At 73.2% G+C, this 57,412-nt stretch carries 51 protein-coding genes (2 of these 51 running past the window's edge); 20 read left to right on the forward strand and 31 right to left on the reverse strand.

Annotated features, from left to right (window positions below):
* Window positions 1-501, forward strand: the end of a protein-coding gene (locus C8E97_RS23295; protein WP_121007621.1) for an aconitate hydratase. 2,346 nt of this gene lie to the left of the window's left edge; the window shows 501 of its 2,847 coding nt (coding positions 2,347-2,847); its start codon lies beyond the left edge, outside the window; its stop codon occupies window positions 499-501.
* A gap of 242 nt (window positions 502-743) precedes the next feature.
* On the opposite strand, the gene C8E97_RS23300 is transcribed toward C8E97_RS23295, so the two are convergent.
* The 7 genes from C8E97_RS23300 to C8E97_RS23330 form a co-directional block, all read right to left on the reverse strand.
* Entirely contained in the window at window positions 744-2,303 is a 1,560-nt protein-coding gene (locus C8E97_RS23300; RefSeq protein WP_170212146.1) for an alpha/beta hydrolase, read from the reverse strand.
* Window positions 2,304-2,455: 152 nt separating this feature from the next.
* A complete protein-coding gene (gene egtD / locus C8E97_RS23305) occupies window positions 2,456-3,430 on the reverse strand; it encodes an L-histidine N(alpha)-methyltransferase (protein ID WP_121007623.1) in 975 nt (324 codons plus the stop codon).
* Window positions 3,427-4,188: an ergothioneine biosynthesis protein EgtC gene (egtC, locus tag C8E97_RS23310; protein ID WP_121007624.1), complete on the reverse strand. Its 762-nt coding sequence runs from the start codon at window positions 4,186-4,188 to the stop codon at window positions 3,427-3,429. The genes egtD and egtC overlap by 4 nt, the downstream gene beginning before the upstream one ends.
* 1 nt (window position 4,189) lies before the next feature.
* Complete coding sequence (egtB, locus tag C8E97_RS23315; RefSeq protein WP_121007625.1) at window positions 4,190-5,521, reverse strand: ergothioneine biosynthesis protein EgtB; 1,332 nt, start codon at window positions 5,519-5,521, stop codon at window positions 4,190-4,192.
* Window positions 5,518-6,756, reverse strand: a complete 1,239-nt coding sequence (locus C8E97_RS23320) for a glutamate-cysteine ligase family protein (protein WP_121007626.1) — start codon at window positions 6,754-6,756, stop codon at window positions 5,518-5,520. The genes egtB and C8E97_RS23320 overlap by 4 nt, the downstream gene beginning before the upstream one ends.
* 556 nt (window positions 6,757-7,312) lie before the next feature.
* The gene (locus tag C8E97_RS23325) at window positions 7,313-9,937 is read right to left on the reverse strand and encodes a PQQ-dependent sugar dehydrogenase (RefSeq protein ID WP_121007627.1); all 2,625 of its coding nucleotides are present in this window, start codon (window positions 9,935-9,937) and stop codon (window positions 7,313-7,315) included.
* Between the two features lie 124 nt (window positions 9,938-10,061).
* Window positions 10,062-10,649 carry a DUF5753 domain-containing protein gene (locus C8E97_RS23330; protein ID WP_121007628.1) on the reverse strand — a complete coding sequence of 196 codons (588 nt, stop codon included), beginning with the start codon at window positions 10,647-10,649 and terminating at the stop codon, window positions 10,062-10,064.
* Window positions 10,650-10,776: 127 nt separating this feature from the next.
* Here C8E97_RS23330 and C8E97_RS23335 point away from each other — a divergent pair, with 127 nt between their 5' ends.
* The 3 genes from C8E97_RS23335 to C8E97_RS23345 all read left to right on the forward strand — a co-directional run bounded on the left by C8E97_RS23335 (window position 10,777) and on the right by C8E97_RS23345 (window position 13,454).
* Window positions 10,777-11,367, forward strand: coding sequence for a TetR/AcrR family transcriptional regulator (locus tag C8E97_RS23335; protein WP_121007629.1), 591 nt, complete (start codon window positions 10,777-10,779; stop codon window positions 11,365-11,367).
* A gap of 238 nt (window positions 11,368-11,605) precedes the next feature.
* Window positions 11,606-12,031 carry an acyl-CoA thioesterase gene (locus C8E97_RS23340; protein ID WP_121007630.1) on the forward strand — a complete coding sequence of 142 codons (426 nt, stop codon included), beginning with the start codon at window positions 11,606-11,608 and terminating at the stop codon, window positions 12,029-12,031.
* Between the two features lie 127 nt (window positions 12,032-12,158).
* Window positions 12,159-13,454, forward strand: a complete 1,296-nt coding sequence (locus C8E97_RS23345; protein ID WP_121007631.1) for a cytochrome P450 — start codon at window positions 12,159-12,161, stop codon at window positions 13,452-13,454.
* Window positions 13,455-13,642: 188 nt separating this feature from the next.
* On the opposite strand, the gene C8E97_RS23350 is transcribed toward C8E97_RS23345, so the two are convergent.
* On the reverse strand, window positions 13,643-15,118 hold the full coding sequence (locus C8E97_RS23350; protein WP_121007632.1) for a peptide MFS transporter: 1,476 nt from the start codon (window positions 15,116-15,118) through the stop codon (window positions 13,643-13,645).
* A gap of 178 nt (window positions 15,119-15,296) precedes the next feature.
* On the opposite strand from C8E97_RS23350, the gene C8E97_RS23355 reads away from it, so the two are divergent.
* A complete protein-coding gene (locus C8E97_RS23355) occupies window positions 15,297-15,830 on the forward strand; it encodes a TIGR03086 family metal-binding protein (RefSeq protein WP_121007633.1) in 534 nt (177 codons plus the stop codon).
* A 469-nt stretch (window positions 15,831-16,299) separates the two neighbouring features.
* On the opposite strand, the gene C8E97_RS23360 is transcribed toward C8E97_RS23355, so the two are convergent.
* From C8E97_RS23360 to C8E97_RS23375, 4 genes are all read right to left on the reverse strand, one after another.
* Window positions 16,300-16,821: a DUF4262 domain-containing protein gene (locus C8E97_RS23360; protein WP_121007634.1), complete on the reverse strand. Its 522-nt coding sequence runs from the start codon at window positions 16,819-16,821 to the stop codon at window positions 16,300-16,302.
* Window positions 16,822-17,184: 363 nt separating this feature from the next.
* A complete protein-coding gene (locus tag C8E97_RS23365; RefSeq protein ID WP_121007635.1) occupies window positions 17,185-17,937 on the reverse strand; it encodes a YebC/PmpR family DNA-binding transcriptional regulator in 753 nt (250 codons plus the stop codon).
* An 18-nt stretch (window positions 17,938-17,955) separates the two neighbouring features.
* A complete protein-coding gene (gene pdxT / locus C8E97_RS23370) occupies window positions 17,956-18,561 on the reverse strand; it encodes a pyridoxal 5'-phosphate synthase glutaminase subunit PdxT (protein ID WP_121007636.1) in 606 nt (201 codons plus the stop codon).
* A 97-nt stretch (window positions 18,562-18,658) separates the two neighbouring features.
* Window positions 18,659-20,065, reverse strand: a complete 1,407-nt coding sequence (locus C8E97_RS23375; protein WP_170211970.1) for an amino acid permease — start codon at window positions 20,063-20,065, stop codon at window positions 18,659-18,661.
* A gap of 282 nt (window positions 20,066-20,347) precedes the next feature.
* On the opposite strand from C8E97_RS23375, the gene C8E97_RS23380 reads away from it, so the two are divergent.
* Together C8E97_RS23380 and C8E97_RS23385 are read left to right on the forward strand one after the other, a co-directional pair.
* Entirely contained in the window at window positions 20,348-22,201 is a 1,854-nt protein-coding gene (locus C8E97_RS23380; RefSeq protein ID WP_121012189.1) for an acyl-CoA dehydrogenase family protein, read from the forward strand.
* A 19-nt stretch (window positions 22,202-22,220) separates the two neighbouring features.
* Window positions 22,221-22,598: a DUF6292 family protein gene (locus tag C8E97_RS23385; RefSeq protein WP_246019099.1), complete on the forward strand. Its 378-nt coding sequence runs from the start codon at window positions 22,221-22,223 to the stop codon at window positions 22,596-22,598.
* A gap of 30 nt (window positions 22,599-22,628) precedes the next feature.
* On the opposite strand, the gene C8E97_RS23390 is transcribed toward C8E97_RS23385, so the two are convergent.
* Window positions 22,629-22,934 carry an AzlD domain-containing protein gene (locus C8E97_RS23390; RefSeq protein ID WP_121007639.1) on the reverse strand — a complete coding sequence of 102 codons (306 nt, stop codon included), beginning with the start codon at window positions 22,932-22,934 and terminating at the stop codon, window positions 22,629-22,631.
* Complete coding sequence (locus tag C8E97_RS23395; RefSeq protein WP_121007640.1) at window positions 22,931-23,611, reverse strand: AzlC family ABC transporter permease; 681 nt, start codon at window positions 23,609-23,611, stop codon at window positions 22,931-22,933. The genes C8E97_RS23390 and C8E97_RS23395 overlap by 4 nt, the downstream gene beginning before the upstream one ends.
* Window positions 23,612-23,668: 57 nt before the next feature.
* Here C8E97_RS23395 and C8E97_RS23400 point away from each other — a divergent pair, with 57 nt between their 5' ends.
* The 3 genes from C8E97_RS23400 (at window position 23,669) to C8E97_RS23410 (ending at window position 24,971) form a co-directional block, all read left to right on the forward strand.
* Window positions 23,669-24,226, forward strand: a complete 558-nt coding sequence (locus C8E97_RS23400; protein WP_121007641.1) for a helix-turn-helix domain-containing protein — start codon at window positions 23,669-23,671, stop codon at window positions 24,224-24,226.
* An 89-nt stretch (window positions 24,227-24,315) separates the two neighbouring features.
* A complete protein-coding gene (locus C8E97_RS23405; protein ID WP_121007642.1) occupies window positions 24,316-24,570 on the forward strand; it encodes a hypothetical protein in 255 nt (84 codons plus the stop codon).
* Complete coding sequence (locus tag C8E97_RS23410) at window positions 24,567-24,971, forward strand: type II toxin-antitoxin system VapC family toxin (protein WP_121007643.1); 405 nt, start codon at window positions 24,567-24,569, stop codon at window positions 24,969-24,971. Before C8E97_RS23405 ends, C8E97_RS23410 begins: the two co-directional genes overlap by 4 nt.
* Window positions 24,972-25,040: 69 nt before the next feature.
* On the opposite strand, the gene pdxS is transcribed toward C8E97_RS23410, so the two are convergent.
* A complete protein-coding gene (gene pdxS / locus C8E97_RS23415) occupies window positions 25,041-25,949 on the reverse strand; it encodes a pyridoxal 5'-phosphate synthase lyase subunit PdxS (protein WP_425470574.1) in 909 nt (302 codons plus the stop codon).
* A 331-nt stretch (window positions 25,950-26,280) separates the two neighbouring features.
* A complete protein-coding gene (locus C8E97_RS23420) occupies window positions 26,281-27,123 on the reverse strand; it encodes a PaaX family transcriptional regulator C-terminal domain-containing protein (protein WP_121007645.1) in 843 nt (280 codons plus the stop codon).
* A 51-nt stretch (window positions 27,124-27,174) separates the two neighbouring features.
* On the opposite strand from C8E97_RS23420, the gene C8E97_RS23425 reads away from it, so the two are divergent.
* Window positions 27,175-28,137 (forward strand): alpha/beta hydrolase family protein, encoded by a 963-nt coding sequence (locus C8E97_RS23425; RefSeq protein WP_121007646.1) that lies wholly within the window; start codon window positions 27,175-27,177, stop codon window positions 28,135-28,137.
* Window positions 28,138-28,324: 187 nt separating this feature from the next.
* On the forward strand, window positions 28,325-30,382 hold the full coding sequence (locus C8E97_RS23430; protein WP_121007647.1) for an elongation factor G-like protein EF-G2: 2,058 nt from the start codon (window positions 28,325-28,327) through the stop codon (window positions 30,380-30,382).
* A 50-nt stretch (window positions 30,383-30,432) separates the two neighbouring features.
* On the opposite strand, the gene C8E97_RS23435 is transcribed toward C8E97_RS23430, so the two are convergent.
* On the reverse strand, window positions 30,433-31,923 hold the full coding sequence (locus C8E97_RS23435; protein ID WP_121007648.1) for a CoA-acylating methylmalonate-semialdehyde dehydrogenase: 1,491 nt from the start codon (window positions 31,921-31,923) through the stop codon (window positions 30,433-30,435).
* On the reverse strand, window positions 31,920-33,224 hold the full coding sequence (locus C8E97_RS23440; protein ID WP_121012192.1) for an aspartate aminotransferase family protein: 1,305 nt from the start codon (window positions 33,222-33,224) through the stop codon (window positions 31,920-31,922). Before C8E97_RS23440 ends, C8E97_RS23435 begins: the two co-directional genes overlap by 4 nt.
* A 110-nt stretch (window positions 33,225-33,334) precedes the next feature.
* Between C8E97_RS23440 and C8E97_RS23445 the strand changes: the two genes are divergently transcribed.
* Window positions 33,335-34,948, forward strand: a complete 1,614-nt coding sequence (locus tag C8E97_RS23445; RefSeq protein ID WP_121012196.1) for a PucR family transcriptional regulator — start codon at window positions 33,335-33,337, stop codon at window positions 34,946-34,948.
* A gap of 210 nt (window positions 34,949-35,158) precedes the next feature.
* Here C8E97_RS23445 and C8E97_RS23450 read toward each other — a convergent pair whose 3' ends face one another.
* The gene (locus C8E97_RS23450) at window positions 35,159-35,605 is read right to left on the reverse strand and encodes a hypothetical protein (RefSeq protein ID WP_147455209.1); all 447 of its coding nucleotides are present in this window, start codon (window positions 35,603-35,605) and stop codon (window positions 35,159-35,161) included.
* Between the two features lie 327 nt (window positions 35,606-35,932).
* On the reverse strand, window positions 35,933-36,910 hold the full coding sequence (locus C8E97_RS23455; RefSeq protein WP_121007650.1) for a LysR family transcriptional regulator: 978 nt from the start codon (window positions 36,908-36,910) through the stop codon (window positions 35,933-35,935).
* Window positions 36,911-37,152: 242 nt separating this feature from the next.
* Between C8E97_RS23455 and C8E97_RS23460 the strand changes: the two genes are divergently transcribed.
* From C8E97_RS23460 to C8E97_RS23480, 5 genes are all read left to right on the forward strand, one after another.
* Entirely contained in the window at window positions 37,153-38,655 is a 1,503-nt protein-coding gene (locus tag C8E97_RS23460) for an NCS1 family nucleobase:cation symporter-1 (protein WP_121007651.1), read from the forward strand.
* Window positions 38,652-39,494: a nitrilase-related carbon-nitrogen hydrolase gene (locus C8E97_RS23465; protein ID WP_121007652.1), complete on the forward strand. Its 843-nt coding sequence runs from the start codon at window positions 38,652-38,654 to the stop codon at window positions 39,492-39,494. The genes C8E97_RS23460 and C8E97_RS23465 overlap by 4 nt, the downstream gene beginning before the upstream one ends.
* Window positions 39,491-40,876 (forward strand): dihydropyrimidinase, encoded by a 1,386-nt coding sequence (gene hydA / locus C8E97_RS23470; protein WP_121007653.1) that lies wholly within the window; start codon window positions 39,491-39,493, stop codon window positions 40,874-40,876. Before C8E97_RS23465 ends, hydA begins: the two co-directional genes overlap by 4 nt.
* An 8-nt stretch (window positions 40,877-40,884) precedes the next feature.
* Window positions 40,885-41,877: a TIGR03842 family LLM class F420-dependent oxidoreductase gene (locus C8E97_RS23475; RefSeq protein ID WP_121007654.1), complete on the forward strand. Its 993-nt coding sequence runs from the start codon at window positions 40,885-40,887 to the stop codon at window positions 41,875-41,877.
* Window positions 41,878-42,003: 126 nt separating this feature from the next.
* Window positions 42,004-42,378, forward strand: a complete 375-nt coding sequence (locus C8E97_RS23480; RefSeq protein ID WP_041312814.1) for a PH domain-containing protein — start codon at window positions 42,004-42,006, stop codon at window positions 42,376-42,378.
* Window positions 42,379-42,399: 21 nt separating this feature from the next.
* Here the strand turns inward: C8E97_RS23480 and C8E97_RS23485 are convergent, their stop codons facing one another.
* From C8E97_RS23485 to C8E97_RS23540, 11 genes are all read right to left on the reverse strand, one after another.
* Complete coding sequence (locus C8E97_RS23485; protein ID WP_121007655.1) at window positions 42,400-43,365, reverse strand: NUDIX hydrolase; 966 nt, start codon at window positions 43,363-43,365, stop codon at window positions 42,400-42,402.
* The gene (locus C8E97_RS23490; RefSeq protein WP_121007656.1) at window positions 43,362-44,477 is read right to left on the reverse strand and encodes a glycosyltransferase family 4 protein; all 1,116 of its coding nucleotides are present in this window, start codon (window positions 44,475-44,477) and stop codon (window positions 43,362-43,364) included. Before C8E97_RS23490 ends, C8E97_RS23485 begins: the two co-directional genes overlap by 4 nt.
* Window positions 44,474-45,406 (reverse strand): phosphatidylinositol mannoside acyltransferase, encoded by a 933-nt coding sequence (locus C8E97_RS23495; protein WP_121007657.1) that lies wholly within the window; start codon window positions 45,404-45,406, stop codon window positions 44,474-44,476. The genes C8E97_RS23490 and C8E97_RS23495 overlap by 4 nt, the downstream gene beginning before the upstream one ends.
* Window positions 45,403-46,011 carry a phosphatidylinositol phosphate synthase gene (gene pgsA / locus C8E97_RS23500; protein WP_121007658.1) on the reverse strand — a complete coding sequence of 203 codons (609 nt, stop codon included), beginning with the start codon at window positions 46,009-46,011 and terminating at the stop codon, window positions 45,403-45,405. The genes C8E97_RS23495 and pgsA overlap by 4 nt, the downstream gene beginning before the upstream one ends.
* Window positions 46,012-46,072: 61 nt before the next feature.
* Window positions 46,073-46,912, reverse strand: a complete 840-nt coding sequence (locus C8E97_RS23505) for a helix-turn-helix domain-containing protein (RefSeq protein ID WP_121007659.1) — start codon at window positions 46,910-46,912, stop codon at window positions 46,073-46,075.
* A 182-nt stretch (window positions 46,913-47,094) separates the two neighbouring features.
* Window positions 47,095-47,643, reverse strand: coding sequence for an HIT family protein (locus C8E97_RS23510; protein WP_121007660.1), 549 nt, complete (start codon window positions 47,641-47,643; stop codon window positions 47,095-47,097).
* Window positions 47,640-49,655 carry a threonine--tRNA ligase gene (gene thrS, locus C8E97_RS23515; RefSeq protein WP_121007661.1) on the reverse strand — a complete coding sequence of 672 codons (2,016 nt, stop codon included), beginning with the start codon at window positions 49,653-49,655 and terminating at the stop codon, window positions 47,640-47,642. Before thrS ends, C8E97_RS23510 begins: the two co-directional genes overlap by 4 nt.
* 880 nt (window positions 49,656-50,535) lie before the next feature.
* The gene (locus C8E97_RS23525) at window positions 50,536-51,303 is read right to left on the reverse strand and encodes a 3-oxoacyl-ACP reductase (RefSeq protein ID WP_121007663.1); all 768 of its coding nucleotides are present in this window, start codon (window positions 51,301-51,303) and stop codon (window positions 50,536-50,538) included.
* 28 nt (window positions 51,304-51,331) lie between these two features.
* Window positions 51,332-52,690 carry an aldehyde dehydrogenase family protein gene (locus tag C8E97_RS23530; protein WP_121007664.1) on the reverse strand — a complete coding sequence of 453 codons (1,359 nt, stop codon included), beginning with the start codon at window positions 52,688-52,690 and terminating at the stop codon, window positions 51,332-51,334.
* The gene (locus tag C8E97_RS23535; RefSeq protein ID WP_211347118.1) at window positions 52,687-53,385 is read right to left on the reverse strand and encodes a gamma-glutamyl-gamma-aminobutyrate hydrolase family protein; all 699 of its coding nucleotides are present in this window, start codon (window positions 53,383-53,385) and stop codon (window positions 52,687-52,689) included. Before C8E97_RS23535 ends, C8E97_RS23530 begins: the two co-directional genes overlap by 4 nt.
* A complete protein-coding gene (locus tag C8E97_RS23540) occupies window positions 53,366-54,706 on the reverse strand; it encodes a glutamine synthetase family protein (RefSeq protein WP_121007665.1) in 1,341 nt (446 codons plus the stop codon). The genes C8E97_RS23535 and C8E97_RS23540 overlap by 20 nt, the downstream gene beginning before the upstream one ends.
* A 163-nt stretch (window positions 54,707-54,869) precedes the next feature.
* On the opposite strand from C8E97_RS23540, the gene C8E97_RS23545 reads away from it, so the two are divergent.
* Both C8E97_RS23545 and eat read left to right on the forward strand, forming a co-directional pair.
* Window positions 54,870-56,063 carry a hypothetical protein gene (locus tag C8E97_RS23545; protein ID WP_121007666.1) on the forward strand — a complete coding sequence of 398 codons (1,194 nt, stop codon included), beginning with the start codon at window positions 54,870-54,872 and terminating at the stop codon, window positions 56,061-56,063.
* 69 nt (window positions 56,064-56,132) lie between these two features.
* Window positions 56,133-57,412, forward strand: partial view of an ethanolamine permease gene (eat, locus tag C8E97_RS23550; protein WP_121007667.1) — the 5' portion only. 136 nt of this gene lie beyond the right edge of the window; only the first 1,280 of its 1,416 coding nucleotides appear in the window; the start codon lies at window positions 56,133-56,135; its stop codon lies off the right edge, out of view.

The raw sequence follows: 57,412 nt of genomic DNA on the forward strand, positions 1-57,412 counted from the left end.
CAGGGCGTGCAGGGCGGCTACACGCGCAACTTCCTGGCCGGCGGCGAGCAGACGACCATCTACGACGCGTCGGTCGCCTACGCCGAGGCGGGCGTGCCGCTGGTCGTGCTGGCGGGCAAGGAGTACGGCTCGGGCTCGTCGCGCGACTGGGCGGCCAAGGGCACGTCGCTGTTGGGCGTGCGGGCCGTGATCGCCGAGTCGTTCGAGCGCATCCACCGCTCCAACCTGATCGGCATGGGCGTCCTGCCGCTCCAGTTCCCCGCCGGCTCCTCGGCGGCGGACCTCGGCCTGGACGGCACGGAGACGTTCGACTTCACCGGCATCACCGCGCTGAACGACGGCGAGACGCCGCGCACGGTGCACGTGGTGGCCACGAAGGAGGACGGCTCGAAGGTGGAGTTCGACGCGGTCGTCCGCATCGACACCCCCGGTGAGGCGGACTACTACCGCAACGGCGGCATCATGCAGTACGTGCTGCGGAAGATGGTGAACGGTGTTTGATTGCCGCTGCTTCGCAGACGGCGGGCTCGGCCGCCCTGTGGTCGGGCCATCGCGCCTGATTTCCCGCCGATCGAAAAGCGTGATCGGCGGGAAATGAGGCGCGACACCCCGACGGCGGCCTCGCGGCGCGGGGGTCGGGGGTGAGAGGGACCGGAGGCCGGAGGTCGAGAGGCCGTCGTCCGGGGGGCGACCGGGTGTAGGGCGGGGGTGCGGCGGGTTGTGGGTGCCCGCCGCACCTGCGGTCAGAACGGTTGGGTGTTGGGCTGGAAGACCTGGCCGTTGGCCGGCGCCTTGAGGTTCACCAGGTAGTCGGTCACGGCGGTGTCGACGCCGGCGCTGTCGCCCAGGATGCAGTGCCCGAACGCGTCCACGGTGAGCAGTCGCGCGTTGCCCAGTTGGCGGGCCATGCGCTGGGAGAACTTGTACTGCGTCGCCGGGTCGTAGTAGTTGCCCACCACCAGGACCGGGTTCGGCGTGTGCCGGTGCCACGGGCCCGCGTACCGGTCCGGGTGCCGCACCGGCCACGACGCGCAGGTCAGCAGGTCGGCCGCCGCCTGCTGCCGACCGAACGTGGGCGACTCCCGCTCCCACTTCGCCGCCAGCGCCGGGAACAGCTCCGGCACCCGCACGAACGGCTTGTCGGTGCAGTTCACGCCGTAGTACGAGTCGTCGGCCAGGTACTCGGCGTCACCCGCGACGCCCGCCCGGACGTCGGCCAGGCCGTGCTTGTTCGCCAGCGGCGGCGTCGGCGCCGGCACCTCCTGCGCGGACAGCGCGGCCGACGGGTGCAGCACGCCGTAGATCGCCTGCAACCAGGCGGCCAGCGCCTTGAACCGCGCCGGCGCGTACAGGTCGCTGGTCACCCGGCCGACGTAGCCCGCGTGCGTGACGACCTCGCCGGACGGCAGGGTGATCGGCCCCTTGCGCAGCGCGTCGCGCACCTCGTCGAACTTGGCGCGCGGGTCGCCGTCGCTGTAGGCGCACTTGTCGCCCTCGGCGTCGCACCGCTTCAGGAACGCGTCGAGCGCGAGTTCGAAGCCCTGCGCGCGCTGCCGGTCGTACTCCGCGCCGTTGGAGGTGCGCAGCGCCGGGTCGACGTTGCCGTCCAGCACCAGCGCCCGCGACCGGTGCGGGAACACGTTGGCGTAGGTCGCGCCGAGCAGCGTGCCGTAGGAGAAGCCGACGTAGTTCAGCGTCCGGTCGCCGACGCCCTGGCGCAGCAGGTCGAGGTCGCGCGCCACGTCCTCGGTGGACATGTGCGCCAGCAGCGGTCCGGCGGTGCGCCGGCACGCGTCGGTGTAGTCCTCGGTGGCGCGCATGGTGTCGCGGATCTCGGCGCGCGTGACGGGGATGGACGACATGCGGCCGAAGACCGCGTCGGCCTCCTCCTGGGTCTCGAAGCAGCGCAGCGGCGAGCTGCGGCCCACGCCGCGCGGGTCGAACCCGATCAGGTCGAACCGCGCCATGACCTCCGGCTGGAAGAACGAGCTGCCGTACGCGGCGTACCGCAGTCCCGCGCCGCCGGGGCCGCCCGGGTTGAGGAACAACGAGCCGATGCGGTTGGCCTGGTCGGTGGCCGGCGACTTCATCAGCGCGAGCGTGATCCGCTCGCCGCGCGGCTTGCGGTGGTCCAGCGGCACGGGGTGCTGGGCGCAGCTCACCCGCGCGCGCTGCGGCTCGGGTATCGACGCCAGCACGTCGTCCGCGCACTTCGTCCACCGCACCGGTGCGGCGCCCTGCGCGTCCAGGGCGATCGCGGTGCCGGTCGCCGCGAGGCCGGACACGGCGGTGCCCAGGACCATCGCGACGACCAGCGCTCTGCTGCCAAGCTTCACGGTGTGTGCTCCTCACGTCCGCGACGCCGCCCCTCGTCGTACCACGGCGTCGTCGCGCGAGGCTCCCATCCCGCGCCGCGCCGGAACACCCGCAGAACGGAGGGTTTCCGCGCGTCCGTTCAGCCCACGACGCGCGCGAGGGACAGCGCGAACCGCTCCCCGGGGTCGGTCCACCAGCGGTGGAGCTCGAACCCGGCGGCGGTCAGCTCGCGGGCCACTCCCTCGCGCCGGAACTTCGCCGACACCTCGGTGCGCAGCTCCTCCCCCTCGGCGAACTCGACGTCCAGCCCGAGCGCGGCGACGTGCGCCCGCACGGGGCGGGACGCCCGCAGCCGCATCTCGATCCACTCCTGCTCCGGGTTCCACAGCGCCACGTGCCGGAACGCCAGCTCGTCGAAGTCCGCGCCCAGCTCCCGGTTGAGCACCCGGAGCACGTTGCGGTTGAACTCGGCCGTGACGCCGCGCGCGTCGTCGTAGGCCCGCACCAGCACCTCGGGGTCCTTGACCAGGTCGGTGCCCAGCAGCAGCCACTCACCCGGCTCCAGCACGTCCCGCACGGAGGTGAGGAACTTCTCCCGCTCCTCGGGGATGAGGTTGCCGATGGTGCCGCCGAGGAACGCCACCAGCCGGGGCGGCGCGCCCGGCAGCAGCCCGAGGTGCTCGGTGAAGTCGCCGACCACGCCGTGCACCCGCAGGCCGGGGTAGGCGGCCGTGACCCGCCGGGCCGCGTCGGTCAGGGCGGCGGCCGAGACGTCCAGCGGCACGAACTCGCGCAGCGTGCCGTGGGCGCGCAGCGCGTCCAGCAGCAGCCGCGTCTTCTCCGACGACCCGGAGCCCAGCTCCACCAGCGCGTGCGCGCCGGTGGTGCGGGCGATCTCGTCCGCCCGCGCGACCAGGATCTCCCGCTCAACGCGGGTCGGGTAGTACTCGGGCAGGCGCGTGATCTCCTCGAACAGCCCGCTGCCCACCGCGTCGTAGAACCACTTCGGGGAGACCCACTTGCGCGGCGCGGTGAGCCCCGCCCTGGCCTCCGCCCGGAGCGCGCTCGCCGCGTCCTCCGGGGTCAGGTGCACGTCCAGCACTGGCTCGGTCATGGTCTCCCCATCGGTCGGACGTCCACGGTGATGGTCTGCCCCGGCGCGGGTCCGGCCGTCACGACGTGCCGGTCGGGCACCTCCCGCCACAGCGGGTCGTCGTCCAGCGGCTCGGAGGACACCGTCACCGCGTCGGCGGTGGCGCGCACCCACAGCGAGTGCGTCCAGGTGGTGCCGACGAGCACGGTCCCGTCGGTGAGCAGGAGGTTGAGCCGCGATCCCGGCGCGGCGGCGGCCACGTCGCGCACCACCGACGCGACGGCCTCGGTCGGCGGCGCGGTGGCCAGGCGCGCCCGGACCAGCGCCCACAGCAGCGCCGCGTCGGTGGGCGCGTCCAGGGTGAGCAGGTCGGTGACCGGCAGGGACTTCGCCAGGTCGGCCACCGAGCCGGGCCAGTCGGCGACCCGGCCGTTGTGGCTGAACAGCCACCGCCCGTCGGTGAACGGCGCGCACGCGGTCTCCACCACCGGCATGCCGGCGGTGGCGGACCGGACGGCGGCGAGCACCGCGCCGGAGACGAGGACCCGGCTCAGCGCGGCCAGGTTCCCGTCCGACCAGAGGGTCCCGGTCCGGCGGTAGCGCACCGCCGGACCGCCCGGCGCGGGGTACCAGCCCACGCCGTAGCCGTCCACGTTGACCGTGCCGCCGCCGCGCATGTCCCGCGGTCGGTACGACTGCCGCAGCAGCGAGTGCGGCGGGTCGTGCAGCAGCGCCGCGACGGGCACGGCGGGGCCGAGGTAACCCAAGTGACGGCACACGTCAGGCGCTCTCCCCCGGCTCCGCGTCCCGCGCGCACCGGAACCCGGCGAAGATCTGCCGCCGGATCGGGTAGTCCCAGTTGCGGAACGTCGACCGCGCCACCGCCTCGTCGGTGCCGAACGACCCGCCGCGCAGCACCTTGTAGTCGGGGCCGAAGAACACCTGCGAGTACTCGGCGTACGGGAACACCTCGAACCCGACGTAGCCGCGGAAGTCGGAGCTGGTCCACTCCCACACGTCGCCGATCAGCTGGTGCACGCCCAGCGGCGACGCGCCCGCCGGGTACGCGCCGACCGGCGCCGGCGACAGGTGCCGCTGCCCCAGGTTGGCGTGCAGGCCGGTCGGCTCCTCGTCGCCCCACGGGTAGCGCCGGGACCGGCCGGTGGCCGGGTCGAACCGGGCCGCCTTCTCCCACTCGACCTCGGTCGGGAGCCGCTTGCCCGCCCACTTCGCGTACGCCTCGGCCTCGTGGTAGCAGACGTGCACGACCGGCTGGTCCGGCACGACCGGCGCGGTGACGCCGAACGCGGTGCGGAACCACCGGTCGCCCTCGCGCGCCCAGAACCGCGGCGCGACGAGGGACGCCGCGCGCACGTGCGCCCAGCCCGCCTCGGACCACCAGCGCGGGTCGCGGTAGCCGCCGTCGGCGATGAACTCGGCGTAGGCGGCGTTGGTCACCGGGGTGGTGTCGATGTGGAACGCCCCGGTGGACGCCCGGTGCGCGGGCCGCTCGTTGTCCAGCGCCCACGCCTCGGTGGAGGTGCCCATCGTGAACGGGCCGGCGGGCACCAGCACCTCGGCCGGGCCGACCGGGCCGCCGCGCGGCGGTGGCGGCGCGTCCAGCACCGGCGGACCGACGCGGAGCTGGTGGGTGGCCAGCATGGTCTCGTCGTGCTGCTGCTCGTGCTGCACGATCATCCCGAACGCGAACCCGCGGTCGAGCAGCCGGCGGCCCTCCAGCGGGCTGGCCGCCAGCACGTCGAGCACCTTGTCCCGCACCTCGCCCACGTACCCGCGGGCCTCGGCCGGGCCGAGCAGCGGCAGTTCCGGCCGGGCCGCGCGGGCGTGCTTGAAGGCGTCGTACAGCTCGTCGATGTCCTGCCGCACCGGTTCGCGCCCGCCGACGTCGCGGACCAGCCAGAGCTCCTCCTGGTTGCCGATGTGGGCGAGGTCCCACACCAGCGGGGACATCAGCTCCGAGTGCTGGCGCACCAGGTCGTGGTCGTCCACCGCCCCGGTGAGCGCGGTGCTGCGCCGCCGGGCCCTGGTGAGCTGGGCGGCGAGGTGGTCGCGGAGGTCCTCCACCGCGGTGTCGTGGTCGATGCCGGTCATGGACGGGACCCTCCGGTCTGCTCGGCGAGCGTGCGGTGCAGTTCCTCGGCGATGGCGTCGGTCTGGCCGACCGACAGGTCGGTGGCGCGCAGCGCCGCGCAGCCCAGCTCGACCACGTCGCGCGCCGCGCGGGCGAGCACCGGGTCGCGCAGGCCGTAGCGGGCCGCCGCCAGCCAGCGGTTCGCCGCGGCGCGGGTGGCCGCCAGCACCGCGTCGACCAGGGACCGGTCGCTGAACAGCGCGGCCAGCAGCACGACCGGCGCGACCCAGCCGCCGTGGCGCGGCGTGTCGAGGTACCGGACCTCCAGGTACCCGCGCGGGCGGACCGGCGGGAACTGGAGCGTCAGGTGGTAGTCGAGGTCGTCGCTGGTCGGCCCGGTGCCCAGCGCGCCGTCGATCCACTCGGCGAACGTGAACCGGTGCCGCGGCAGCCAGTCCGAGCCCGGCCTGCGCACCACGATCACCGGCGAGTCGACGATGCGGCGCGCCCACGCCGCCGCCGGGTCGGCGCACACCGCCCCCGGCCGGGTCCGGACGGGGTCGGTGGCGTACAGGGCGCGCATCCGGGCGGTGGCCCAGTCCGTGCGCCTGCCGCCGACGCCGGGCGAGTTCGCGAACAGCGCGGTGAGGACGGGCCCGAGCGCGTGGACGGCGGCCCAGCGGGCGGCGAGGTCCTCGCGGTGGCCGAGGTCGAGGCAGACCTGGAGCCCGGCGGTGCTGCACATCATCGTGATGCCCTCGGGCCCGAGCGGCGCGAAGGCGTGCTCCATCGCCGCGTAGCGGGGTACGCGGAGCAGTCTGCGCGGTGGGCGGTGCGGGTCGGCGCCCCGGTGCCCGAGGACGAGTCCGGCGGGTTCGAGGAGGCCGGTGAGGTGGTCGACGTCCGCCGCGACGGTCTTGAGCAGGTCGGTCAACGAGCCGCTGGGCGGGGTGGAGATCTCGACCTGGCCGCCTGGTTCGACGGTGAGGGGCGTGCCCCCCGGCAGCGGCTGCTGGGGGCTGTCGGGGACGAGCGTGGGTGGCGCGTGCCTGCCCAGTGCCGCGGCGAGCGCGTCGCGGTCGAGGGGTTTCGCCGGGTCTTCGCGGTGGTGGACGGTCCATTCGAGTTCGACGCCGAGCAGCCGGGGCGGTCCGTGCTTGAAGCAGACGGACGCGACGTATGCCTCGGCCTCCGCGCGGTCGCGGAAGACCGCCGGGGTGGGCCCCGGCGGCGGGGTGTTACGGACAGCAGTCATGACGTACTCCCCGTGATCATCCTGGTCGAATCGACGCTACACGGGGGTACCGACAGAAGCACGCCGCCAAAACCCTTGGGGATCAAGGGATGCGAGCCCGCGTCGGAAGTCGCCGGCGGGCCGGGCGGGCGGGTCGGCCGGGGGTGGTGGCGTCGGCGCGGTCCGCCGGTGACCGGGTCGGGTGACCCCGCCGGCCGGGCGGGTGCGTGCTCGTCGCGCCACCCGGACGCGGCGCGACCTGCGGCGCACCCGGAGGGGTTCACTCGTTCGAGTGACATCGGTGAGGGGCGGTTCCGCCGTTCGCCGGCGGACCGCCGCGGCAACCCTGGTGAGCGCGGCGCGGCCCGCGCGACGGACCCCGCCGCGCGGGCCGCGCACGGCGGGGAAGCCGTGCGCCACCGGATCGTCATGCCGCGGCAACCGGCAAGTCCATTGTGGACCGATCGAGCCGACGGCGCGGGACGGCCGGGCGGTCCACTCGGAACCGATGCGGCGCGCGGCGATCCGGGGCGTCCCCCGCTCGCGCGGCCCCTCGGCGCGCGAGCGGGGACGCCGGTCACCGTGCCGCGGCGGGCTTCCCGCGCGGCGAGGTGTCCGCCGTGCCGCCGTCCCCGGTGGGACCGCCGGGACAGGGCGCGGGGTGTCGCGGCGCGCCCGACCCGCCGGCCGTCGCCGCTCCGCGCCCCGGCGCCCCGGAACCAGCGCACGCGTGCGTCGCCGGGATGGCCCCGTCGCCGGCGGACGCCGGGCCGGATTCGCCCGGGTGCACCAGGTCCACGCGCAGCACGCGGTCGTTGCCCGCGGTGCCGTCCTTGTCGGTCGTCGTGGTCAACCACAGGTCGCCCGCGCGGTCCACCTCCACCGTCCGCAGCCGCCCGTAAGTGCCCTGGAAGTAGGACTTCTGCTCCACGAGGTTCGCCGACGCGTCGATGCGCAACCGGTACAGGCGCTGCCCCACCGTCGTGGCCACGAACAGGTGGTCGTCGACGATGGCCAGGCCGCTGGGCGACGCGGTGGACGTCGACCAGGTCTTCTTCGGCGCGACGGTGCCCGCGCAGGACGAGCCGGTGGTCCCCTCGCAGCCCGGCCAGCCGAAGTTGCCGCCCTTCTCGATCAGGTTGACCTCGTCCTGCTTCGAGTCGCCGAACTCCGACGCCCACAGCCTGCCCCGCGAGTCGAAGGCCAGGCCCTGCACGTTGCGGTGCCCGTAGCTCCAGACCGCCTTGCCCGGAAACGGGTTGTCCGCCGGGATCGAGCCGTCGGGGTGGATGCGGAGGATCTTGCCCGCGTTGGTGTTCAGGTTCTGCGCGTGGTCGTCGTTCTGCGCGTCGCCCGTGGAGACGAACAGGTGCCTGCCGTCCGGGCTGAACCGCAGCCGGCCCCCGTTGTGGTAGCGGCTCTTCGGCACGCCCGACAGCAGCGTCTTCCACCCCGTCAGCCGGTCGCCCTCCAGCTTGGCGCGCACGAGCTGGTTGCCGCCGGCGGCCGTGTGGTAGACGAACACGTGGCCGTCGGAGGCGAACGTCGGCGACACCTCGATGCCGAGCACGCCGCCCTCGCCGCCGGTGCCCTGCGCGCCAGGCACCTTGCCCAGGGTGGTCCGCGCGCCGGACGGGGCCAGGCGCTGGACGGTGAACTTCTCCCGCTCGGTGACCAGCGCCGAGCCGTCGGGCAGGAACGCCAGGCCCCACGGCACGTCGACGCCGCTCGCGACGGTGGCGACCGCGCCGGGCTCGGGCACGCCGCCGGGACCGGAGCCGCCGGGCGTCGCGGTGACGGCGGCGCTGAACGGCGACAGGTTGCCCGCCGCGTCCCTGGCCCGCACGGTGAAGCGGTAGGACGTGCCGGTGGTCAGGCCGCCGACGGTGGTCGTGGTGCCGTCCGCCGTGCCGGCCCGTGCGCCGTCGCGGAACACCTCGTAGCCGGTGACGCCCACGTCGTCGGTCGACGCGGTCCACGCCAGGTCCACCGACGTCGCCGTGCGGCCGGTGACGCGCAGCCCGGACGGCGCGGTCGGCGCCACGGCGTCCGGCGGGGCCTGGTCGGTGCGCACCACGACGTTGTTGCTGGCCGGCGAGACGTTCGGGGCGGCGTCGCGCGCGAACACCGTCCAGTCGTACTCGGTGTCGGGCGTGAGGCCGGTGACCGTGGCGGACAGGGTCGTGCCGTCCACCTTCCGCATCAACTGGCCGTGCTGGTAGATGTCGTAGCCGACCACGCCGACGTCGTCGGTGGCCGCGTCCCACGCGAGCGCCACGCTGGTGGCGGTCTTCCCGGTGGAGCGGAGGTTGCCCGGCGCGGACGGTGCGCGCGTGTCGGCCGGTCCCGCGTGGGCGACGGTCAGGCGGTCGGCGTTCGGGCCGCCGTCCGCGCCGGTGGCGGTGGCGCGGACCCGGTTCCGGCCCGCCTTGAGGGTGGCGGTGGCGGTGACCTCGCGCCACGTCGTCCACGCGCCGGTGCCGGGGAACGACAGGGCGGTGCCCGGCCCGCCGTCCACGGAGATCGACAGGGGTCGGTCGTCCGCCGACCCGTTGGCGTAGCGGAAGACCAGGGTGTGCGCGCCCGCCCGCGCGGCGTCGACGGCGTACTCGACGTAACCGCCCGCGGTGTTGTCGTAGTCGACGAACCCCGTGCCGGTGAAGCCCGCGTGGTCGGACTCGACCGCGCCCCGGACGATCGTGGCCGCCTCCGACTGGTGCTCGGTCACGGCGGCGGCCTGCTCGACCTCCAGGTAGTCGACGTTGGGGCCGCCGGTGGCGGCGGCGGAGGTGAGCCTGACCCGGTTCCGGCCCGCCTTGAGCACGACCTGCTCGGTGGCGGACCACCACGAGGTCCACGCGCCGGTCGCCGGGAACGGCCGGTCGTCGACCGCGAGCACGCCGTCGACCGCGACGTCCATCGGGCGGTCGTCGGCCGAGCCGTTGGCGTAGCGGACGGTCAGCGTCGCCGGGCCGGCCCGGTCGGCGGTGACGGTGAACTCGGCAGAGCTGCCGGTGGTGTTGTCGAAGTCCACGAACCCCGTGCCGGAGAAGCCGGCGTGGTTCGACTCGACCGCGGCCCGCGTGAGGGCGGCGCCCTCGGCCTCGTGGCGGGTGGGTGCGGCGCTCGCCGCGCCCGGCGGGCCGAGCAGGGCGAACGCGGTCGCCGCGGCGACCGCGACGAGCGGGTATCTCGGTGCCACTGGGTGATGCCTCCACGTCGTCGGGGATCACGAGCGGCGGCGGCTACAGTTAGGAAAGTTTCCTTACTGTCAGCACGGATCACACCACCGGCGTCCGACGACTGTCAAGGCGTGCGGAGAACGTTTACCGCACGTACTCCGCGCGGCCGGCGAAGGCGGCGCGGGAGTCCTCCGCCGTGAGCGCGCACCGGCGCAGCACGGCCACCGCGTCCTGGTAGCGGGCCACCACGTCGACCCGCTCGGACAGCGACTCGGTGTGCACGGCCGGCCCGCCGACGGCGAACCCGAGCAGGGTGAACGAGTGGCGGAACTCGGGCCGGTTGCCCGCCGTGAACGGCACCAGCCGCACGCCGCCGTGCTCCGCCAGCTCGCGCAGCTGCCCGCGGAACACCTCCGGGTCGTCCGACCACGCGTGCAGCGCCGTCTCGTGCACGAAGAACTCGCACGCGGGCGGCACGTGGCGGCGCAGGACCTCCCGCCGGTCCAGGTCCGTGCCCAGCACGCGCGCGTACCCGGGCGTCTGGAGCAGCGCCGGGACGGTCAGCGTGTCGTACGACACGATCTCCGTCGCCCGCCGCTCGGCGGCGCGCAGCGCGTCCGGGCCCTCCGGGTCGACGTGGTCGTAGTGCGCGAGCCGGACCAGGTCGATCAGGTCGATGCCCCGCCGCACGCCGTCCACCTGCGAGAGCCGCCCCAGCCGGATGTCCTTCACGGTGCGCCACCGTAGTGCGGCGGACCCGGTGGTTCGAGCCGGTCGCGGCGGAACCACTCCAAAGTGGAACGCTTCAATCCGTACGTACTGATTGGATTTCCGGGGCCCGCCCTGGCAACATCGACCGGTGCCCAGGGTGAGCCAGGACCACCTCGACGCCCGCCGCCGCCAGATCCTGGACGGCGCGCGTGCGTGTTTCGCGCGCTACGGCTACGAGGGAGCCACCGTGCGCCGCCTGGAAGAGGCTACCGGCCTGTCCAGGGGTGCGATCTTCCACCACTTCCGCGACAAGGAGTCGCTGTTCCTCGCGCTCGCGGAGGACGACGCGCTCCGGATGGCGGAGGTCGTGGCCGAGCAGGGCCTCGTGCAGGTCATGCGCGACCTGCTGGCCGCGCCCGAGCCCGACGCCGAGCACCCGGCCGACTGGCTGGGCACGCGGCTGGAGGTGTCCCGCAGGCTGCGCACCGACCACGAGTTCCGCGGCCGGTGGGCGGAGCGGTCGCGGCAGCTCACCGACGCCACGCGGCAGCGGCTCGTGCGGCAGCGCGACGCCGGGAAGCTGCGCGACGACGTGGACATCGACGTGCTGACGTCGTTCCTGGAGCTGGTGCTGGAGGGGCTGGTGTCGCACCTGGCGATGGGCCTGCCCGCCGACGATCTCGAACCCGTCCTCGACCTGGTGGAGGAGTCGGTCCGCCGGCACCGCCGGTCGGGCTGAACCGGCGTCGGCGGCCCGCGTGGCGGTGATCTGCGCGTCGGTGATCTGCGTGTCGGTGGCCGGGCGTCTGAGGCTCGGCGTCTGAGGCTGGGCGTCTGGGACCTACGTGTCGTTGCGGACGGTGGTCGGCGGTGCGTCCGACCCCCGTTCGGGCGGTGCGGACGGGTGGTTGCCACGCTCGGAGTAATCCCGTCCACGCCATCGGACACCGCCTGGGTGAACCCATAGGATCACCGACATGGCTGACCCGCGACCTGCCCACGTGCACCGGGTGCGGGTGCGCCCGGTCGACTGCGACCGCCAGGGGGTCGTGCACGCCTCCCGCTACCCGGTGTTCTTCGAGGCGGCGATGGTCGAGACGCTGCGCTCGCTGCTCGGCTCGTACCGGGAGCTGGAGAAGCACGGCATCGACTTCGTGATGGCCGAGACGTCGATCCGGTACCTGAGCCCGGCGCGGTTCGACGACCTGCTGCGGATCACCGTGCGGGTGCGCACGCTCGGCACCACGACGCTGACCGTGGGCTTCGACGCGGACGTGGACCGCACCGCCGTGGCCACCGGCTGGAACCGCTACGTGTCGTTCGGGACGCCGGAACTGCGCAGCACGCCCATCCCGGAGGACTTCCGCCGCCTGTTCCAGCCCCGCCGCCCGGTCAAGCGCTAGCCGTGCCGACCCGGCGGGGCGTCACCAGGGCCTTCGCCGTCCGCGTGTCCTCCCGGACGCGCCGACCCGCCGGTATCCGGGCGGTCCGGTGCTTGAGTCCGCACCGCGTCCGCGTCACCGTGGTCACATGTCGTCCACCGTGAGAACCGCCGCGCTGCTGTTCCTGGGCCGCGCCGTCGTCCGCACCCAAGCCCTGCTCGGAGACCCCGCCGCGCGGTTGTTCGGGACCACTCCCACGCGCGACCCCTACCCGACGTACGAATCCGTGCGGTCGAGCGGAGCGCTCGTGAAGAGCCGGATGGGCCTGTACCTCACCGCCTCGCACGAGCTGTGCGACGCGGTGCTGCGCGACCCGGCGTACGGGGTGGTGCCGGCGGGCGACCTGTCGCCGATCGACTCCTCCGGGTACGTCGACGGGCGGCGGCTGGTGAACCCCGTCGAGGAGTCGTTCCTGGTGCGCAACCCGCCCGACCACACGCGGCTGCGGCGGCTGGTCGCGCCCTGGTTCACGCCGCGCGGGCTGCGGGCGCAGGCGGCCACCGTCGAGCGGGTCGTGGCGGAGTACCTGGACGAGGTCGGCGACCGGCCGACGTTCGACCTGGTCGGCGACTTCGCGGCGCGCGTGCCGGTCCGGGTGATCGCCGAGCTGCTCGGCGTGCCGGGCGCGGACCAGGCCGCGTTCGCCCGGTGGGGCAAGGCGCTGGTCAACGCGCTGGACGGCGTGCGCGACCTGCGGGAGCTGCGTGCGCTGCACGAGGGCCTGCGCGAGTTCGAGGCGTTCCTGGACGACCTGGTCGCGCACCGCCGCGCGCGGCCCGGCGACGACATCGTCAGCGCCCTGGTCGCGCACGACGACCTCACCCGCGAGGACCTGGTCGCGACCACCGAGCTGCTGCTGGTGGCCGGGTTCGAGACGACGGTCAACCTGATCGGCAACGCGGCCCTCGCGGTCCTCGCGCACCCCGAGGTGCGGGCACGCCTGCTGGACGACCCCGCCTGCGCGGAGGCGGTGGTCGAGGAGACGCTGCGCCTGGACCCGCCCGTGCAGTACACGGTGCGGATGCCGTTCGAGGCGACGCACCTCGCCGGTGCGCGGGTGCCCAGGCGCACGCCGGTCGTGCTGCTGCTGGCCGGCGCCAACCGCGACCCGGCGGTGTTCACCGACCCCCACCGCTTCGACCCGGACCGGCCGGACGTCCGCGCGCACCTGGCGTTCTCGTCGGGCATCCACTACTGCCTGGGCGCGGGCCTGGCCCGGATGGAGGCCGCGGCGGCGCTGCGCGGACTCTTCGGTCGCTACCCGAACCTACGAGCGGCAGGCCGCATACGCCGCCGCCCGTCCCGCCTGATCCGAGGCGCGGCCCACTTCCCGGTAACCACAGGCGCACCCCAACGCCGCCCAATGGCACCAGCCACCACCTGACCGCGCCCCTCGCCAGCGCCCTCCCCTCCCCCGCCCGCTCCCTTCCGCACGCGGCCCCCGCGAGGCCGCCGTCGGGGTGTCGCGCCTCATTTCCCGCCGATCACGCTTTTCGATCGGCGGGAAATCAGGCGCGATGGCCCGACCACAGGGCGGCCGAGCCCGCCGCGACGGAGTCGCGGCAATCAAACTCAGTCCACCCCGTGCATCAGCTTCCGGATGCTGTTCGTGCCGAGCACGAGCAGCACGCCGAGCAGGATCGACACCCCGCCCAGCACGCCGAAGTACGCCACGGCGTTCTCGTCGCTGTAGAAGCGGACCACGAACGCGCCCACGCCCTGACCGGCGGCGGAGGCGAGGAACCACAGGCCCATCGTCTGCGACGCGAACGCGCGCGGTGCGAGCTTGGTGGTCACCGACAGGCCCACCGGCGACAGCATCAGCTCACCGGAGGTCATCACCGCGTACATGGCGATGATCCACAGGAAGCTCGCGCGCACCGCCGGGTCGCCCTGGCTCGCGATCATCATCAGCACGTACGACAGGCCGACCAGCAGCAGCGAGAAGCCGAACTTGCGCGGCGTCGCGGGCTGGCGCTTGCCGAGCTTCACCCACAGCAGGGCGAACAGCGGCGCGAACACGATGATCATGACCGGGTTGATGGACTGGATGAACGACGGCGGGATGTCCAGGCCGAGGAAGTGCCGGTCCAGCCGGGTGTCGGCGAACGCCGCGATCACGGTCGCGCTCTGCTCGAACAGCAGCCAGAACATGGCGGCGGCGATGAACAGCGGGATGTAGGCGGTCAGCCGCGACCGCTCCACCTTCGTGGTCTTCGGGCTGCGCATCATCACCACGAAGTACCCGATGGGCAGCACCACGGACGCGATGCTGATCAGGTTGATGACGCCTTCCGCGCCGAGCACGCCGGTGACGACGAGGACCGCCACGACGGCGACCAGGCCGAGCGACACGCCGAGGATGCGGGTCAGCACGCCGAGGCGCTCCTCGGCGGGCAGCGGGTTCGGCGGCTCGGCGGCCGACGTCCCCAGGTTGCGCCGCCCGAACCGGTAGGCGACCAGGCCCAGCGCCATGCCCACGGCCGCCGCGCCGAACCCGAGGTGCCAGTCGACCTTCTCCCCGAGGGTGCCGCAGACCAGCGGCGCGAGGAAGCCGCCGAGGTTGATGCCCATGTAGAAGATCGTGAAGCCGGAGTCCCGGCGCGCGTCGTCCGGCGCGTAGAGGCCGCCGACGACGGTGGAGATGTTCGGCTTGAGCAGGCCCGTGCCGAGCACGATCAGGATCAGGCCGGTGTAGACCCCGGCGACGCCGATCGGCAGCGCGAGCGCGATGTGGCCGAACATGATCAGCACGCCGCCGTAGAAGACGGACCGCTGACCGCCGAGGACGCGGTCGGCCAGCCAGCCGCCCGCGACACCGGACATGTACACCGACGCGCCGTAGATGGCGACGAGGCTGAGGGCGAAGCTCTTGTCCAGGCCCAGTGCGCCTTCCGCCGTGGAGCGGTAGAGGTAGTAGGCGAGGATGGCCTTCATGCCGTAGTAGGAGAAGCGCTCCCACAGTTCGGCGAAGAAGAGCGTGGACAGTCCTCGGGGGTGCCCGAAGAAGCCCTTCTGCGGGGCGGAAACCGCGCTCGTGGCGCTCACTGGTTCCTCCTGGTGTCAACGATGTCACCCACGGCGTTCCGGGTCACGTTACGCCGTACGTTCGTACTGCATGAAATCGACCCACCTCTCCCGCCGCGGCACACACGTTCAGGGTGCGCCTCCCGGCAACCTTTGGTGCACTCGAAGGGTGGATCTGATCGAGGCTCACGGACGCGCGATGACGGAGTTCGACTCGCGGGTGCGCCGGGTGCGCCCCGACCAGTGGCAACTGGGCACGCCGTGCCAGGGGTGGTCGGTCCGAGACCTGGTCAACCACCTGGTCTACGAGCAGCTGTGGGCGCCCGAACTGCTGGCCGGCTGCACCGTCGAGCAGGTCGGCGACCGGTTCGAGGGCGACCAGCTCGGCGGCGACCCGCTGCACGCCTGGGTGCTGGCCGCCGCGGCGGCGCGGGAGGCGTGGATCTCGCCCAAGGCGCTCCAGCGGCCCGTGCACCTGAGTTCGGGCAGGTCGACCGCGGTCGAGTACGGCTGGCAGATGACGCTGGACCTCGGGGTGCACGCCTGGGACCTGGCCCGCGCGATCGGCGACTCGGAGCAGCTCGACCCCGCACTGGCCCGGACGCTGCTGGAGTACGCGACCGAGCACGCGGAGGAGTTCCGGGGCAGCGGGCTGTTCGGAGCGCCCGTGCCGGTGCCGGAGGACGCGCCGGCGCAGGACCGGCTGGTCGCCCTGCTGGGCCGCAAACCCTGAGGTCGCACACCCCGGATCGCGCGTTCCGGGGCCGCGCACTGCGGAGTCGCACCCCGGAGTCGCACCCTGAGGTCGCGCTTCCCGGAATCGCGGGCCCTGCGCGAGGTCGGGACCTCCCTTGTCGTTCGCGGTGCGGGCGCAGTCGTGGGGGAACCCGTCCGGGGCTCCCCCACGACCTCATCCCTTGGCCCGAGCGGGGCTCTCGGGGCCAAGTCGGGTTCCCGCCGCCGAGCCCGACCAGTGCACGTCCCGCTCCGCGCGCCTCCCCTGCCGCGCGGAGCGGGACGCGCTCCCCCTTGTGATGTGTGAACGCCCCCGACGTCGTCACACCCCACTGTCATAGTCGCCGGGTGTTGTCAGGTGTCGGGCGCCACACACATGACAACGATCGCCGGACAACCGCGCCGGGTGGCGGACGGACCGGCGGGTCGACGTCCGTTCCGGGGGTGCGGTGCGGTGACGCCCCTGCTCAGGGGCCGTTGTGACCGGGCACCCAGCTCTCCGGCCCGCCGCTCTCGGTCAGCACCAGCTGCCAGTCCGCGAACCCCTCGGGCGCGCCCGGCTGCCACGGCCAGTGGCCGTCGGCCGTGGGCAGGATGATCTGGACGGCCGCGAAGTCGCCCTTCCCGTAGAGGAGGAAGGCGCTGCCGAGGAACTCCGGGTAGAAGCCCTTGAAGACCCGTTCGAAGGTGACCGGCACGCCGTCGAAGAAGTCGTGGTAGAGCTTGCCGGGCACGAACCGCTCGCCCTGGCTCGCCCTGGACACGTAGGCCCGGATGAGCACCTCCGCCATCTCGGGCGGCAGGCCGATGACGACGGCTTCCGCGACGCCGAACCTGCGCCAGGCGCCCACGGAGAAGGCGTACTGCGCGCCTTCCGCGTCCTCCGGGACGGTGACGACGGCGTGGCCGTAGCGCTCGGCCTGGTCGAACAGCCAGTCTCGGAGTTGCGTTTCGCGGGGGTTCAGAGCGGGACTCGACACGACCGCCATTGTGCCTGCTTCCGGGAGGCGGAGGGGCGGGCGGTGCGGTGGGCGCGGGGTCCGGGACGGGATGGGGCGGGCGGTGCGGCGCGGGGTCCGGGCCACGGAGTGAAAAGCGTCCTCGCCGGACGGGCTGGCCACCGAGGATGACCTCCGGGTGTGACCTCGGTGCGGCGCGGTGCGGGAAAAGCGGGCGTGTCATCCCCGTATGGCCTGGTCTGAAGACCACCACCCGTGTTCGGCCAGGTCAAGCGGAAAGCGTGCTTGACCTGGCCGAACACGGGTGGTTCCCTGCGGGCAGGCCATACGGGGATGACACGCCGGCAGGGGTCTGTGCTGGGTGTGCCGGGGCGTGGCGCTCGCTCGTGGAGGTCAGGCGTCCACTTCTGCCATGACCTGTTCGGAGACGTCGAAGTTCGCGTAGACGTTCTGCACGTCGTCGCAGTCCTCCAGGGCGTCGATGAGCTTGAAGATCTTCCGCGCCCCCTCCGCTTCGAGCTGGACCGTCACCGACGGCAGGAAGTTGGCCTCCGCGCTCTCGTAGTCGTAGCCCGCGTCCTGGAGGGCGGTGCGCACCGCCACCAGGTCGCCTGCCTCGCTGACCACCTCGTAGCTCTCACCGAGGTCGTTGACCTCCTCCGCGCCCGCGTCCAGGACGGCCATCAGGACGTCGTCCTCGGACAGCTCGCCCTTGGGCACGATCACGACGCCCTTGCGCGCGAACATGTAGGACACCGAGCCGGGGTCGGCCATGCTGCCGCCGTTGCGGGTCATCGCCGTGCGGACCTCGGACGCCGCGCGGTTGCGGTTGTCGGTCAGGCACTCGACCAGGACCGCCACGCCGTTGGGGCCGTAGCCCTCGTACATGATGGTCTGCCAGTCGGCGCCGCCCGCCTCCTCGCCGCCGCCGCGCTTGCGCGCGCGCTCGATGTTGTCCAGCGGCACGGAGTTCTTGCGGGCCTTCAGGATGGCGTCGTACAGCGTCGGGTTGCCGTCCGGGTCGCTGCCGCCGGTGCGGGCCGCCACCTCGATGTTCTTGATGAGCCGCGCGAAGAGCTTGCCCCGCTTGGCGTCGATCGCGGCCTTCTTGTGCTTGGTGGTCGCCCACTTTGAGTGGCCGCTCATTCGTCCTCCGTCTGATACTCAGCCCGCGGCACGGACCATGTCCACGAAAAGGCGGTGCACGCGCCCGTCGCCGGTCAGTTCCGGGTGGAACGAGGTGGCGAGCACGTGTCCCTGCCGAACCGCGACGATCCTACCGGCGGCGTCGCCCGCCTCGGCGGAATCCGGGACTCGGGCGAGTACCTCCACGCCGTCGCCCGCCTTCTCCACCCACGGGGCGCGGATGAACACCGCGTGGACCTCGCCCACCCCGGTCAAGTCCACATCCGCCTCGAACGAGTCGACCTGCCTCCCGAAGGCGTTGCGGCGCACCACGATGTCCAGCCCGCCCAGCTGGTGCTGGTCGGCCCGGCCGTCGAGCACCTCGTCGGCGAGGAGGATCATGCCGGCGCACGAGCCGTAGGCGGGCATCCCCTCCTTGATCCGCGCGCGCAACGGCTCCAGCAGGTCGAACGTGGCCAGCAGCCGGCTGATGGCCGTCGACTCCCCGCCGGGCAGCACGACCCCGTCGACCTCGGCCAGCTCCTCGGGCCGGCGGATGGGGCGGGCCAGGACATCGGCCTCGGCCAGGGCGACGAGGTGTTCGTGGACATCGCCCTGGAGGGCGAGGACACCGACGACGGACACGGCTGGTTTCCTCCTTGGTGGAACTCCCACCAGCGTAGGTGACCGGGCCGGACGGGGTGCCCGTGGCACCCGTCCGGCCCGGTCGACGGCGGTGGGGTCAGTCGCCGACCACCACCCGTCCCGCCTTCGACCGGCGGGCCTGGACGGCGCGCCAGCCGAGGAACAGCACGACGGCGAGCACGGGGATGGACCAGAACGCGATGCGCTCGGCGGTGCCCGCGAAGGCCATCAGCACGATGACCAGCGCGAGGAAGCCGAGGGTCGCGTAGCCGGTGTAGGGCGCGCCGGGCATCCGGTAGGTCGGCCTGGTCAGCTCGCCGCGCAGCGCGGCCTTCCGCAGCCGGAGCTGGCAGATGATGAGGGTGGCCCAGGTCGCGACCACGCCGAGCGAGGCGATCGCGATGGCGATGTCGAACGCCTCCTTGGGCACGATGTAGTTGAGCACCACACCGGCCAGGTAGGCGACGGAGGTGAACAGGATGCCGCCGTAGGGCACGTGCCGGGCGTTCATCCTCCCCGTGAACGCGGGCGCCTCGCCCTTCTGCGCCAGCGACCGCAGGATGCGGCCGGTGGAGTACAGGCCCGAGTTGCACGACGACAGGGCCGCGGTCAGCACGACGGCGTTCATCACGTCGCCCACGCCGGCGATGCCGAGCGCGGAGAAGACGGTGACGAACGGGCTCTCCGCGCCGCTGTAGAGGTTCCACGGCAGCAGCATGGCGAGCAGCAGCACGGAGCCGACGTAGAAGACGCCGATGCGGTAGACCACGCCGTTGATGGCCTTGGGCAGCACTTCGCGCGGGTTGGCGGTCTCGCCGGCCGCGATGCCGACCAGTTCGATCGCCGAGTAGGCGAAGATGACCGCCTGGAGCGTCATGAGCGCGACGCCCACCCCGGCGGGGAACATGCCGCCGTTGCCGAACAGGTTGTGCACGCCCGCCTCGTGGCCGCCGACGTCGGCGTTGCCGATCACCAGGGCCGCGCCGGTGAACAGGAACACGACGATCGCGGTGACCTTGACGACGGAGAACCAGAACTCCAGCTCGCCGAACAGCTTGACCGAGAGCAGGTTGATGGCGACCAGCGCGGCCAGCGCGATCAGCGCCGTCACCCACTGCGGCAGGTCGGGCAGCCAGCGGTGGACGTAGATGGCCACGGCGGTGATCTCGGCGATGCCGGTCATCGCCCAGTTCACCCAGTACATCCAGCCGGAGGTGAAGCCGGCCCAGGGCCCGATGAACTCGCGCGCGTACTCGACGAAGCTGCCCGCGGTCGGTCGGTGCAGCACCAGTTCGCCCAGCGCGCGCATCACGAAGAACGCCGCGATGCCGCAGGCCGCGTAGGCGAAGACGAGTGCCGGGCCGGCCTGGGCGAGCCTGCCGCCCGCGCCCAGGAACAGGCCGACGCCGATGGCGCCGCCGATCGCGATCATCTGCACCTGGCGCTTGCTCAGCGCTTTGGTGTACCCGTCGGCGTCCGGCTCCATCGCCCTCTGCTCTTTCATGGTCGCGGGACGTTAGCGGCTGTTCACCGGCGCGCGCGGGCGGCTTGAGGAAGATTTGATGTAATCACCGCCACGTTTACCCGAAAGGGCGTGGTCGAGGCGGCGTCGGGGCAGTGGGGCGGTTCTTCGGCCGTCTCGTTTCGAGTGATGTCAGTCGCTGACATCACCGCGGTTCGGGTCTCGTGGATGGTCGTGGTGGTCGCGGCGTGGTGTGCGGGTGTGCCGGTCGTGACGGGTGGCGATTGCCCGGCGGCGGCTCGCGCGGTGTGTTAGGCAATGGCCATGTCCGACGCACTGCGCGATCTGCTGGACGGCCGCTGGGCGACGCTGCGCCGCGAGGCGGTCGAGCTGCTGGCCAAGCTGGAGCCGACGCCCGCCGACCTGGACCGCGAGCAGTACCGGGCGTGGGTGCTGGAGCAGCTGCACGTCCTGGCCGCGGGCGGGCACTCGCTGGTCGCGTTCCCCGCCGAGCACGGCGGGCGGGACGACGTCGGCGGGTCCGTCGTGGCGTTCGAGGTGCTCGGGTTCGGCGACCTGTCGCTGATGGTCAAGGCGGGCGTGCAGTGGGGGCTGTTCGGCGGCGCGGTGCAGGCGCTCGGCACGCGGGCGCACCACGACGAGCTCCTGCCGGCGATCATGGGCCTGGAGCTGCCCGGCTGCTTCGCCATGACGGAGTCCGGGCACGGCTCGGACGTGCAGCGCCTGCGCACCACCGCCACCTACGACCCGGCGACGCAGGAGTTCGTCGTGCACACGCCGGACCGGTCGGCGCGCAAGGACTACATCGGCAACGCCGCGCGGGACGGTCGGCTGGCCGTGGTGTTCGCGCAGCTGGTGACGGGTGGCGGTGCGCACGGCGTGCACGCGCTGCTGGTGCCGATCCGGGACGCGTCCGGCGCACCGATGCCCGGCGTGTCCATCGAGGACTGCGGGCGTAAGGCCGGGCTGAACGGCGTCGACAACGGGCGCCTGGCGTTCGACCACGTGCGGGTGCCGCGGGCCGCCCTGCTGGACCGGTACGGCGCGGTGTCCCCCGAGGGCGTCTACACCAGCCCGGTCGAGGGCGACGGGCGGCGGTTCTTCACCATGCTGGGCACCCTGGTCCGCGGGCGGATCAGCGTCGCGGGCGGCGCGGGGAGCGCGACGAAGAGGGCGTTGACGATCGCCGTGCGGTACGGCCTGGCGCGGCGGCAGTTCACCCGACCGGACAGCGGCGAGGAGGTCGTCGTGCTCGACTACCTCGCCCACCAGCGGCGGCTGCTGCCCGCGCTGGCCACCACCTACGCGCTGCACTTCGCGCAGGAGGAGCTGGTGTCGGCGCTGCACGACGTGGCCGACGACCGCGGGCAGCGCGAGCTGGAGTCGCGCGCGGCGGGGTTGAAGGCGGTGGCGACCTGGCACGCCACGGCGACCATCCAGACGTGCCGGGAGGCGTGCGGCGGCGCGGGCTACCTGGCGGAGAACCTGCTCGCGGACCTGAAGGCGGACACCGACGTGTTCACCACGTTCGAGGGCGACAACACGGTGCTGCTGCAACTGGTCGCGAAGGGCCTGCTGACCAGCTACCGCGACCACGTCGGCGACCTGGACCCGTGGGGCCTGGCGCGGTTCGCGGCCGACCAGTTCGTGGGCGTGGTCATCGAGCGCACGGCGGCGCGGGCGATCGTGGACCGGCTGGTGAAGGGCGGTTCGGACGCCCTGCTCGACCGGGGCTGGCAGTTGCGGCAGTTCGAGGACCGCGAGCGGCACGTGGTCGAGGGGCTGGCGCGGCGGTTGCGGCGGGCCACGGCGGACGACGCGTTCGACGTGTTCAACGCCGCGCAGGACCACCTGCTGCACGCCGCGCGGGTGCACGTGGACCGGGTGGTGCTGGAGGCGTTCGTCGCGGCGGTGGACCGGTGCCGCGACGAGGCGACGGCGGCGCTGCTGGGCCGCGTGTGCGACCTGTACGCGTTGAGCACCATCGAGGCGGACCGCGCGTGGTTCCTCGAACACGGCAGGCTCACCCCGGCGCGGGCCAAGGCGGTGACGCAGGCGGTGAACGGGTTGTGCGGCGCGCTGCGGCCCCACGCGCGGCGGTTGGTGGACGCGTTCGGCGTCCCCGAGAGCAGGCTGACGGCGCCCATTTTGGGCTGACGGGTCCAGAATGGGCGGTATGGACGAGCTGACCGTAGGACTGGCCGGGTACGTGCGGGCCGTCGCCGAGCAGGTCGGCGTGCCGCCGGAGGGCACGGAGTACGAGGTCAGCGACACCGCGACCGCGTACCTGGCGCTCGCCGAGGGGCGCGGCCGCGACCTCATGCTGCTGTGGAGCGAGAAGCACGGCTGGTCGGTCGCGGTGGAGACCGCGCCCGCCGAGTCGCCCGTCGTGCTGGCCCACCTCGACGGGCCGCTGGTGCCGCCGCCGCGGGCGGTGGCGCGGTTCGTGGCGGACGTGCTGGCGGGCAAGCGCGACGACGCGCGCCCCACCGTCGACCGCGACCGGCAGGCGTTGACGGCGCGGCTGCGGCCCTACGCGTTCGACCCGTTCTGAGCGGCGGGCGGCCGGGCCGGTGGAGGCCGGTCAGAGGCCGACGAGCCGGAGCCCGGCCGTGGTGAGCGCGGCGAGGAGCACCACGACCACGAACGGCGCCCTCCGCCACGCGGCCAGGCCGCCGACCAGCACGCCGATCGGCAGCGCCCACCCGGCGAAGCCCTGCCCCTTGGTCAGCGACGACGTCGCGACCAGCGCGACCAGCATGACGGTGGCCGACCTCGTCAGCAGGTCGTCCGCCCCGGCCGGCAGCCGCACGCGGTCGCGCAGCAGCGGGCCGGCGAGCCGGAACAGGTAGGTGCCCGCGGCCAGCACCAGGACGGCGGTCAGCGTCACGCCGCGACCTCCCGCCCGCCGACCGCGACCACCAGGCCGACCAGGGCCAGCAGCACCGGCACGCCGGCGGGCAGGAACGGCGTCGTGGCCAGCGCGACCGCCGAGCCGAGCAGCGCCGCGCGCCGCGTCCGGCGGTCGGTCAGGGCGGGCAGGGTCAGCGCGAGCAGCGCGGCGGGGAACGCGGCGTCGAGCCCGAACGCCGCCGGGTCGCCGATCGCCTGCCCCACCAGCACGCCCGCGACGACGCCGGCGTTCCACGCGCCGAACAACGCGACGCCGCAGGACCAGTAGGCCGCGCGGGCCCTGGCGGGTTCGCGCTGGGCGAGCGCGAAGGCGACCGTCTCGTCGACCAGCAGGTGGCTGCCGAGCAGGCGGGCCACCGGACCGCGCCCCGGCACGTCCCCGATCGCGAGCCCGAAGGGCAGGTGGCGGGCGTTGAGCACGAGCCCGGCCAGCACGGCGGCGGCCGGGCTGCCGCCCGCCGCGACGATCCCGACCGCCATGAACTGCGACCCGCCGGCGAAGACGAGCAGCGACATGACGACCGGCAGCCACCAGGGCAGGCCGGTCGCGACGGAGATCGCGCCGAAGGAGGCGCCGCTGACCGCCGCGCCCGCGGCGACCGCGGCGACGTCGCGCAGCAGTCGGGTGTCTGGGGTTCGCCATGTCGAACGCATCGTCTTCTACGATGAACAGCAAAGAACCTGTTCGTCAAGGCGAACGATTGGACTGTCATGCCGAACACAGGTGCGCCGCTGGAGGTCATCGCCGCGTCGCTGCGCCGCGAGCGCGAACGGGTCGGGCTGTCGCTGAGCGAACTCGCCAAGCGCGCCGGGATCGCGAAGTCGACCCTGTCGCAACTGGAGGCGGGCAGCGGGAACCCGAGCGTCGAGACCCTGTGGGCGCTGGGTGTCGCCCTGGGCGTGCCGTTCAGCCGGCTGGTCGACCCGCCGGTGGCGCGGGTGCGCGTGATCCGGGCCGGCGAAGGCCCTGCGGTGTACTCGGAGCGGGCGCACTACACGGCGACGCTGCTGGCGTCCTGCCCGCCCGGCGCGCGGCGCGACATCTACGTGCTGGACCTGGAGCCGGGCAACCCGCGCGAGTCCCAGCCGCACATGGCGGGGACGGTCGAGCACCTGGTCGTCAGCCGGGGCCGGGTGCTGGCCGGCCCGCTCGCCGAGCCGCTCGAACTGGGACCGGGCGACTACCTGCTCTACCCCGGCGACCAGCCCCACACGTGCGCCGCCCTGGAGCCGGGCACGTCGGTGGTGCTGGTGATGGAACACGTCTAGCTCACCTGTTCGAGGGATATCGATCAAACGGTGAATATCCCGATGGATCACACATGAGAACAGCGACCGCACCACCTACGCTCGACGACATGGGCGACGAGCCGAAAACCGAGTCGATCCAGATCCCCGACGTGCCCGCCGAGGTCGTCACCGCGCTCCAGGCACGAGCCGACGCGTATGACATGCCCCTGACCGCCTACCTCCATGAGCTACTCGACAAGACAACGCGCAAACCCATGATGGCCGAATGGGTCGAGTCGGCCACCGACCGCGATTGGGGCGTCGATCGGGAGACGATCGTCCAGGCGCTGCGCGACGAACGTGAGGCAGCGGACGCCCAGTGAACTTCACGGTTGTGGTTGATTCGTCCGCCCTCGTCGAGATCGTTGCGGACAAGGCTCCGGACCGCGCGCTCCTGCACAGGCTTTCCACCGCCGTCGCGGTAGCGCCGGAACTCCTCGATGTGGAAGCCCTGAGCGTGCTGCGCCGATTGGAGTCGGTCAAGGCGCTGTCCGAAGCGCAGGCGTCGACCGCCTTGGCGAAGGTCCGCGCCGCGCCCGTCAGCAGGGTTTCCCACCGCCCGCTGATCAGTCGTGCCTGGCGCTTGCGGCCGTCGATCCGCGTGGCCGACGCGTTCTACGTCGCACTCGCGGAAGAGTTGGGCATCCCGCTCGTCACCTGCGACGCACGGCTGGCCCGCTCGAACGGTCACCAGGCGGTCATCGAGGTGTACCCGGTGTCCTGAACCAGCGGAACGGCCCCGTGGGCGGGTGCCCGCGGGGCCGTTCTCGCGGCGGGTGTCACCGGGCGGGTGTCACCAGCCGCGTTCCGCCAGCCGGTGCGGCTGCGGGATCTCGTCGACGTTGATGCCGACCATCGCCTCGCCCAGCCCGCGCGACACCTTCGCCAGCACGTCCGGGTCGTCGTAGAACGTCGTCGCCTTCACGATGGCCTCCGCGCGCTGCGCCGGGTTGCCGGACTTGAAGATGCCCGAGCCCACGAACACGCCCTCCGCGCCGAGCTGCATCATCATCGCCGCGTCGGCCGGGGTCGCGATGCCGCCCGCGGTGAACAGCACGACGGGCAGCTTGCCCGCCTCCGCGACCTCGCGCACCAGCTCGTACGGGGCCTGGAGCTCCTTCGCCGCCACGTACAGCTCGTCGGCGGGCAGGTTCTGGAGGCGCCGGATCTCGGCGCGGATCTTCCGCATGTGGGTGGTGGCGTTGGAGACGTCGCCGGTGCCCGCCTCGCCCTTCGAGCGGATCATCGCCGCGCCCTCGGTGATGCGGCGCAGCGCCTCGCCGAGGTTGGTCGCGCCGCACACGAACGGCACGGTGAACTGCCACTTGTCGATGTGGTTGGCGTAGTCGGCCGGCGTCAGGACCTCGGACTCGTCGACGTAGTCCACGCCCAGCGCCTGGAGCACCTGCGCCTCGACGAAGTGCCCGATGCGCGCCTTCGCCATGACCGGGATGGACACCGCCGAGATGATGCCGTCGATCATGTCCGGGTCGCTCATGCGCGACACGCCGCCCTGGGCGCGGATGTCGGCGGGCACGCGCTCCAGCGCCATGACCGCCACCGCGCCCGCGTCCTCGGCGATCTTGGCCTGCTCGGGGGTGACCACGTCCATGATCACGCCGCCCTTGAGCATCTCCGCCATGCCGCGCTTGACGCGGGCGGTGCCGGTGACGTGCGTACCGGAGTCGGATGAAGTGGTCACGGCCAACCTTTCGGGTGAGGGGAAGACTGACCTCATCGTACGTCGCACGTGGACCGCCCAAGCAGGCCAATCCGGCACGTTCTCGGCAGGCCACTCGCCGCACAACCGCAGGTAGTGGCCTACGCCACCTCCGACGTGCCGCCGCGCGGCGGAGCCGCCGGTCCGCCGGGGCCGGCGACCCGTGGTGCCACGCGCGGGCGACGCGAGAGGCCGCCGGCGGTCACGGGCGGCGACACGGGCAGCTTCACGGGCGGGGTGGCACCGGTGCAGCCGGCACCGGGGCGGCCTGCACCGGGCGGGCGGCACGAGCGGGCGTGTCCGCGCGGCGGGTCTACCGCGGGCGTGGCACGGCGTCGCCGTAGGTCCGGAACAGCGCGGGCAGGCCGGTCGCGCGCTCGGCCAGCGCCGCCCAGCAGCGGGCGACCAGGGCCCGCGCCCGCGTGCCTGCCCACGGCTGCGGCAGCAGCACCGGCGGCAGCAGCGGGTCGGGCTCGACCGCGCGGGTGAACTCGGCGGCCAGTTCCACGGCGATCCGCAGCAGGTCGACGTGCGACGCGCCCTCCGTCAGCCGCCGCAACCGCACCCGCGCCACCTCGGCCAGCCGCTCGTGGCGGGCGGCGACCTCGTCCAGCGGCCACAGCCGCGCGGCCAGCGCCGCCGGTGACCGCTCCCGCCCGACCCGCAGGTCGGTACTGGTCAGGAAGGTCACGGCGGGCAGCACGCCGAGCCGCGCGGCCTCGCCCTCGACCAGTTCCTCCCAGTCGTGCGGTGAGACGTAGAGCCCGCTGTGCAGCGCCGCGCCGCCCAGCCGCACGATGGCGTCGCGCAGGGCGTCGCGCGCCGGCCGCCGCGACTCGGGCACGGCGAACGCCACGAGGTGCCACACCTCGTCCCACCGGGCCTCCCCCGCGTCCTGCCGGTACATGAACCGCACGAACTCGACGTCCGGCTCCGCGGCGCGGAGCGCCTGCGGCGTCATCCGCAGCACGGCCCGCCGCCCGCGTCCCTCCACGGTGAACTTGCCCTCGTCGACCAGCCGCTTCACGCACAGCCGCACCTGCTGGTCGCTCATCCCGAGCGCGTCGGCCACCTCGTACAGCTCACCCGCCTCGACCACGCCGTCCTCGCTCACCAGCGCCTCGACCAGGGTCCGGGTGGGCACCTCCACGTCCATGTGCTCAAATCTACAACGTTCGTATCGGGAACGATAGTTTGGGGTGACCAGGTGAAGAAGTGGCTGCTCGGCCTGCTCGCGCTGGCCCTCGCGTGCGGTGGCTGGGTCGTCCACCAGCACTCGTACGACCTCCGCGAGCAGCGCGTGGAGATCGGCGACCTGCGCGCGGTGCTCGCCCTGCCCGAGCACGGCGACCGGCACGGGCTGGTGGTGTTCGTGCACGGCGACGGGCCGATCGACGCGACCCACGACACCTTCTACCGGCCGATGTGGGAGTCCTTCGCCCGCGCCGGGTACGCGTCGCTGTCGTGGGACAAGCCCGGCGTCGCCGGCGCGCCGGGCAACTGGCTCCACCAGAGCATGGCCGACCGCACCCGCGAGGTGCTGGACGCGGTCGCGTGGGCGCGGTCCCGCCCGGACGTCGATCCCGACCGGATCGGCCTGTGGGGCGCCAGCCAGGCCGGGTGGGTGCTGCCGGCGGCGGCGCGGCACCCGGACGTGAAGTTCGCGATCGCCGTCTCCCCCGCCGTGAACTGGCACCGGCAGGGCCGGTTCAACCTGCTCGCGGAACTCGCGGACCGCGGCGCGTCCGCCGAGGAGACCGCCGCCGCGCTGGCCGCGCGGGAGCGGACGCTGGACCACCTGCGCCGCCGGTCGACGTTCGAGGAGTACCGGGCGGCGGGGGGCGACCCGGAGATCACGCCCGACCGGTGGCGGTTCATCCTGGCCAACCACGAGTCCGACGCGTCGGCCGACCTGGCGCGGGTCGACGTGCCGGTGCTGCTGGTCCTCGGCGGGCACGACCGCAACGTCGACGTCGCCGACACCGAGACCCACTACCGCCGACTGGTCCGCCGGCTGCGGGTCGCGCACCACCCGGACGGCACGCACGGCATGACGCGCGCCGACCTCGGCCCGTTCGCCACCACCGTCGTGGCGATCGCGGCTCCCCGCTCGGTGTTCGCGCCCGGCTACCTGGAGGAGCAACGCAGGTTCCTGGAAGACCTCCGGTGACGGCCGCCCCGGCGCACGCCACCCGCGCCACGGCCCGCGTCGCCCCGCCGGGTCGTGACGCTGCGTGCACCCCGACGGGAACTCCGTACGGGTTCCTCCTCGCGGGTTGGGTCCACCGGCTTGGGGTTGTCCCATCGGCCCGCCGGGTGTGAGATCGAGCACTAAACACTTGTGGAGGGTGGTCCTCATGGGAACCAAAAGCTCCGACAACGGCCACTCGGCAGGCGCGGTCGCTGTAGACGACCCGGCCAAGGTCCGCAATGTCGTCCTCGTCGGCCCGTCCGGCGCGGGCAAGACGACGCTCACCGAGGCCCTGCTTGCCTCTACCGGCGTGCTCACGAGGGCCGGCTCGGTCACCGAGGGCAACACCGTCTGCGACCACGACCCGGCCGCCGTCCGGCAGCAGCGGTCCGTGGGGCTCGCGGTCGCGCCGGTGCGGCACGGCGACGTGAAGATCAACTTCATCGACACGCCCGGCTACGCGGACTTCGTCGGCGAGCTGCGGGCCGGGCTGCGCGCCGCCGACGCCGCGCTGTTCGTCGTCAGCGCCGCCGAGGGCGTGGACGCCGCGACGGTGGCGCTGTGGGAGGAGTGCGCGGCGGTCGGGATGCCGCGCGCCGTCGTCCTGTCCCGGACCGACCACCACCGGGCCGACGTGACGACCGGCATCGCGGCGTGCCAGGCGGCGTTCGGCGCGGGCGTCGTCCCGCTCTACCTGCCCGGCGACGACGGCCTGGTCGGCCTGCTGACCACCGACGACCCGCGCTACGCGGAGCAGCGAAACGCGCTGATCGAGGGCATCATCGCCGAGAGCGAGGACGAGACCCTCATGGACCGCTACCTCGGCGGCGAGGACATCGACCAGGCCACGCTCATCGCCGACCTGGAGACCGCCGTCGCGCGCGGCTCGTTCCACCCGGTGCTGCCGGTGTGCGCGGTCACCGGGCTGGGCCTCGCCGAGCTGCTCGACGGCGTGGCGCGGGCGTTCCCGTCCCCGCTGGAGCACCCGCTGCCCGAGGTCACCGGCGTGGACGGCATCCCGCACCCCCGGCTGGCGCCCGACCCGGACGGCCCGCTGGTCGCCGAGGTCGTGCGGACCGCCGTCGACTCCTACGTCGGGCGCGTGTCGCTGGTCCGGGTGTTCTCCGGGACGCTGCGCCCGGAACGCCCGGTGCACGTGTCCGGCCACGGCATGGCCGACCGCGGGCACGAGGACCACGACGCGGACGAGCGGGTGGCGCACGTCTACTCGCCGCTGGGCGCGAACCTGCGCGAGGTGCCCTACTGCGTGGCGGGCGACCTGTGCGCGCTGACCAAGCTCGGGTCCGCCGAGACCGGCGACACGGTGTCCGCGCCGGACAAGCCGCTGCTGATGACACCGTGGCGGATGCCGGAGCCGCTGCTGCCGGTCGCCGTGGTGCCGCGCAGCCGCAGCGACGAGGACAACCTCGCCCGCAACATCGGCAGGCTGGTCGCGGGCGACCCGACGCTGCGGCTGGAGCGCAACGCCGAGACCCACCAGCTCGTGCTGTGGTGCATGGGCGAGGCGCACGCCGACGTCGTGCTGGCCCGGCTGCGCGCCGGCGGCGCGGAGGTCGACACCGAGCCGGTGCGGGTGGCGCTGCGGGAGACGTTCGTCGCGCAGTCCAAGGGCCACGGCAGGCACGTGAAGCAGTCCGGCGGGCACGGCCAGTACGCCGTGTGCGACATCGTCGTGGACCCGCTGCCGCGCGGCGGCGGGTTCGAGTTCGTGGACCGGGTCGTCGGCGGCGCGGTGCCGCACCAGTTCATCCCCAGCGTCGAGAAGGGCGTGCGCGCGCAGCTGGCGCGCGGGCTCCAGGCCGGGCACCCGGTGGTCGACGTGCGCGTGACCCTGGTGGACGGCAAGGCGCACTCGGTGGACTCGTCGGACGCCGCGTTCCAGACCGCGGGCGCGCTGGCGCTGAAGGAGGCGGCGGCGGCCGGCCGGACCGCGCTGCTCGAACCGGTGGACGAGGTCGCGATCCGGCTGCCCGACGACCACCTGGGCACCGTCCTGGGCGACCTGTCGGGACGGCGCGGCCGGGTCCTCGGCACCGAGGCCGACACACCCGGCTACACCGTGATCCGGGCTGAGGTGCCCGCCACGGAGCTGCTCCGGTACGCGATCGAGCTGCGCTCCCTGACCTCCGGCACCGGCACCTACACCCGCCGCTTCTGCCGCTACGACCCGCTGCCGCAGTCGCTGGCCGCGCGGACGTCGTGACCCGTGCCGGGCCCGCGACCCCCCGACGGTCGCGGGCCCGGCACGGCGGCTCAGGTGTTGCGCGGGAAGCCGAGGTTGACGCCGCCGTGCGACGGGTCGAGCCAGCGGCCGGTGACGACCTTGGTGCGGGTGAAGAAGTGCACGCCCTCCGGGCCGTAGGCGTGCGAGTCGCCGAACAGCGAGTCCTTCCAGCCGCCGAACGAGTAGTACGCCACGGGCACCGGGATCGGCACGTTGACCCCGACCATGCCGACCTCGACCTCGTGCTGGAACCGCCTGGCCGCGCCGCCGTCGTTGGTGAAGATCGCCGTGCCGTTGCCGTACCGGTTGGCGTTGACCAGCGCCACCGCGTCGTCGTAGGTCGGGACCCGCAGCACCGACAGCACCGGGCCGAAGATCTCGTCGCGGTAGACCGACATGTCGACGCCGACGCGGTCGAACAGCGTCGGCCCCAGCCAGAAGCCGTCCGCCTCGCCGTCGACCGGGTGGGTCCGGCCGTCGACCACCAGCTCGGCGCCCTCCGCGACACCGGCGTCCACGTAGGACAGCACCTTGTCGCGGTGCGCCCCGGTCACCAGCGGACCCATCTCGGAACCGGGCCGGCGGCCGTCGCCGACCCGCAGCGCGGCGATGCGCTCGACGATCTTCGCGACCAGCTCGTCGGCCACCGGGTCCACGGCGACCACGGCCGAGATCGCCATGCACCGCTCACCCGCCGAGCCGAAACCGGCGGAGACCGCCGCGTCGGCCGCCAGGTCGAGGTCCGCGTCGGGCAGCACCACCATGTGGTTCTTGGCGCCGCCCAACGCCTGTACGCGCTTGCCGTGCCGCGTGCCCGACTCGTAGACGTAGCGGGCGATCGGCGTGGAACCGACGAACGACACCGCCTTCACGTCGGGGTGCTCCAGGATGCGGTCCACGGCCTCCTTGTCGCCGTGCACCACGTTCAGCACGCCGTCGGGCAACCCCGCCTCGGCGAACAGCTCCGCGATGAACACCGACGCCGACGGGTCCTTCTCCGACGGCTTGAGCACCACGGTGTTGCCGCACGCGATCGCGTTCGGCACGAACCACAGCGGCACCATCGCCGGGAAGTTGAACGGCGAGACCACGCCGACCACGCCCAGCGGCTGGAGGATGGAGTACACGTCGACCCTGGTGGAGGCGTTCTCGCTGAACCCGCCCTTGAGCAGGTGCGGTATGCCGCAGGCGAACTCCACGCACTCCAACGCGCGCTGCACCTCGCCCGCCGCGTCGGACAGCACCTTGCCGTGCTCGGCGGTCACGATCGCCGCCAACTCGTCCTTGCGGGCGTTGAGCAGCTCGCGGAAGGCGAACAGCACGGTCGCCCGCCGCGCGAGGGACGCCTCGCGCCAGCCCGCGAACGCCTCCCGCGCCACCGCGACCGCTTCGTCCACAGTGGACGCCGACGCGAAGTCGACGCGCGCCGAGACCCGTCCCGTGGCCGGGTCGTAGACGTCGCCGCCGCGCTCCGCGACGCCGTCCCAGGGCTTTCCGCCGATCCGGTGGGTGATCCTCACAGCACGGCCCCCAGGATGCCCAACGCTTCCTCCACCTCGTCCTCCGTCACGGTCATCGGCGGCGCGAGCCGGATGACGTTGCCGTACAAGCCGCCCTTGCCGACCAGCAGCCCGCGTTCCCGCGCGCCCTCCAGCGCCGCCGTCGCGGCCGCGGGGTCCGGCGCGCCGTCGGGCCCGACCAGCTCGATGCCGACCATCAGGCCCTTGCCGCGCACGTCGCCCACCGCCGGCCGCTCCTCGGCGATGGCGCGCAGCCCGGTCAGCAGCCGCTCGCCCCGCTTGGCGGCGTTGGCCTGGAGGTCGTGGTCCAGCAGGTAGTCCAGCGTCGCCAGCGCGCCCGCCGTGGACACCGGGTTGCCGCCGAACGTGGAGATCGAGTTGGCCGTCAGGCAGTCCATCAGGTCGCCGCGCGCGACGACACCGCCGATCGCCAGGCCGTTGCCCAGGCCCTTGGCGAAGGTCATCGCGTCCGGCGTCACGCCGTGCGCCTGGATGCCCCAGAAGTGCTCGCCCGTGCGACCCCAGCCGGTCTGCACCTCGTCGGAGACGAACAGGATGCCGTACTCGTCGAGGACTTCCTTGAACGCGCCGAACAACCCGTCCGGCGGGGTGGCGAAGCCGCCGACGCCCTGGATCGGCTCGGCCAGCAGGCACGCCACGTCGCCCGCCGTGGTCGTCTCGATCACCTCGCGCAGGTCCGCCACGCACGCCTTGACGTAGTCGGCGTCCGAGTAGTCCTTGAACGGGCTGCGGTACCGGTAGCCGCCGTGCACCCAGCTGACCTTCACCGGGCTCAGCGAGGACGCCGACCAGCCGCGGTTGCCGGTGACGGCCATGCTCGCGAACGACCGGCCGTGGTAGGAGTTGCGCAGCGCGAGGACCTGGTCGCTGCGGCGGTAGGAGGTGGCCAGCACGAGCGCGGTCTCGTTGGCCTCGGTGCCGGAGTTGGTGAAGAACACCTTGGCGTCCGGGATGCCGGACAGCGCGGCGATCCGCTCGGCCAGCTCGACCTGCGAGCGGATCAGGTAGAGCGTCGAGCTGTGCAGCACGCCGGTGTCGACCTGGGACCGGATCGCGTCGCTGATCTCCGCCACGTCGTAGCCGATCGCGTTGGTCAGGATGCCGGCGAAGAAGTCCAGGTAGGTGCGCCCCTCGCGGTCGGTCACCCGCCGGCCGGCGGCGCTGGCCAGCTCGATCGGCTGCTCGTAGTAGAGCGCCAGCCAGTCCGGCAGCACCGCGCGGTGCCGGGCCAGCAGCTCGGCGTGCCCACCGGCGGTCCGCCCGCCGCCCGCATCGACCATCGAGTCCTCCTCCACCGGGTGTCCCTGGTGCGGAAGTGTGGCCCGGCCGCGCGGACCACCGCCATGCACAACCTGTACCGCTTTTCGGCGGATCGCATTACGTTGTGTCCATGTACCCCACGCTTGCGGAAGCCCTCGCCTTACCGGTGATCCGCCGGGCCGAGCCACACGTCGTCGCGGGCGCGGCCGGGTTGCAGCGCCGGGTGCGCTGGGTGCACGCGGCGGAGATCGCCGACATCGCGCACCTGCTGCGCGGCGGCGAACTCGTGCTGACCACCGGTATCGCCCTGCCCGACGACGCGGCCGGCCTCGCGGGCTACGTCGCCGACCTGGCCGCCGTCGGCGCGTCCGGGCTGGTCGTGGAGCTGGTGCGGCGGTGGGCCGACCGGGTGCCCGGCGCGCTGGTGGCGGCGGCCGAGGAGCACGGGCTGCCGCTGGTGACGCTGGCCCGCGAGACCCGGTTCGTGGCCGTGACCGAGGCGGTGGTGGCGCTGATCGTGGACGCGCAGCTCGCCGAGCTGCGGGCGGCCGAGGTGGTGCACGAGACGTTCACGGCGCTGACCGTGGCCGGCGCGGAACCGGCCGAGGTGCTGCGCGAGGTCGCCCGGACCTCCGGCCTGCCGGTCGTGCTGGAGACGCTGGGGCACGAGGTGCTGGCCTACGACGCGGCCGGGCAGGACCCGAGGGCGCTGCTGGCCGACTGGGTCGCGCGGTCGCAGGCGGTGACCGTGCCCGAGCGCACGGCGTACCACGAAGGGGCGGGGTGGCTGGTCACCGTCGTCGGCGCGCGCGGCGCGGACTGGGGCCGGCTGGTGCTGCTGTCGCCCGAACCGCCGCCGCACCGGCACGTCGTGGTCGCCGAGCGGGCGGCGTCGGCGCTGGCCGTGCACCGGCTCGTGGCGCGGGACCGGGAGTCGCTGGAGCGCCAGACCCACCGCACCCTGCTGACCCAGCTGCTCGGCAGCCCGCCGCAGGACCTCACCGCGCGGGCGGCGGCGCTGGGCGTGCCGCTCGACCGCAGGCAGCTCGTCGGCGTCGCGATCCGACCCGGCGCGGCCACCGCGCCCGCGCAGGCGCTCGCGACCCAGGAGGTGCTGCGCGACCTGGCGGAGGCGACGGCGCTGGCGACCCGCCGCGTGACCGTGCCCGCGCTGGTCGGGGTCGTGGACGACACGAGCGTGCGGGCGCTGCTGTCGCTGCCGCCCGCCGCCGGCCTCGACGGCGTGCTCCGCCGACTGGCCCGCGAGGTGCACCGGACGGCCGCCGCGACGCAGCACGCGCTGCCGGTCGTGATCGCCGTGGGCACCACCGTGACGGCGCTGCCCGACGTCCGGCGCAGCCTCGGCGAGGCCGCGCACATCGCGGCGGCGGCCCTGCGCTCGTCGGCGGGCAGGCTCTACCACCGGCTGGACGACGTGCGGCTGCGCGGGCTGCTGCACCTGCTGCGCGAGGACGAGCGCGTGCGGGCGTTCGCGGACCGCGAGCTGGGACCACTGCTCGCGCGCGACGACGCGCAGGGCAGCCGGCTCGTGGAACTGCTGCGGTGCTACTGCGAGCACGGCGGCAACAAGTCGGCCGCCGCCGCGGCGGCGCACCTGTCCCGGACCGCCTACTACCAGCAGTTGGCCAGGATCGAGCAGGTGCTGGGCGTGTCGCTGGAGGACCCGGAGTCCGTGCTGTCGCTCCACGTGGCGCTGCTGGTGCGGGACATGGGCGAGCACTGACCCGGACGTGCACTGACGTCGTCGGACCGCCGGCCTTCACCGGCGACGTGACCGCGCGGGGGTGACGGCCCCGCAGGGCCGTCCGCGGTCGGCACGAACCGGGCGCGGGAGCGGCGGTGGTGCGCGGGTGACGGACACGGGCCTGCCGTCCGCGGTCGGGCGCGGGACGACGGTGCACGTGGCCGCCGGCGGTCCGACGACGTCGGCCGGTCAGCCCAGCGGGGGCAGGGTGACCGGCGGGATCGGGAGGGCGGGCAACTGCTCGGCGGGCGGTGCGAGCGCCGGCACGTCGAGCGCCGACCGCGACTGGGCGGGAGCCCGCACCGGCAGGTCGCGCACCTCCGGCGCGGCCACCGCGACCGAGCGCGCGGGCGGCTCGGGCGCGACGGGCAGCGGCGACGGGATGGGCAGCTTGACGGCCTCGCGGACGACCGGCTCACCACCGAGCAGGTCACGGCCGAGCGGGTCCGGCGCGGGCCGGGCGACGCGGACGTCCGGTGCGGTCGCGCCACCGACCTCGGGCGCGGCGCGCAGCGTGCCGTCCACGACGTCCAACGGGTGCTGCGCCGCCGAGGCCGCGCCGAAGAGCAGCGGCGACGCCCCGGCGGCGAGCAGGGCGGCGGCACGGACGAGTGCGCGGGTGCGGTGTGCGGGCACGGTGTTCCTCACCTGGGTCGGGGACCGAACGATCGACAACTCCGACATCGGCACCGTTCCCGCCGAACCAAACCCGCTCGATAGGGTGACTGACCCTCCGTGTCGCCCACCACTCGATCAGGGGGCACCACCCCCGCCGCACGGCACGGACCCCCGCCTCCGCACCGCGCCGCACCGACGGCACGCCCAGAGTCATCCTCGGTGGCCGGCCGTCCGGCGAGGACGCTTTCAGCTTCGACTCAAACCCCGCACCGCACCAACCCGCACCCCCACGCCCTTCACAACACCGCCCCCGACCACACCACGCCCTTCACAACACCACGCCCTTCACGACACCGCAGCCTGGTACGACACCGCCCCGTACTCCGGATGCGACGCCAACCACGCCGTATAGCGGGGATTGCGCTCAGCCGTCTCCCGGTACGCCTCACCCGCGTACCGCAGCACCTGCGGCGCGAACGCCGCCGCGGGCGCCTCCGGGTCCCACCCGAGGAGGTGCCGCCAGCGCAGCGGCGCGCCCGCGATCGGCATCGCCACCAGGCCGGGCGCGCGGCGGAAGGTGGGCTGGCACAACGCGACCGCGTCCCCGGACTGCGCGAGGTCGATGCAGCTGTTGATGTCCACCTCGTACATCGTGCGCGGGGTGAAGCCGGCCCGGCTGCACGCGGCGACGAAGCACTCGCCGAAGCAGCCGTCCCCCGGCACGACCGCCCACTGCATGTCCTTGAGGGCGGCCAACTCCACCTCGTCCCGCAGGGTGAACGGGTGGTCCTCGGGCACCAGCACGAACACCGGGTCGAGCGCGACCACGCTCCAGGTGAGCCCGTACTCCGACGGCGGCGGCGCGTCGCCGCAGACACCGGCCAGCACGTAGTCCAACCTGCCCTGGGCGACGGCGGCCGACAGCTCGTCGTTCGACCACGACGCCTGCGTGCTGACGTGCGCGCCCGGGTGCGCTTCGGTGATGCGGTGCACGACGCCGCCCAGCATCGGGCCGTTCACCGCGCCGACTCTGTAGCGCTCGTTCGGCAGCGTGTCGTCGACCAACCTCAACGCGTCCTCCTGGAGCCGGGAGAACGCGGGCAGCAGCACGCGGGCGCGTTCCAGCACCAGGTCGCCGAGCATGGTCGGCCGCGCGCCCTTGTGGTCGCGCTCGAACAGCTTGCCGCCGAGCAGTCCCTCGATCCGGTGCAGTTGAGCGGTGAGCGCGGGTTGCGCGAGGCCCAGCAGGGAGGACGCTTTCGACAGGCTGCCCGCGTCGGCGATGGCGCAGACCACCCGCAAGTGGCGCAGTTCGAGCTTCATCCAACCGACGGTAAATGACTGTGAACGGACAGTCGAGGGCTCTAACGCGAAGCAGAGGGGGTATTCCTTATGGCCCCCACCAGAGGGGCCGATGGCAATGGACAGGGTGTGCTCGATTCACGGCAAGCGTGGACACTCCGACACTGCCCGCGGCACGCGGGGCGATCCGAGGATGCCGGGATGGGAATCGCGCCGGACAACCCGCCCGAGGGAGCCTCACGAGCCTGACAGGGGAGTGACCGATGGCCCTCGACCCCGCGGCACAGGCCGTCTCCGGTCCCGACGGTCGGGTGGAGCTGCGCGACCACTCCGCGATCGCGTCCAGCCCCCACTACAACGCCGAACTGGCCCCGGTGCCGCTGGCGCGGCGCACGTGGGGCACGTACAACTTCTTCGCGCTGTGGATGGGCATGGCGCACAACATCCCCAGCTACACGTTGGCCGCGTCGCTGGTGGCGCTGGGGATGGACTGGCTCCAGGCGCTGCTGACCATCACCCTGGGCAACCTGATCGTGCTGGTGCCGATGTTGCTCAACAGCCACGCGGGCACGAAGTACGGCATCCCCTTCCCGGTGTTCGCCCGCGCGTTCTACGGGGTGCGCGGCGCGAACCTGGTGGCGCTGCTGCGGGCGTTCGTCGCGTGCGCGTGGTTCGGCATCCAGACGTGGGTCGGCGGCGGGGCGCTGCACGTGGTCGTGGGCAGGCTCGCCGGCGACGGCTGGACGCGCGCACCGGAGGTGCTGGGCCGGGCGTGGACGCTGTGGCTGTGCTTCCTGGTCTTCTGGGTGGTGCAGATGCTGGTGGTCTGGCGGGGCATGGAGGCGATCCGCCGGTTCGAGAACTGGACCGCGCCGCTGGTCTCGGTGGGCTTCCTGGTGCTGCTGGCGTACGTCGCGGTGGAGGCGGGCGGGTTCGGCCCGATCCTGGCGGAGCCGTCGCGGCTGGGCTGGGGCCCGGACTTCTGGTCGGTGTTCTTCCCCGCGCTGATGGGCATGATCGCGTTCTGGTCGACGCTGTCGCTGAACATGCCCGACTTCACCCGGTTCGGCGGCAGCCAGCGGGAGCAGGCGCTCGGCCAGGTCCTCGGCCTGCCCACCACCATGTCGTTCATCGCGGTCGTGGCCATCCTGACCACGTCCGGCGCGGTCGCCCGGTACGGCGAGGCGATCTGGGACCCGGCGGAACTGGCGAGCCGGTTCGACAGCACCGCCGTGGTGCTGGTCGCCCTGGTGGCGCTGGTGGCGGCCACCGTCTCGGCGAACCTGGCGGCGAACGTGGTCAGCCCGGCCTACGACTTCTCCAACGCGTTCCCGAAGCGGATCACGTTCGCGGCGGGCGGCCTGCTCACCGGGCTCATCGGCGTCGCGATCCAGCCGTGGCGGCTGATCTCGGACCCGAGCGGCTACGTCTTCGCGTGGCTGGGCTTCTACGGCGGCCTGCTGGGTTCCGTGGCGGGCGTCCTGGTGGCCGGCTACTGGGTGCTGGCGCGCACCCGGCTGGCGCTGCCCGACCTCTACCTGGCCGGCCGCGGCGCGTACTGGTTCCGGGCGGGCTGGAACTGGCGGGCGGTCGCCGCGACCGCGCTCGGCTCGCTGCTCGCGGTGGGCGGCGCGCACGGCGGGCCGTTCCCGGCCGACGGCCTGCTCCCACCGCTCGCACCGCTCTACGACTACAACTGGGTCGTCGGCATGGTGGTCGGCTTGGTCGGCCACCTCGCGCTGGCGCCGCGGAGGGAGAACGCGTGACCGACACCGTCCGAGCGGGCCTGGTCCAGCAGCGGTGGACCGGCGACAAGGATTCCATGATCGACAACGCGGTGGCGGCGATCCGCGACGCCGCCGCGCGGGGCGCGCAGGTGGTGTGCCTCCAGGAGCTGTTCTACGGCCCCTACTTCTGCCAGGTGCAGGACGCGGACTACTACTCCTACACCGAGCGCGTGCCGGACGGCCCCACCACCGAGCTGATGCGGCAGGTGGCCGAGCGGCACGGCGTCGTGCTCGTCGTGCCGGTGTACGAGCAGGAGCAGCCCGGCGTGTACTTCAACACCGCGGCCGTGATCGACGCGGACGGCACCTACCTGGGCAAGCACCGCAAGAACCACATACCACAGGTGAAGGGGTTCTGGGAGAAGTTCTACTTCCGGCCCGGCAACCTCGGGTACCCGGTGTTCGACACGGCGGTCGGCCGGATCGGCGTCTACATCTGCTACGAGCGGCACTTCCCCGAGGGCTGGCGGGCGCTGGGGCTCGGCGGCGCGCGGATCGTGTTCAACCCGTCGGCGACGTCGCGCGGCCTCTCGGAGTACCTGTGGCGGCTGGAGCAGCCCGCCGCCGCCGTGGCCAACGAGTACTACGTCGGCACGATCAACCGGGTCGGGGTGGAACCGCTGGGCGACAACGAGTTCTACGGCCAGTCGTACTTCGTCGACCCGCGCGGCCAGTTGGTCGGCGAGGCGGCGTCGGACACCGAGGAGGAGGTCGTGGTGCGCGACCTCGACATGGACCGGCTGGCCGAGGTGCGCGACCTGTGGGCGTTCTACCGCGACCGCAGGCCGGACTCCTACGACTCCCTGGTGACGCCGTGAGCACGCTGGTGAAGGGCGGCCTGGTGGTCAACGCCACGGGGGCCGTCGCGGCCGACGTGCTGGTGGCGGGAGAGCGGATCGCCGCGCTGCTCGTGCCGGGGTTCCCGGTCGAGGCCGACGAGGTCGTCGACGCCACCGGCAAGTACGTGATCCCCGGCGGCATCGACGCCCACACGCACATGGAGATGCCGTTCGGCGGCACGTCGTCCTCCGACACGTTCGCCACCGGCACCACGGCGGCGGCGTGGGGCGGCACCACCACCATCATCGACTTCGCCGTGCAGGCCAAGGGCACGTCGCTGTTGTCCACCTTGGACAAGTGGCACGCGAAGGCCGACGGGAACTGCGCGATCGACTACGGGTTCCACATGATCGTGTCCGACGTGGACGACAGCTCGCTGAAGGAGATGGCCTCCTGCGCCGACGCGGGCGTCAACACGTTCAAGATGTTCATGGCCTACCCCGGCGTCTTCTACGCCACCGACGGCGAGATCCTGCGCGCCATGCGGCGGGCGCGCGAGATCGGCGCGACGATCATGATGCACGCCGAGAACGGCATCGCGATCGACCAGCTCGTCGCGCAGGCCCTCGCCGAGGGGCGCACCGACCCGGTGGAGCACGGCCTCACCCGGCCGCCCGAGCTGGAGGGCGAGGCGACGTCGCGGGCGATCACCCTCGCGCGGGTGACCGGCGCGCCGCTCTACGTCGTGCACCTGTCCGCCGCGCAGGCGCTCGACGCCGTCACCCGTGCCCGCGACACGGGGCAGAACGTGTTCGCCGAGACGTGCCCGCAGTACCTGTACCTGTCGTTGGAGGACCTGGGCAGGCCGGGGTTCGAGGGCGCCAAGTTCGTCGCCTCTCCCCCGCTGCGGCCCGCGGCGCACCAGGCGGAGCTGTGGCGCGGCCTGCGCACCAACGACCTGTCGGTGGTCTCCACCGACCACTGCCCGTTCTGCTTCAAGGAGCAGAAGGAGCTGGGGCGCGGCGACTTCACCAAGATCCCCAACGGGATACCGGGCGTGGAGCACCGGATCGACCTGCTGCACCAGGGTGTCGTGCGTGGTGAGATCAGCCTGGAGCGGTGGGTGGAGATCTGCTCCACCACGCCCGCGCGGATGTTCGGCCTGCACCCGCGCAAGGGGGTCGTCGCACCCGGCGCGGACGCCGACCTCGTGGTGTACGACCCGCGGGCGCGGCAGACCGTCTCGGCCGCGACGCACCACATGAACGTGGACTACTCGGCGTACGAGGGCATGGAGCTGACCGGGCGGGTCGAGGTGGTGCTGTCGCGCGGTGAGGTCGTCGTGGACGGCGGTGGCTTCCGCGGGTCCGTCGGGCACGGGCGGTTCCTGACCCGCGAGCTGAACCAGTACCTGCGGTAGGGGGCGCGGTGGACTTCGGTGTGGTGCTCCAGGCGGACCCGCCCGCGCGGGACGTGGTCGCGACGATGAAAGCCGCCGAGGACAGCGGTTTCCGCTACGGGTGGACGTTCGACTCCACCGTGCTGTGGCAGGAGCCGTTCGTCATCTACTCGCAGGTGCTGGCCGCGACCTCCGACCTGGTCGTCGGGCCGATGGTGACCAACCCCGTCACGCGGGACTGGTCGGTGCTCGCGTCGCTGTTCGCGACCCTGAACGACATGTTCGGCAACCGCACGGTGTGCGGCATCGGGCGGGGCGACTCGGCGCGGCGGGTGATCGGGCGGGCCCCGGCGTCGCTGGCCACGCTGCGCGAGGCGATGGCCGTGGTGAAGGGGCTCGCGGAGGGCCGCGAGGTCGTGCACCACGGCACGCCCGTGCGCATACCGTGGGTGCGCGACGGGAAGCTGGAGATGTGGATGGCGGCGTACGGGCCGCGGGCGCTGAAGCTGGTCGGCGAGCGGGCGGACGGGTTCATCCTCCAGACCGCCGACCCCGACATCGCGCGGTGGACCATCGGGTCGGTGCGCGCGGCGGCCGTGGCGGCGGGCCGCGACCCGGCGGCCATCACGATGTGCGTGGCCGCGCCCGCCTACGTCGGCGACGACCTCGCGCACCAGCGGGACCAGTTGCGCTGGTTCGGCGGCATGGTGGGCAACCACGTGGCCGACCTGGTCGCCCGCTACGGCGAGTCGGGCGCGGTGCCCAAGGCGCTGACCGACTACATCCGGGACCGGCGGGGCTACGACTACGCCCACCACGGTCGGGCGGGCAACCGGTCGGCGGACTTCGTGCCGGACTCCGTCGTGGACCGGTTCTGCCTGACGGGCCCGGCGGCGGCGCACGTGGAGCGGTTGCGGGAGCTGCGGGAGATCGGCGTGGACAACTTCGCGCTCTACCTGATGCACGACGACAAGGAGCGGACGTTGGCGGCGTACGGCAGCGAGGTCGTGCCGCACGTGTGATCGCGGGCGCCGTCACACGGGTGGCGGGTCGCAACTGGCGGCGCCGTGCCGGCCGCCCCCTCGGCCGACCTGTTCCGGCTCGCGCGCCGACCCCGTGCGCCCGCCTCCGGTGCTACCGTCGGAGAGGTGATCGACTTCGAGAAAGCGTCCGTGTTCAAGCTCGCGCCGTGCCGGCCGGAGGACATCGCGCCGCAGGTGTCGCCGATCATGATCCAGGGCGAGCAGATCGTGTCCTGCTTCAAGACCGTGCGCGACTTCGTCGTGTTCACGAACAAGCGGGTCATCGCGGTCAACGTCCAGGGCATGACGGGGCGCAAGAAGGACTTCACGTCCCTGCCCTACAGCCGCGTCCAGGCGTTCTCCATCGAGACGGCGGGCACGTTCGACATGGACGCCGAGCTGGACCTGTGGTTCTCGGGCCTGGGCCAGGTGCGGCTGGAGTTCCGGGGGCACGCCGACGTCCGCCTGCTGGGCCAGATGATCGCGACCTTCATCCTGTAGCCGCCCGACCGGGCGGGGGTGTCAGCGCACCAGGCGGGTCTCGCCGTCCCAGCCGGCCAGGGCGTCCGGCAGCACCTCCGCAAGCTGCACGGGGTACACGGTGTCGTCCGCCGCGCGCAGCTCCTCCACCGTCCACCACCGGTGGCGGCGGATGGTCCGCCGCTCCAGCTCGTTGAACCGCGACGTGTCCACGACGGCGCCGGGCGCACGGCACACGAAGAACCACTCCTCGGCCGCGTAGCTCAGCCCGTCGAAGCTGAACACCGCCCGCCGCCGCCACACCGGTCCGACCAGGTCCTCCGGCGGCAGCCGCAGCCCGGTCTCCTCGTACGCCTCGCGCACCGCCGCCGCCCGCAGGTCCTCCGAGGGCTCCACGCCGCCGCCGACGGTGAACCAGAACAGCTCCTCCGGGCGCGCCGGGTCGAACCCCTCGAACAGCAGGACCCGCCCGTCGCCGTCGACGAGCACCACCCGCGCGGACACGCGCTGGGTCGGCACGTCGGCGGGCGGCTCGGCGATCTCGAAGTACGACGGGGTCGGCGCGGTGCCCGCCAGGCGCAGCCTGCGCACCAGCCGCCACCGCCGCAGCGCCAGCGTGTCGCGCACCGCGTCGTTGTGGACCCGCCGCGCCAGCACCACCCGCTGCTCCGCGTCCGACAGCTCGGCGGCCAGCGCGGGCGCGAGGACCGACCGGTCCAGGTTCTCCAGCCGGGCGCTCAGCTCGTTCTCCGCCGCCTCGCGGTCGGCGCGCGCCGCCCGCTCGGCCCGGTCCGCCGCCGCGCGCAGCTCCGGCTCGCCGCACACGGCCGCGACCGCCCGCGCCACCACCGCGCGCCTGGCCAGCGCCGCGTCCAGGGCCGCCCAGGCGGCGTCGGTGCGCACGTGCAGCCGGTCGAGGCGGTTCGCCGTGGCCAGCGCCCACGGTCCGATCAGCGCGACCAGCCCGAGCAGCACCAGCAACGCCAACGCCACGCCGGAACTGGTCACGCCTCACCCACCCGGCGCGGGTCGGCCGCCATCGCGCTCTCGTAGACCCGCAGCACCTGGCCGGCCACCACCGACCAGTCGAAGGTCATGACCCGCTGCCGGGCCGCGTCCACGAAGGCCGCCCGGCGGACCGGGTCGCCGAGCAGGTCGCGCAGCGCCGCCGCCAGCGCGGGGGCGTCGCCGACCGGGGTCAGCACGCCCGCCCGGCCGTCGTCCAGCACCCGGCGGAACGCGTCGAGGTCGCTCGCCACCACCGCCGTCCCGGCGGCCATCGCCTCGGTGAGGATGATGCCGAAGCTCTCCCCGCCCGTGTTGGGCGCGCAGTACACGTCCACGCTGCGCAGCGCCCGCGCCTTGGTCTCGTCGTCGACCATGCCGAGGAAGTCCACCCGCGACGCCAGGTCGGGGCCTGCGGCCTGGCGCAGCTCGTCCTCGTCGCCGCGGCCGACGACCAGCAGCCGCGCGCCGTCCAGCTCCCGGAACGCCTCCAGCAGCACCGACATCCCCTTGCGCGGTTCGGTGAACCGGCCGACGAACCCGACCGTGCCGCCGGGCGCCGGGTACCCCTCCAGCGGTTCGGCGTCGGCGAAGAACGCGACGTCCACCCCGTTCGGGATCTCCACCGCGTCGCCGCCCAGGTGCTCCACCTGCACGCGGCGGGCCAGCGCCGACACCGCGATCCGCGCGGTGATCTTCTCCAGGAACGGCTGGAGCACCACCTGGAACGCCGACAGCATCTTCGACCGCGGCGTGGACGTGTGGAACGTCGCCACGATCGGACCGTCGGCCACCATCAGCGCCAGCATGGACAGCGACGGCGCGGTGGGCTCGTGCAGGTGCAGCACGTCGAAGTCGTGCTCGGCGATCCAGCGCCGCACCCGCGTGAACGACACGGGCCCGAACGACAGCCGCGCCACCGACCCGTTGTAGGGGATGCCGACGGCCCGCCCGGCGGAGGTCACGAACTCCGGCACGGGCGTGTCGTCGTCGGCGGGCGCCAGCACCTCCACCTCGTGGCCGAGGGAGCGCAACGCGCGCGCCAGGTCGACCACGTGCGCCTGCACGCCCCCGGGCACTTCGAAGGAGTACGGGCAGACGATGCCGACCCTCACTCGGCCCCCTCCCTGCGGGCCGCCACCCGGCGCAGGACCCGCTGCCTGCGCTCCGGCAGGTCGGCCAGCCACAACTGCTGGAGCATGTGCCAGTCGGTGGGGTGCGCCGCGATGTCGGCGGCGAACACGTCGGCCAGCGACTGGGTGGCCGCGGCGACGCCGCCGACGCCCGGCACCCGGATCGGCGGGTGGAAGCGCAGCGCCCACCCGTCCTCGGTGAACCACAGGCCCACCGGCAGCAGCGCCGCGCCGGTCGTCGCCGCCAGGTGCGCGGGACCGGCGGGCATCATGGTCGGCTCGCCGAAGAAGGTCACCGGCACGCCGCCCGCGGTCAGGTCCCGGTCGGCCAGCAGGCACACGGCGCCGTTCGCGCGCAGCCGCTGGGCCAGCACCACCGCCGGGTTGCGGTCGCCGCCGGTCAGCGGCACCACCTCGAAACCCAGGCTCTCCCGGAACCCGATGAACCGCCGGTACAGCGACTCGGGTTTGAGCCGTTCCGCGACCGTGGTGAACGTGCCGACGTGCCGCACCAGCCACACGCCCGCCACGTCCCAGTTGCCGCAGTGCGGCAGCGCGAGGACCACGCCGTTGCCCTCGGCCAGCGCCGCGTCCAGGTTCTCCACCCCGGTGAAGGACCGGTCGCACGCCGCGTGGACGGCGTCGAGGTCCATCGACGGCAGCCGGAACGCCTCGCGCCAGTACCGCGCGTACGACCGCACGGACAGGCGGACCAGCTCGTCCAGCTCGGCCTCGCCCGCGCGCGGCACGACCCGCCGCAGGTTGGCCCGCAGCTGCCGCACCCCCGCGCCGCCGCGCCGCGACACCCGGTCGGCGGCCCGGTCGAACAGGGCGGTCGCCCACTTCTCCGGCAGCAGCCGCACCAGCCGCCAGCCCGCCGCGTAGCCGAGGTCGGCCAGGCGTTCCCTCATGTCGACAGCTCCTTCGCGGCGCGCCGCACGGCCAGGACCCGCTGCGCCACCGTGACCACCACGAGCGCCGCCAGCAGGTACAGCGCGAGCGGCAGGACGTAGGGCACGCCCAGCCCGTGCAGCCCGACGCCGACCAGGGCGACGATGAACCGCTCCGCCCGTTCGGCCAGGCCGCCGTCGGCGGACAGGCCCGACGCCTCCGCCCGCGCCTTCACGTACGAGATGACCTGCGCGCCCACCAGCGCCACCAGCGCGGCGGCGGCCAGGCCCTTCTCACCCGCCTCGAAGCACCACCAGGTGATGGCGGCGAACAGCGCGCCGTCGGCGACCCGGTCGCAGCTCGCGTCCAGGACCGCGCCGAAGCTCGTGCCGCCGCCCTGCGCGCGGGCCATCGCCCCGTCGATGAGGTCGAACAGCACGAACGCGGTGACGACGGCGGCGCCGGCGAACAGCTGCCCGCGCGGGATGAACCACAGCGCGGCGGCGACGCAGCCGAGGGTGCCGAGCACCGTGACGGTGTTCGGGGTGAGGCCGCGTCGGAGCAGCCACGCACCGATCGGATCGGTGACGCGCGAAACCGACGCGCGGGCGAAGATGTTCAGCATGGGGCGGCGACTGCACCTACCGGCGGGGACGACGTGGTCCCCGGCAGCCTAACGACCCAGCTCAGCCGAGCTTGCGGTGGTCCCTGGAGATCTGCTCCAGCAGGTCCTCCAGCGGCTCGCCGCGCACGGCCAGCCGCTCCAGCCTGCCGAACAGCGCGAGGTACTCCCGCACGTCGTGCGGGTCGGTGATGGTGGCGTTGCCGGTCAGCACGCTCAACGTCACGACCCGCTCGTCGTAGACCTGGAAGCCGTGCAGCGCCACCATGCTGACGTCCGCCGTCCACGGCACCACGCCGAGCTGCACGTTCGGTCTGCGCATGATCTGCGCGAGGTGGTCGATCTGCTCGCACATGAGGTCCGCCGACCCCATCCGCCACCGCAGCGCGCTCTCGGCGAGCAGGAACACGAACCGCTTGCCGACGTCATCCATCCGGGCACGGCGACTGCGCAGCGTGGCGATCGCGGTGTCCTGTTCGTGCGCCGGGGTCGCGTTCAGCACCACCCGCAGGTAGTTCTCGCTCTGCAATAAAGCCGGAACCCCGGCGTTCTGGAAAAAGCGGCTCGTGGTCGCTCGGGCCTCTATTCGCGCCACGGTCTGCTGGTGCCGGTGCGCTCCCCGGTGCAGCACCACCCGACGGGTCTCCGCCTCGGCGTGCAACTGACGCGCCAACTCGACCAGTTCGACTCGGGTCTCCCTGGTCGCGGACAGCTCCGCGACCAGGCGCTCCACGTCGGTCACGGACGGGAGGAGCATGCCGTTCTCGATCTTCGACAGCTTCGATTGGCTCATCCCGGTCGCCCGCGCGGTGGCCGTGCCGGTCATCTTGGCCTCCGTGCGCAGCCTGCGTAACTCGCGCGAGAGCCGTTCTCGGGCCAGCCGCGAACGCTCAGGTGCGGTCATGAAACGCACGTTATCGATGACCGAACGCCGTGACGATCGGCCACACAGGGAATACCGGGCGTTCAGCGGGGTCACCGTGGTGATCCATCGCACGCTCACGGTACGTATCCGGGTTGCACGACCGGGTGCACGTGCAGGTGGCCGTGCGCCGGGGGCGCCCACCCGTGGGCGGGCACCCCCGGTCAGTCCTGTTCGGCCCACGCCTCCGACAGCAGCCGGCGGGTCTCCCCGAGCAGCTGGGGCAGGACCTTGGTGTGGCCGATCACCGGCATGAAGTTCGCGTCGCCGCCCCAGCGCGGCACCACGTGCTGGTGCAGGTGCGCGGCGATGCCCGCGCCCGCCACGACGCCCTGGTTCATGCCGATGTTGAACCCGTGCGGGCTCGCCACGGCGCGGACCACCCGCATGGCGCGCTGGGTGAACCGGGCGAACTCCACCGTCTCGGCGGGCTCCAGGTCGGTGTAGTCGGGCACGTGCCGGTAGGGCAGCACCATCAGGTGGCCGGGGTTGTACGGGTACAGGTTGAGCACCGCGAACACCGACTCGCCGCGCGCCAGGATCAGACCATCGGCGTCGTCGAGCCCGATCACCCGGCAGAACGGGCAGCCCTCCGGTTCGTCGCCGTCCGCCTTGCCCTCGCCGCGCACGTACGAGAGGCGGTGCGGGGTCCACAGCCGCTGGAGCGCGTCGTGGACCCCGACCCCGTCCTGCTCCTCGTACCGCGGCGTCACCGGACGAGTTCCGCCGTGGGCGAGGCGTTCTCGCGGCGCGCGACCCAGTCGACGATCGCCTCGACCGCCCGCTCCACCGGCACGCCGTTGACCTGCGTGCCGTCGCGGAACCGGAACGACACCGCGCCCGACTCGACGTCCTTGCCGCCCGCGAGCAGCATGAACGGCACCTTCTGCGTGGTGTGGTTGCGGATCTTCTTCTGCATCCGGTCGTCGGAGGCGTCCACCTCGACGCGGATCTTGTGCTCCCGCAGCGCCGCCGCCACCTGCCGGAGGTGCGGCACGTGCTCGTCGGCGATCGGGATGCCGACCACCTGCACCGGCGCGAGCCACGCCGGGAACGCGCCCGCGTAGTGCTCGGTGAGCACGCCGAAGAACCGCTCGATGGACCCGAACAGCGCCCGGTGGATCATGATGGGCCGCTGCCGCGAGCCGTCCGGCGCGGTGTACTCCAGCTCGAACCGCCTCGGCTGGTTGAAGTCGAGCTGGATGGTCGACATCTGCCACGACCGGCCGATGGCGTCCTTGGCCTGCACCGAGATCTTCGGGCCGTAGTAGGCCGCGCCACCGGGGTCGGGGACCAGTTCCAGCCCGGAGTCCTCGGCGGCCTGCCGCAGCGTCTCGGTGGCCTCCTCCCACTCCTCCGGGTCACCGATGAACTTCGGCGAGTCGTCCCGAGTGGACAGCTCCAGGTAGAAGTCGCTCAGGCCGTAGTCGGCGAGCAGGTCGAGCACGAACTTCAGCAGCGACCGCAGCTCGCCCGGCATCTGCTCCTTGGTGCAGTAGATGTGCGAGTCGTCCATCGTCAAGCCGCGCACGCGGGTGAGGCCGTGCACCACGCCGGACTTCTCGTACCGGTAGACCGTGCCGAACTCGAACAGGCGCAGCGGCAGCTCGCGGTAGGACCGCCCGCGCGACCTGAAGATCAGGTTGTGCATCGGGCAGTTCATGGCCTTGAGGTAGTAGTCCTCGCCCTCGAACTCGATGGGCGGGAACATCGTGTCGGCGTAGTAGGGCAGGTGGCCCGACGTGTGGAACAGGCCGCTCTTGGTGATGTGCGGCGTGTTGACGAACTCGTAGTCGGACTCCTCGTGCCTGCGGCGCGAGTAGTTCTCCAGCTCCCGGCGGACGATGCCGCCCTTGGGGTGGAACACGGCCAGGCCGGAGCCCAGCTCGTCCGGGAAGCTGAACAGGTCCAGCTCGACGCCGAGCTTGCGGTGGTCGCGGCGCTCGGCCTCGGCCAGCAGCTCCAGGTGGGCGTCCAGCGCCTCCGGCGACTCCCACGCCGTGCCGTAGACGCGCTGGAGCTGCGGGTTGTTCTCGTTGCCGCGCCAGTACGCGGCGGCCACGCGGGTGAGCTTGAACGCCGGGATGTGCTTGGTCGTGGGCACGTGCGGGCCGCGGCACAGGTCGCCCCAGACGCGCTCGCCGGTGCGCGGGTCGAGGTTGTCGTAGATCGTCAGCTCGCCGGCGCCGACCTCCATCACCTCGGAGGTGTCCACGTCGGACTTGAGGTCGACGAGTTCGAGCTTGAACGGCTCGTCCGCGAGCTCGCGCTTGGCGGCGTCGACGGACTCCACCACGCGGCGGTCGAACCGCTGCGCGCCCTTGATGATCTGCTTCATGCGCTTCTCCAGCGCCTGGAGGTCCTCGGGCGTGAACGGCTTGTCGACCTGGAAGTCGTAGTAGAACCCGTCCTTGACCGGCGGGCCGATGCCCAGCTTGGCCTCGGGGAACTGCTGCTGCACGGCCTGGGCCAGCACGTGCGCGGCGGAGTGGCGGATCACGGCGCGGCCGTCCGGCGTGTCGGCGGCCACCGGCTCCACCTCGACGTCCACCGACGGGGCCCACGACAGGTCGCGCAGGTTCCCCTCCGCGTCGCGGACCACCACGACGGCGTCCGGCCCCTTGCCCGGCAGCCCCGCCTCCCGGACCGCCGTGCCCGCGGTGGTCCCGGCCGGCACCACCACGCGCGGTGGGGCGGGTGCGGCTGCGGGGCGCGGTTGGGACACGATGACTCCTCGGGTAGGTGGTACGGGTACCCGCGATGTTATCGGTGCTCATCGACCGGATATTCGGCGACACGGCCGCACCCGACCCCGTCGCGCACGTGAGAGCGCTCCCACCTGGTCGGGGTCCCGCCCGACGGCCGCCGCCCGCCCCCAGGGGCGCAATCGTGCGGAAGTGATCCATACGCGGCGGGGCGCCCACCCGGAAGCACGTCGCGAATCGCGCATTACCCACGCTTCGCGACCCATCGACCGCGAATTGGCATCCCCCGTCCAGCGGAATAACGCCGCCCGCAACCGACGGCATGATCACCACCATGACCACGGCAAAGCACGTCCGGCACCTGGCCGGCCATCAGCGTCGCCCCAACACGAACCTCGCCGGACCGGGCACCGACCACGTCATCCGGGAATCCCGGCGGGCGGCCGCAAGAGCGGTTGCGTGTTCCGCGACGGCACGGTCGAGGTGAAGCTCGACGGCACCGGATTCACCCTCGGCACGTTCACCCACGAGAACTTCCCGATCCAGGCGGTGCCCCGGTCGCAGTTCGACGTCGACCTTTCCCGCCCGGCGCGGTGCTCCAGCCGGGACAGCGCATCCGCGTCCACACCGACCAGGCCACCCGGAGTACGGCGGTCTCTCCTGCGGCAGCAAGCGCCCGGTCCGGAGCGACCGGGGCGACACCGCGAAATTGCGGGACACCAACGGCGACCTGGTATCGAAGCCCGGTTACGGGAAAGCCGCCCAGCCGACCCCCTGGGAATCGTCCGAAAAAACCGGACCGGCGTGCCGCGATGCGGCGCGCCGGTCTTCGGCGTGGCGCGAATCCCCACCGCGAATCCCCACCGGGGAATACACAGCGGGGAATTCACAGCGGGGAATTCACAGCGGTGTCACGTACGCGCCCGAGATGCCGCCGTCCACCAGGAAGTTCGACGCGGTGATGAACGACGAGTCGTCACTGGCCAGGAACGCCACCGCCGCCGCGATCTCCTCCGCCCGCGCGAACCGGCCCATCGGCACGTGCACCAGCCGCCGCGCCGCCCGTTCCGGGTCCTTCGCGAACAGCTCGCGCAGCAGCGGCGTGTCGACCGGCCCGGGTGACAGGGCGTTGACCCGCACGCCCTCCCGCGCGAACTGCACGCCCAGTTCGCGGCTCAGCGCCAGCACGCCGCCCTTCGAGGCGGTGTAGGAGATCTGCGAGGTGGCCGCGCCCATCGTGGCGACGAACGACGCCGTGTTGACCACCGAGCCCCGGCCCTGGCGCAGCATGTGCGGGATGACGTGCTTGCAGCACAGGTACACCGAGGTGAGGTTGACCCGCTGCACCCGCTCCCACGCCTCGATGCCGGTGGTGAGGATCGAGTCGTCCTCGGGCGGCGAGATGCCCGCGTTGTTGAACGCGACGTCGACCGAGCCGAAGGCGTCCACGGTCGTCCGGTACAGCTCGACGACCTGCTCCTCGTCGGTGACGTCCACGTGCGCGAACAGCCCGTCCACGGCGTCGGCCGCGGCCTTGCCCGCCACGGCGTCGACGTCGGCGACGACGACCCGCGCGCCCTCGTCCGCGAGCCGGCGCGCGGTGGCCAGGCCGATGCCGCTGCCGCCGCCGGTGACGACCGCCACCCGGCCTTCCAGTCGCTGTCCCATGTCGTTTCCCATCACCCGTGCCGGTGGATCAGTGCGCGATGAAGACGTTCTTGGTCTCGGTGAACGAGTCCGGCGCGTCCGGGCCCAGCTCGCGGCCCAGGCCGGACTGCTTGAACCCGCCGAACGGCGTCCAGTAGCGCACCGAGGAGTGCGAGTTGACCGACAGGTTCCCCGCCTCCACCGCGCGCGACACGCGCAGCGCCCGCCCCACGTCGCGGGTCCAGATCGAGCCGGACAGCCCGTACTCGCCCGCGTTGGCCAGCCGCACGGCGTCGTCCTCGTCGGTGAACGGCAGCACCACGACCACCGGGCCGAAGATCTCGTCCACGGCCGCCGGGTCGGTCGGCGACACGGGCGCGAGCACCGTCGGCGGGAACCAGAAGCCGGGACCGGGCGGCGCGGAGCCGCGGAACGCCACCGGCGCGTCGGCCGGCACGTAGGAGGAGACCTTGGCGAGGTGGGCGGCGGAGATCAGCGGACCCATCGCGGTCGCCTCGTCGCCCGGCGGTCCCACGACGACGCCCCGCACCGCCGGTTCCAGCAGCGCCATGAACCGGTCGTACACCGACGCCTGGACGAGGATGCGCGACCGGGCGCAGCAGTCCTGGCCGGCGTTGTCGAACGCGCCGTCGGGCGCGGTGGCGGCGGCGCGCTCCAGGTCGGCGTCCGCGAACACGATGTTGGCCGACTTGCCGCCCAGCTCCAGCGTGACGCGCTTGACCTGCTCCGCGCAGCCCGCCATGACCTCCTTGCCCACCCGCGTGGAGCCGGTGAACACCACCTTGCGCACCGCCGGGTGGGTCACGAACCGCCGCCCCACCACGGGTCCGGCGCCGGGCAGCACCTGGAACACGCCCTCGGGCAGGCCGGCGTCGAGGGCCAGTTCCGCGAGCCGCAGCGCGGTCAGCGGCGTCAGCTCGGCGGGCTTGAGCACCACCGCGTTGCCCGCCGCGAGCGCGGGCGCGAAGCCCCAGCCGGCGATCGGCATCGGGAAGTTCCACGGCACGATCACGCCGACCACGCCCAGCGGCTCCTGGAACGTCACGTCGAGCCCGCCAGGCACGGGTATCTGCCGCCCGAACAGGCGTTCCGGCGCGGCCGAGTAGTAGTGCAGCACGTCGCGGACGTTGCCCGCCTCCCACCGCGCGTTGCCGATGGTGTGCCCCGCGTTGAGCACCTCCAGCGCCGCCAGCTCCTCCAGCGCGCCGTCGACGGCGTCGGCGAACCGGCGCAGCAGCCGGGCCCGGTCGCCCGGCGCGACGGCCCGCCACGCCGGGAACGCGGCCCGCGCGCGGTCGATCGCCGCGTCGGTCTCCTCCAGCGAGGCGAGCGCGACGGTGCGCACCTTCTCGGCCGTCGCCGGGTCGATCACGTCGAAGGTGGTCATCGCGCCCCCTTCCGCGCCGCGGCGACGAGCGCGGCGAACAGGCGGTCCTCGCGGGCGGCCTCCGGGTGCGACTGGACGCCGAGCGCGAACCGCAGGCCCTGCGCCTCGACGGCCTCCGCGACGCCGTCCGGCGCGGTGGCGACCACCGCCAGGCCGTCGCCGAGGCGGTCCAGCGCCTGGTGGTGGTGGCACAGCACGGACAGCGACGGGCCGACGATCCCGGCGAGCGCGCTGCCCGCGCGCACCGCGACGTCCACCTTCTCGTACACCGCCGGTGTCACCTGGTGCCCCTCGACGTGCTGGCGCAGGGTGCCGCCGAGCACCACGTTGAGCACCTGCGCGCCCCGGCACACGGCCAGCAGCGGCAGGTCGAGGTCGAGCGCCGCGCGCGCCAGCGCCAGCTCCGCGTCGTCGCGCTCGGGGTTCGCCGGGCCGGTGCGCGGGTCGCGCGCCGCGCCGTACCGGGCCGGGTCGACGTCGTTGCCGCCGGTGAGCACCAGGCCGTCCAGGAAGCCGATCGCGCGGGCGTCCCACTCGCCCTGCGGCGGCAGCAGGACGGGGTTGCCGCCCGCTCGCGCCACCGCGTCGACGTAGTCGCGGTGCAGCACCGCCGCGGGCACGTCCCACACGCCGAACCTGGTGCGCTCCAGGTAGGTGCTGAGGCCGATCAGCGGCCTAGAGCCGTTCGAAACCACGGACCCGCTCCCAGTCGGTGACCACCGAGTCGTACGCGGCCAGCTCCACCCTGGCCGCGTTGAGGTAGTGGCGCACCACGTCGTCGCCGAACGCGTGGTGGGCGATCTCGCTGCGCGCGAACAGCGACGCCGCGTCGCGCAGCGTCGTCGGCACGGTGGCGCGGCCGGAGGCGTAGGCGTTGCCGACGAACTCGTCCTCCAGCCGGAGGTCGTTCTCCAGGCCGTGCAGGCCCGCCGCGATCAGCGCCGCCACCGCCAGGTACGGGTTCACGTCGCCGCCGGGCACCCGGTTCTCGAACCGCAGCGACGGCCCGTGCCCGACGACGCGCAGCGCGCACGTGCGGTTGTCCCGGCCCCACGCCACGGTCGTCGGCGCGAAGCTGCCCTCGACGAACCGCTTGTAGGAGTTGACGTTCGGCGCGAGGAAGTAGGTCAGCTCGCGCAGCCCGGCGAGCTGGCCGGCCAGGAAGGACCGCATCAGCGGCGACATGCCCGACGCCTCGGCGAACACCGGCTCGCCGTCGGCGGAGCGCAGGCTCAGGTGGATGTGGCACGAGTTGCCCTCGCGCTCGTTGTACTTCGCCATGAACGTCAGGGATTTCCCGTGCTGCGCCGCGATCTCCTTCGCGCCCGTCTTGTAGACGCTGTGGTTGTCGCACGTGACGAGCGCTTCCTTGTACCGGAACGCGATCTCGTGCTGGCCGGGGTTGCACTCGCCCTTGGCGGACTCGACCTCCAGGCCCGCGCCCGCCATGTGGTTGCGGATGTCGCGCAGCAGCGGCTCGACGCGCCCGGTGCCCAGCAACGAGTAGTCGACGTTGTACTGGTTGGCCGGGGTGAGGTCGCGGTAGCCCCGGTTCCAGGCGTCCTCGTAGGTGTTGTCGAAGACGATGAACTCCAGCTCCGTGCCGACGTGCGCCCGCAGCCCCCGCTCGGCCAGGCGGTCGAGCTGGCGGCGCAGGATCTGGCGCGGCGAGGCGGCCACCGGTTGCCCGTCCTCCCACTCGATGTCGCACATCACCAGGGCGGTGCCGGGGTGCCACGGCAGGCGGCGCAGCGTCGACAGGTCGGGCTTCATCACGAAGTCGCCGTACCCCGTGTCCCACGACGACATCGCGTAGCCGTCGACGGTGTTCATGTCCGCGTCCACCGCGAGGAGGTAGTTGCAGCCCTCGGCGGCGTGCTCCAGGACCTCGCCGAGGAAGTACCGCGCGGCGCAGCGCTTGCCCTGGAGGCGGCCCTGCATGTCGACGATCGCCACCAGGACCGTGTCGACCTCCCCGGTGTCCACCAGCTCGCGCAGCCTGTCGACGGTGAGCATCCCGCAGTGCCTCCAGAGGTCGGTCGGCGAGCCGTTGGGCGCCCGCCATCCTGACACCGCCGCGTGACCGCCGCCACCCTCTCCCGCGCCCGCACCGTCGGCGTTACGCTCGGTCGGACGGTGCGCACCGGAGGGGGACCGCGTGGCCGCGACTCGGGGAGGTTTGCCCGCGCCGAGCCTGGAGCCCAACCCGCTGGGCCACCAGGCGACGCCGATCTTCGCGCGGGCCGTGTTCCACACGGCCGTCGGCAGCGGCCTGCTCGTGGTGGTCGTGACCGTGCTGTTCGGGCTCACCGTGCCGCCGCTGTCGCTCGCCGGGCTCGGGCTGGGGAGCACCTGGGTGATGCTCGCGTGCGCGGTGGCCGCGCGGGTCGTCCGGGACCTCCTCGCCAACGGCAACAACCTGTTCGTGATCGCCGCGCCGCTGGGCTGGTCCGCCGTGCTCCTCGGCGTGCTGGGCGCGGGCTGCGTCGGGCTGGTGCTGCGCTCGGCGCTGCTGGCGCACCCGCACGAGGGGGGCGTCCTGGAGGGCCGGTTCCGCTGGGTCGACGCCGCGATGCTCGCCGTGGTGCCGGTGTGCGGGTGGTTGTTCGTGCGGGCGGGCGTGCTGTTCGCGCGGTCGAGGCGGTACCTGGTGCGCACCGTGCGGTCGCCGGACGACCTCCGCGGCACGGCGTACAGCCTGTACCTGCGGACCTTCGGCGACGACGACCGCCTGGCGAACCCACGGCCCTTCGCACCGGTGCAGCGGCTGCTGCGCGGCACGCTGGTCACCGAGCTGCCCGAGGAGGTCCACCTGGTCGACGCGCTGGCCGGGGGCGAGCACCCGATCGTGGCGGTCGGCCGGCCGGGCGAGCCGACGCCGCAGATCGGCGCGCCGCGCCTGCACCTGCCCGACGACTGGCAGCCGCCGGTCCGCGACCTGATCCGCGGCGCGCGGCACGTCGTGCTGACGCTCGGCTGGGGCCGGGGCGCGCTGTGGGAGCTGGGCGAGGCGATGCGCCTGCTCCCGCCGGAACGGCTCATCCTCGTGGTGGCCATGAGCCGCAGCGAGTACGGGCGCTTCCGGGACCGGGCGGCGGTCGCGCTCGCGGCGCACGCCCGCAGGCACCCGCGCGAGGACGGCGCGGACTGGACGCCGCCGCGGCTGCCCGCCTGGGGCGGCGCGGGCGAGCTGCGGTCCCCGATCCAGGCGCTGATCCACTTCGGGCCGGGCTGGGCGGGCGCGTACGAGCCGGTGCGCCGCTACTCCCCCGTGCACAACTCGCTGCGGGTCGCGCTCATGGTCGCCGCGCGGCCCGCGCTCCGCCGCCTCGGTCACCCGCCGCGCGGCGTGTTCCGGTTGCTGCCCGGTTGACACGCGGGCGACCGCGCGCCACTCTCGACCACCCCTCGCGCGAGCGCCGCCGACCCACCGGGAGCGCACATGGCCGAGCACGTCGACTACGAGCAGGTCGGCCGCGAGTACCTGGAGCGCAGGCAGCTCAAGCGCGGCGCGGCGGGCTGGGTGCTGCTCGCGGGGCTCGGGGTCTCGTACGTGGTCTCCGGCGAGTTCGCCGGGTGGAACTTCGGGCTCGCGCAGGGCGGCTGGGGCGGCCTGCTGGTCGCGACCGCCCTGATGGCGACCATGTACACGGGCATGGCGCTCGGCCTGGCCGAGCTGGCCGCGGCGCTGCCCGTCGCGGGCGCGGGGTACGGGTTCGCCCGCCGCGCGCTCGGCCCGCTGGGCGGGTTCGCGACCGGCGTCGCGATCCTCGTCGAGTATGCCATCGCGCCCGCCGCCATCGCCGTGTTCATCGGCGGGTACGTCGAGGCGCTCGGCCTGTTCGGGCTGACCAACTCGTGGCCGGTGCACCTGGCGTGCTTCGCCCTCTTCGTCGGCGTGCACCTGTACGGGGTGGGCGAGGCGCTGCGGCTGATGTTCGTGATCACCGCCGTTGCGGTGGCGGCGCTGGTCGCGTTCGTCGTCGGCATGATCCCGAGGTTCGACGCCGACAAGCTGTTCGACCTCGCCGGGCACGGCGGCTTCCTGCCGTTCGGCGTCGCCGGCGTGCTGGGCGCGCTGGTGTACGCGATCTGGTTCTTCCTCGCCGTGGAGGGCGTGCCGCTGGCCGCCGAGGAGGCGCGGGACCCCGCGCGCGACATGCCGCGCGGCATCCTCGGCGCGATGGCGGTGCTGCTGCTGCTCGCCGGCGCGATCGTGGTGCTCGCGCCCGGCGGTGCGGGCTCCGAGGCGTTGCGGGCGTCCGACCACCCGCTGCCCGACGCCGTGCGCGCGGCCTACGGCGGCGACACGCCGCTGGCGCTGGTCGTCAACTACGTCGGCCTGGCCGGGTTGGTGGCGAGCTTCTTCTCGATCATCTTCGCGTACTCGCGGCAGCTGTTCGCGCTGTCGCGGGCGGGGTACCTGCCGCGGGCGCTGTCGCGGACGGGTCGGCGCAGGACGCCGTACCTGGCGCTGATCGTGCCGGGCGCGATCGGGTTCGCGCTGGCGGCCGTGACGCGCGACGGGGCGCTGCTGATCAACGTCGCGGTGTTCGGCGCGGCGCTGTCGTACGTGCTGATGATGGTGTCGCACATCGTGCTGCGCGTGCGCGAGCCCGAGCTGGCGCGGCCCTACCGGACGCCGGGCGGCGTGGTGACGACCGGTGTCGCGCTGGTGCTCGCGGTGCTGGCGGTGGTGGCGACCTTCGTCGTGGACGAGCT

This window comes from Saccharothrix australiensis, from assembly GCF_003634935.1.
Lineage (GTDB): Bacteria > Actinomycetota > Actinomycetes > Mycobacteriales > Pseudonocardiaceae > Actinosynnema > Actinosynnema australiense.

Bases quoted from the DNA above. Each gene is read 5' to 3' on its own strand.
- C8E97_RS23430 (WP_121007647.1), top strand. From the start codon at position 28,325: ATGGGAACCAAAAGCTCCGACAACGGCCACTCGGCAGGCGCGGTCGCT.
- C8E97_RS23460 (WP_121007651.1), top strand. From the start codon at position 37,153: ATGGCCCTCGACCCCGCGGCACAGGCCGTCTCCGGTCCCGACGGTCGG.
- C8E97_RS23525 (WP_121007663.1), bottom strand. From the start codon at position 51,303: ATGGGACAGCGACTGGAAGGCCGGGTGGCGGTCGTCACCGGCGGCGGC.
- C8E97_RS23505 (WP_121007659.1), bottom strand. From the start codon at position 46,912: ATGACCGCACCTGAGCGTTCGCGGCTGGCCCGAGAACGGCTCTCGCGC.
- C8E97_RS23420 (WP_121007645.1), bottom strand. From the start codon at position 27,123: ATGGACGTGGAGGTGCCCACCCGGACCCTGGTCGAGGCGCTGGTGAGC.
- egtB (WP_121007625.1), bottom strand. From the start codon at position 5,521: ATGACCGGCATCGACCACGACACCGCGGTGGAGGACCTCCGCGACCAC.
- C8E97_RS23340 (WP_121007630.1), top strand. From the start codon at position 11,606: ATGGCTGACCCGCGACCTGCCCACGTGCACCGGGTGCGGGTGCGCCCG.
- C8E97_RS23405 (WP_121007642.1), top strand. From the start codon at position 24,316: ATGGGCGACGAGCCGAAAACCGAGTCGATCCAGATCCCCGACGTGCCC.
- C8E97_RS23360 (WP_121007634.1), bottom strand. From the start codon at position 16,821: ATGGCGGTCGTGTCGAGTCCCGCTCTGAACCCCCGCGAAACGCAACTC.
- C8E97_RS23455 (WP_121007650.1), bottom strand. From the start codon at position 36,910: ATGAAGCTCGAACTGCGCCACTTGCGGGTGGTCTGCGCCATCGCCGAC.
- C8E97_RS23345 (WP_121007631.1), top strand. From the start codon at position 12,159: ATGTCGTCCACCGTGAGAACCGCCGCGCTGCTGTTCCTGGGCCGCGCC.
- C8E97_RS23440 (WP_121012192.1), bottom strand. From the start codon at position 33,224: ATGGTCGATGCGGGCGGCGGGCGGACCGCCGGTGGGCACGCCGAGCTG.
- C8E97_RS23385 (WP_246019099.1), top strand. From the start codon at position 22,221: ATGGACGAGCTGACCGTAGGACTGGCCGGGTACGTGCGGGCCGTCGCC.
- C8E97_RS23540 (WP_121007665.1), bottom strand. From the start codon at position 54,706: ATGCTCACCGTCGACAGGCTGCGCGAGCTGGTGGACACCGGGGAGGTC.
- pgsA (WP_121007658.1), bottom strand. From the start codon at position 46,011: ATGCTGAACATCTTCGCCCGCGCGTCGGTTTCGCGCGTCACCGATCCG.
- C8E97_RS23530 (WP_121007664.1), bottom strand. From the start codon at position 52,690: ATGACCACCTTCGACGTGATCGACCCGGCGACGGCCGAGAAGGTGCGC.
- C8E97_RS23355 (WP_121007633.1), top strand. From the start codon at position 15,297: ATGACGGAGTTCGACTCGCGGGTGCGCCGGGTGCGCCCCGACCAGTGG.
- egtD (WP_121007623.1), bottom strand. From the start codon at position 3,430: ATGACCGAGCCAGTGCTGGACGTGCACCTGACCCCGGAGGACGCGGCG.
- C8E97_RS23380 (WP_121012189.1), top strand. From the start codon at position 20,348: ATGTCCGACGCACTGCGCGATCTGCTGGACGGCCGCTGGGCGACGCTG.
- C8E97_RS23395 (WP_121007640.1), bottom strand. From the start codon at position 23,611: ATGCGTTCGACATGGCGAACCCCAGACACCCGACTGCTGCGCGACGTC.
- C8E97_RS23300 (WP_170212146.1), bottom strand. From the start codon at position 2,303: ATGGTCCTGGGCACCGCCGTGTCCGGCCTCGCGGCGACCGGCACCGCG.
- C8E97_RS23445 (WP_121012196.1), top strand. From the start codon at position 33,335: ATGTACCCCACGCTTGCGGAAGCCCTCGCCTTACCGGTGATCCGCCGG.
- C8E97_RS23495 (WP_121007657.1), bottom strand. From the start codon at position 45,406: ATGAGGGAACGCCTGGCCGACCTCGGCTACGCGGCGGGCTGGCGGCTG.
- C8E97_RS23365 (WP_121007635.1), bottom strand. From the start codon at position 17,937: ATGAGCGGCCACTCAAAGTGGGCGACCACCAAGCACAAGAAGGCCGCG.
- C8E97_RS23320 (WP_121007626.1), bottom strand. From the start codon at position 6,756: ATGACTGCTGTCCGTAACACCCCGCCGCCGGGGCCCACCCCGGCGGTC.
- C8E97_RS23400 (WP_121007641.1), top strand. From the start codon at position 23,669: ATGCCGAACACAGGTGCGCCGCTGGAGGTCATCGCCGCGTCGCTGCGC.
- C8E97_RS23375 (WP_170211970.1), bottom strand. From the start codon at position 20,065: ATGAAAGAGCAGAGGGCGATGGAGCCGGACGCCGACGGGTACACCAAA.